This window comes from Brevibacillus borstelensis (assembly GCF_003710865.1).
GTDB lineage: Bacteria > Bacillota > Bacilli > Brevibacillales > Brevibacillaceae > Brevibacillus > Brevibacillus borstelensis.
This window is the reverse complement of sequence record NZ_RHHO01000049.1, coordinates 1-56066: the sequence shown is the minus strand read 5'-3', so window position 1 is coordinate 56066 and position 56066 is coordinate 1. Positions and strand designations below refer to the sequence as shown.

60 protein-coding genes (1 of these 60 running past the window's edge) are annotated in these 56066 nt (G+C 53.5%); 19 read left to right on the top strand and 41 right to left on the bottom strand.

The features are described 5' to 3' along the window. Nucleotides 1–28: the end of a UvrD-helicase domain-containing protein gene (locus EDM54_RS22165; RefSeq protein ID WP_122958793.1), read on the top strand. It extends 2597 nt beyond the left edge of the window; the window shows 28 of its 2625 coding nt (coding positions 2598–2625); its start codon lies off the left edge, out of view; it ends in the stop codon at nt 26–28. Nucleotides 29–212: 184 nt separating this feature from the next. Here EDM54_RS22165 and EDM54_RS22160 read toward each other — a convergent pair whose 3' ends face one another. The 3 genes from EDM54_RS22160 to EDM54_RS22150 all read right to left on the bottom strand — a co-directional run bounded on the left by EDM54_RS22160 (nt 213) and on the right by EDM54_RS22150 (nt 3618). Further along, entirely contained in the window at nt 213–1022 is an 810-nt protein-coding gene (locus EDM54_RS22160) for a methyl-accepting chemotaxis protein (RefSeq protein ID WP_003386628.1), read from the bottom strand. A 4-nt stretch (nt 1023–1026) separates the two neighbouring features. After that, entirely contained in the window at nt 1027–2262 is a 1236-nt protein-coding gene (locus tag EDM54_RS22155; protein ID WP_003386630.1) for an MFS transporter, read from the bottom strand. A gap of 90 nt (nt 2263–2352) precedes the next feature. Further along, nucleotides 2353–3618, bottom strand: a complete 1266-nt coding sequence (locus tag EDM54_RS22150) for an FAD-dependent oxidoreductase (protein WP_122958792.1) — start codon at nt 3616–3618, stop codon at nt 2353–2355. Nucleotides 3619–3742: 124 nt separating this feature from the next. Between EDM54_RS22150 and EDM54_RS22145 the strand changes: the two genes are divergently transcribed. After that, nucleotides 3743–4645, top strand: a complete 903-nt coding sequence (locus tag EDM54_RS22145) for a LysR family transcriptional regulator (RefSeq protein ID WP_122958791.1) — start codon at nt 3743–3745, stop codon at nt 4643–4645. 207 nt (nt 4646–4852) lie between these two features. Here EDM54_RS22145 and fabI read toward each other — a convergent pair whose 3' ends face one another. From fabI to EDM54_RS22130, 3 genes are all read right to left on the bottom strand, one after another. Continuing rightward, nucleotides 4853–5626 (bottom strand): enoyl-ACP reductase FabI, encoded by a 774-nt coding sequence (fabI, locus tag EDM54_RS22135; RefSeq protein ID WP_003386635.1) that lies wholly within the window; start codon nt 5624–5626, stop codon nt 4853–4855. Nucleotides 5627–5732: 106 nt separating this feature from the next. Then, on the bottom strand, nt 5733–5900 hold the full coding sequence (locus tag EDM54_RS26605) for a hypothetical protein (protein ID WP_155808021.1): 168 nt from the start codon (nt 5898–5900) through the stop codon (nt 5733–5735). A 75-nt stretch (nt 5901–5975) separates the two neighbouring features. Then, nucleotides 5976–6713 (bottom strand): ZIP family metal transporter, encoded by a 738-nt coding sequence (locus EDM54_RS22130; RefSeq protein ID WP_003386637.1) that lies wholly within the window; start codon nt 6711–6713, stop codon nt 5976–5978. Nucleotides 6714–6921: 208 nt separating this feature from the next. On the opposite strand from EDM54_RS22130, the gene EDM54_RS22125 reads away from it, so the two are divergent. Continuing rightward, nucleotides 6922–7545, top strand: a complete 624-nt coding sequence (locus EDM54_RS22125; protein WP_122958789.1) for a MerR family transcriptional regulator — start codon at nt 6922–6924, stop codon at nt 7543–7545. A gap of 150 nt (nt 7546–7695) precedes the next feature. Beyond that, on the top strand, nt 7696–8784 hold the full coding sequence (locus tag EDM54_RS22120; RefSeq protein WP_003386640.1) for an HD-GYP domain-containing protein: 1089 nt from the start codon (nt 7696–7698) through the stop codon (nt 8782–8784). A 149-nt stretch (nt 8785–8933) separates the two neighbouring features. On the opposite strand, the gene EDM54_RS22115 is transcribed toward EDM54_RS22120, so the two are convergent. After that, complete coding sequence (locus EDM54_RS22115; protein WP_122958788.1) at nt 8934–9617, bottom strand: TerC family protein; 684 nt, start codon at nt 9615–9617, stop codon at nt 8934–8936. A 131-nt stretch (nt 9618–9748) separates the two neighbouring features. On the opposite strand from EDM54_RS22115, the gene EDM54_RS22110 reads away from it, so the two are divergent. The 6 genes from EDM54_RS22110 to EDM54_RS22085 all read left to right on the top strand — a co-directional run bounded on the left by EDM54_RS22110 (nt 9749) and on the right by EDM54_RS22085 (nt 14367). Continuing rightward, on the top strand, nt 9749–10270 hold the full coding sequence (locus EDM54_RS22110; RefSeq protein WP_003386642.1) for a hypothetical protein: 522 nt from the start codon (nt 9749–9751) through the stop codon (nt 10268–10270). A 155-nt stretch (nt 10271–10425) separates the two neighbouring features. After that, nucleotides 10426–11844 (top strand): MocR-like pyridoxine biosynthesis transcription factor PdxR, encoded by a 1419-nt coding sequence (pdxR, locus tag EDM54_RS22105; RefSeq protein ID WP_122958787.1) that lies wholly within the window; start codon nt 10426–10428, stop codon nt 11842–11844. Next, complete coding sequence (locus EDM54_RS22100; protein WP_122958786.1) at nt 11841–12581, top strand: AzlC family ABC transporter permease; 741 nt, start codon at nt 11841–11843, stop codon at nt 12579–12581. The genes pdxR and EDM54_RS22100 overlap by 4 nt, the downstream gene beginning before the upstream one ends. After that, the gene (locus EDM54_RS22095) at nt 12578–12898 is read left to right on the top strand and encodes a branched-chain amino acid transport AzlD family protein (protein WP_003386645.1); all 321 of its coding nucleotides are present in this window, start codon (nt 12578–12580) and stop codon (nt 12896–12898) included. Before EDM54_RS22100 ends, EDM54_RS22095 begins: the two co-directional genes overlap by 4 nt. 93 nt (nt 12899–12991) lie before the next feature. Beyond that, nucleotides 12992–13468 carry a chemotaxis protein CheW gene (locus EDM54_RS22090; RefSeq protein WP_003386646.1) on the top strand — a complete coding sequence of 159 codons (477 nt, stop codon included), beginning with the start codon at nt 12992–12994 and terminating at the stop codon, nt 13466–13468. Continuing rightward, entirely contained in the window at nt 13456–14367 is a 912-nt protein-coding gene (locus EDM54_RS22085; protein WP_003386648.1) for a M23 family metallopeptidase, read from the top strand. Before EDM54_RS22090 ends, EDM54_RS22085 begins: the two co-directional genes overlap by 13 nt. Nucleotides 14368–14475: 108 nt before the next feature. Here EDM54_RS22085 and EDM54_RS22080 read toward each other — a convergent pair whose 3' ends face one another. The 7 genes from EDM54_RS22080 to EDM54_RS22050 form a co-directional block, all read right to left on the bottom strand. Continuing rightward, complete coding sequence (locus EDM54_RS22080; RefSeq protein ID WP_003386649.1) at nt 14476–15144, bottom strand: hypothetical protein; 669 nt, start codon at nt 15142–15144, stop codon at nt 14476–14478. Nucleotides 15145–15233: 89 nt separating this feature from the next. Then, the gene (gene thpR, locus EDM54_RS22075) at nt 15234–15812 is read right to left on the bottom strand and encodes an RNA 2',3'-cyclic phosphodiesterase (RefSeq protein ID WP_024984982.1); all 579 of its coding nucleotides are present in this window, start codon (nt 15810–15812) and stop codon (nt 15234–15236) included. A 148-nt stretch (nt 15813–15960) separates the two neighbouring features. Next, a complete protein-coding gene (locus tag EDM54_RS22070; RefSeq protein ID WP_003386651.1) occupies nt 15961–16449 on the bottom strand; it encodes a hypothetical protein in 489 nt (162 codons plus the stop codon). 153 nt (nt 16450–16602) lie between these two features. Further along, nucleotides 16603–17664, bottom strand: a complete 1062-nt coding sequence (locus tag EDM54_RS22065) for a hypothetical protein (protein WP_003386652.1) — start codon at nt 17662–17664, stop codon at nt 16603–16605. Then, entirely contained in the window at nt 17661–18461 is an 801-nt protein-coding gene (gene surE / locus EDM54_RS22060; protein WP_003386653.1) for a 5'/3'-nucleotidase SurE, read from the bottom strand. The genes EDM54_RS22065 and surE overlap by 4 nt, the downstream gene beginning before the upstream one ends. Nucleotides 18462–18676: 215 nt before the next feature. Then, the gene (locus EDM54_RS22055; protein WP_024984980.1) at nt 18677–19108 is read right to left on the bottom strand and encodes a TerB family tellurite resistance protein; all 432 of its coding nucleotides are present in this window, start codon (nt 19106–19108) and stop codon (nt 18677–18679) included. Between the two features lie 101 nt (nt 19109–19209). Then, nucleotides 19210–21018, bottom strand: a complete 1809-nt coding sequence (locus EDM54_RS22050) for an SgrR family transcriptional regulator (protein WP_122958785.1) — start codon at nt 21016–21018, stop codon at nt 19210–19212. Nucleotides 21019–21135: 117 nt separating this feature from the next. On the opposite strand from EDM54_RS22050, the gene EDM54_RS22045 reads away from it, so the two are divergent. After that, the gene (locus tag EDM54_RS22045) at nt 21136–22362 is read left to right on the top strand and encodes an MDR family MFS transporter (protein ID WP_122958784.1); all 1227 of its coding nucleotides are present in this window, start codon (nt 21136–21138) and stop codon (nt 22360–22362) included. A 44-nt stretch (nt 22363–22406) separates the two neighbouring features. Here EDM54_RS22045 and EDM54_RS22040 read toward each other — a convergent pair whose 3' ends face one another. The 5 genes from EDM54_RS22040 to EDM54_RS22020 all read right to left on the bottom strand — a co-directional run bounded on the left by EDM54_RS22040 (nt 22407) and on the right by EDM54_RS22020 (nt 27806). After that, nucleotides 22407–23204 (bottom strand): ABC transporter ATP-binding protein, encoded by a 798-nt coding sequence (locus EDM54_RS22040; protein ID WP_003386658.1) that lies wholly within the window; start codon nt 23202–23204, stop codon nt 22407–22409. Continuing rightward, on the bottom strand, nt 23197–24129 hold the full coding sequence (locus EDM54_RS22035) for an ABC transporter permease (protein ID WP_024984977.1): 933 nt from the start codon (nt 24127–24129) through the stop codon (nt 23197–23199). The genes EDM54_RS22040 and EDM54_RS22035 overlap by 8 nt, the downstream gene beginning before the upstream one ends. A gap of 15 nt (nt 24130–24144) precedes the next feature. Further along, entirely contained in the window at nt 24145–25203 is a 1059-nt protein-coding gene (locus EDM54_RS22030) for an ABC transporter substrate-binding protein (protein ID WP_003386660.1), read from the bottom strand. A gap of 142 nt (nt 25204–25345) precedes the next feature. After that, nucleotides 25346–26356 carry an ABC transporter substrate-binding protein gene (locus tag EDM54_RS22025; RefSeq protein ID WP_024984975.1) on the bottom strand — a complete coding sequence of 337 codons (1011 nt, stop codon included), beginning with the start codon at nt 26354–26356 and terminating at the stop codon, nt 25346–25348. Nucleotides 26357–26462: 106 nt separating this feature from the next. Further along, nucleotides 26463–27806, bottom strand: coding sequence for a hemolysin family protein (locus tag EDM54_RS22020; protein WP_003386662.1), 1344 nt, complete (start codon nt 27804–27806; stop codon nt 26463–26465). Between the two features lie 148 nt (nt 27807–27954). On the opposite strand from EDM54_RS22020, the gene EDM54_RS22015 reads away from it, so the two are divergent. The 3 genes from EDM54_RS22015 to EDM54_RS22005 are packed head-to-tail and all read left to right on the top strand — an operon-like array spanning nt 27955 to nt 31694. After that, entirely contained in the window at nt 27955–29673 is a 1719-nt protein-coding gene (locus tag EDM54_RS22015) for a DNA repair helicase XPB (protein WP_174768861.1), read from the top strand. Nucleotides 29674–29725: 52 nt separating this feature from the next. Next, nucleotides 29726–30295 carry an RNA polymerase sigma factor gene (locus EDM54_RS22010; protein WP_003386667.1) on the top strand — a complete coding sequence of 190 codons (570 nt, stop codon included), beginning with the start codon at nt 29726–29728 and terminating at the stop codon, nt 30293–30295. Beyond that, nucleotides 30276–31694, top strand: a complete 1419-nt coding sequence (locus EDM54_RS22005; protein WP_024984973.1) for a hypothetical protein — start codon at nt 30276–30278, stop codon at nt 31692–31694. The genes EDM54_RS22010 and EDM54_RS22005 overlap by 20 nt, the downstream gene beginning before the upstream one ends. A gap of 191 nt (nt 31695–31885) precedes the next feature. On the opposite strand, the gene EDM54_RS22000 is transcribed toward EDM54_RS22005, so the two are convergent. Beyond that, nucleotides 31886–32869: an ABC transporter permease gene (locus EDM54_RS22000; RefSeq protein ID WP_003386669.1), complete on the bottom strand. Its 984-nt coding sequence runs from the start codon at nt 32867–32869 to the stop codon at nt 31886–31888. Then, the gene (locus EDM54_RS21995) at nt 32847–33764 is read right to left on the bottom strand and encodes an ABC transporter ATP-binding protein (RefSeq protein WP_227277895.1); all 918 of its coding nucleotides are present in this window, start codon (nt 33762–33764) and stop codon (nt 32847–32849) included. The genes EDM54_RS22000 and EDM54_RS21995 overlap by 23 nt, the downstream gene beginning before the upstream one ends. 174 nt (nt 33765–33938) lie before the next feature. On the opposite strand from EDM54_RS21995, the gene EDM54_RS21990 reads away from it, so the two are divergent. Then, nucleotides 33939–34727 carry a GDSL-type esterase/lipase family protein gene (locus tag EDM54_RS21990; RefSeq protein WP_122958783.1) on the top strand — a complete coding sequence of 263 codons (789 nt, stop codon included), beginning with the start codon at nt 33939–33941 and terminating at the stop codon, nt 34725–34727. A gap of 18 nt (nt 34728–34745) precedes the next feature. Here EDM54_RS21990 and EDM54_RS21985 read toward each other — a convergent pair whose 3' ends face one another. From EDM54_RS21985 to EDM54_RS26600, 8 genes are all read right to left on the bottom strand, one after another. Continuing rightward, on the bottom strand, nt 34746–35978 hold the full coding sequence (locus EDM54_RS21985) for an MDR family MFS transporter (RefSeq protein ID WP_024984970.1): 1233 nt from the start codon (nt 35976–35978) through the stop codon (nt 34746–34748). Nucleotides 35979–36215: 237 nt separating this feature from the next. Continuing rightward, nucleotides 36216–37067 carry a YtnP family quorum-quenching lactonase gene (locus tag EDM54_RS21980; RefSeq protein WP_003386673.1) on the bottom strand — a complete coding sequence of 284 codons (852 nt, stop codon included), beginning with the start codon at nt 37065–37067 and terminating at the stop codon, nt 36216–36218. A gap of 62 nt (nt 37068–37129) precedes the next feature. Beyond that, nucleotides 37130–37426, bottom strand: a complete 297-nt coding sequence (locus EDM54_RS21975; protein WP_039070878.1) for a hypothetical protein — start codon at nt 37424–37426, stop codon at nt 37130–37132. 129 nt (nt 37427–37555) lie between these two features. After that, nucleotides 37556–39559 (bottom strand): NADPH-dependent 2,4-dienoyl-CoA reductase, encoded by a 2004-nt coding sequence (locus EDM54_RS21970; RefSeq protein WP_122958782.1) that lies wholly within the window; start codon nt 39557–39559, stop codon nt 37556–37558. 107 nt (nt 39560–39666) lie between these two features. Further along, a complete protein-coding gene (locus EDM54_RS21965) occupies nt 39667–40116 on the bottom strand; it encodes a hypothetical protein (protein WP_003386678.1) in 450 nt (149 codons plus the stop codon). Between the two features lie 77 nt (nt 40117–40193). Further along, nucleotides 40194–40508, bottom strand: a complete 315-nt coding sequence (locus EDM54_RS21960) for a hypothetical protein (RefSeq protein WP_003386679.1) — start codon at nt 40506–40508, stop codon at nt 40194–40196. Nucleotides 40509–40709: 201 nt separating this feature from the next. Then, the gene (locus EDM54_RS21955; protein ID WP_003386680.1) at nt 40710–42161 is read right to left on the bottom strand and encodes an LCP family protein; all 1452 of its coding nucleotides are present in this window, start codon (nt 42159–42161) and stop codon (nt 40710–40712) included. 211 nt (nt 42162–42372) lie between these two features. Next, nucleotides 42373–42510, bottom strand: a complete 138-nt coding sequence (locus EDM54_RS26600) for a hypothetical protein (protein ID WP_003386681.1) — start codon at nt 42508–42510, stop codon at nt 42373–42375. 154 nt (nt 42511–42664) lie between these two features. On the opposite strand from EDM54_RS26600, the gene EDM54_RS21950 reads away from it, so the two are divergent. Further along, on the top strand, nt 42665–43888 hold the full coding sequence (locus EDM54_RS21950) for an MFS transporter (RefSeq protein ID WP_003386682.1): 1224 nt from the start codon (nt 42665–42667) through the stop codon (nt 43886–43888). A 92-nt stretch (nt 43889–43980) separates the two neighbouring features. Here EDM54_RS21950 and EDM54_RS27265 read toward each other — a convergent pair whose 3' ends face one another. The 7 genes from EDM54_RS27265 to EDM54_RS21915 form a co-directional block, all read right to left on the bottom strand. Then, the gene (locus EDM54_RS27265) at nt 43981–46041 is read right to left on the bottom strand and encodes a YecA family protein (protein WP_122958781.1); all 2061 of its coding nucleotides are present in this window, start codon (nt 46039–46041) and stop codon (nt 43981–43983) included. 79 nt (nt 46042–46120) lie between these two features. After that, complete coding sequence (locus EDM54_RS21940) at nt 46121–46393, bottom strand: hypothetical protein (RefSeq protein WP_003386684.1); 273 nt, start codon at nt 46391–46393, stop codon at nt 46121–46123. Next, nucleotides 46390–47481, bottom strand: coding sequence for a hypothetical protein (locus tag EDM54_RS21935; RefSeq protein ID WP_003386685.1), 1092 nt, complete (start codon nt 47479–47481; stop codon nt 46390–46392). Before EDM54_RS21935 ends, EDM54_RS21940 begins: the two co-directional genes overlap by 4 nt. A 251-nt stretch (nt 47482–47732) precedes the next feature. After that, nucleotides 47733–49313 (bottom strand): hypothetical protein, encoded by a 1581-nt coding sequence (locus tag EDM54_RS21930; protein ID WP_122958780.1) that lies wholly within the window; start codon nt 49311–49313, stop codon nt 47733–47735. 148 nt (nt 49314–49461) lie between these two features. Further along, nucleotides 49462–50406 (bottom strand): 3'-5' exoribonuclease YhaM family protein, encoded by a 945-nt coding sequence (locus EDM54_RS21925; RefSeq protein ID WP_003386687.1) that lies wholly within the window; start codon nt 50404–50406, stop codon nt 49462–49464. Between the two features lie 17 nt (nt 50407–50423). Continuing rightward, entirely contained in the window at nt 50424–50954 is a 531-nt protein-coding gene (locus tag EDM54_RS21920) for a YkvA family protein (RefSeq protein ID WP_003386688.1), read from the bottom strand. Next, complete coding sequence (locus EDM54_RS21915; protein ID WP_003386689.1) at nt 50951–51577, bottom strand: DedA family protein; 627 nt, start codon at nt 51575–51577, stop codon at nt 50951–50953. Before EDM54_RS21915 ends, EDM54_RS21920 begins: the two co-directional genes overlap by 4 nt. 211 nt (nt 51578–51788) lie before the next feature. Here EDM54_RS21915 and EDM54_RS21910 point away from each other — a divergent pair, with 211 nt between their 5' ends. Further along, nucleotides 51789–52277, top strand: a complete 489-nt coding sequence (locus EDM54_RS21910) for a DUF2062 domain-containing protein (RefSeq protein WP_003386690.1) — start codon at nt 51789–51791, stop codon at nt 52275–52277. A gap of 109 nt (nt 52278–52386) precedes the next feature. On the opposite strand, the gene EDM54_RS21905 is transcribed toward EDM54_RS21910, so the two are convergent. Together EDM54_RS21905 and nadE are read right to left on the bottom strand one after the other, a co-directional pair. After that, nucleotides 52387–52611 (bottom strand): hypothetical protein, encoded by a 225-nt coding sequence (locus tag EDM54_RS21905; RefSeq protein ID WP_024984964.1) that lies wholly within the window; start codon nt 52609–52611, stop codon nt 52387–52389. A gap of 73 nt (nt 52612–52684) precedes the next feature. Continuing rightward, nucleotides 52685–53437, bottom strand: coding sequence for an NAD(+) synthase (gene nadE, locus EDM54_RS21900; RefSeq protein WP_122958795.1), 753 nt, complete (start codon nt 53435–53437; stop codon nt 52685–52687). Nucleotides 53438–53559: 122 nt separating this feature from the next. Between nadE and map the strand changes: the two genes are divergently transcribed. After that, nucleotides 53560–54306: a type I methionyl aminopeptidase gene (map, locus tag EDM54_RS21895; RefSeq protein ID WP_003386693.1), complete on the top strand. Its 747-nt coding sequence runs from the start codon at nt 53560–53562 to the stop codon at nt 54304–54306. A 51-nt stretch (nt 54307–54357) separates the two neighbouring features. Here the strand turns inward: map and EDM54_RS26595 are convergent, their stop codons facing one another. Then, entirely contained in the window at nt 54358–54528 is a 171-nt protein-coding gene (locus EDM54_RS26595) for a hypothetical protein (protein WP_003386694.1), read from the bottom strand. A gap of 71 nt (nt 54529–54599) precedes the next feature. Next, nucleotides 54600–54941, bottom strand: coding sequence for a PspC domain-containing protein (locus EDM54_RS21890; RefSeq protein ID WP_003386695.1), 342 nt, complete (start codon nt 54939–54941; stop codon nt 54600–54602). Nucleotides 54942–55122: 181 nt separating this feature from the next. Between EDM54_RS21890 and EDM54_RS21885 the strand changes: the two genes are divergently transcribed. Continuing rightward, nucleotides 55123–55377, top strand: coding sequence for a hypothetical protein (locus tag EDM54_RS21885; RefSeq protein WP_122958779.1), 255 nt, complete (start codon nt 55123–55125; stop codon nt 55375–55377). 12 nt (nt 55378–55389) lie between these two features. Here EDM54_RS21885 and EDM54_RS21880 read toward each other — a convergent pair whose 3' ends face one another. Further along, nucleotides 55390–55821: a DUF2935 domain-containing protein gene (locus tag EDM54_RS21880; RefSeq protein ID WP_003386697.1), complete on the bottom strand. Its 432-nt coding sequence runs from the start codon at nt 55819–55821 to the stop codon at nt 55390–55392. Nucleotides 55822–56066: the final 245 nt, after the last annotated feature.

Sequence of the window (56066 nt, the reverse complement as noted above, 5' to 3'; positions counted from 1 at the left end):
CCGGTTCATCTCCGAAATGGGCCGATAAACGGTCGATGCCGCCGCCCATGTGGATCAGAAATTCTTCCATATTCGTAATGATCGGAAACAAGGCAAAGGCTCCCTTCCGCATGTTTGCTTCTAGCATGCGGATGACGGGAGCCTTTTATTCATCGCGGGAGGTTATTAAAGGCTGTTGGAAGGCCTTTATTATAGGCCGTTATTGAAGGCCGTTATTGAAATTTCGCCAGCTCTTTCAGCCTGTTTGCCATTTCCTCCAGCGACAGCAAGGCCGCATTGATCTGTTCAATGCTCGCGGCCATTTCCTGCGTAGCGGCCGATTCTTCCTCCACCTTTTTCAGCACCGTCGCCACCTTTTGCTTCATATCGTTCATGCCTTGCAAAATATTCTCAGCGGAATGGCGAGACTGTTCTGCAAGCGCTCGGATCTCTCCTGCCACGACGCCAAAGGTGCGGCCGTGCTGGCCGGCATGGGCTGCCTGGATGGATGCATTCAGCCCCAGGAGATTGCTTTGATTAGCGATGGAGCGGACGATATCCACGACCTTGGCATTCTCCTCGACGGCATGGACCACCGTCTCGCAGTTGGTGTTGATCTCTACAATGGAGCTGGCGAGCTGTTGAGCTGTAGCCGCTATATTTTGCGCCCACGATGTCATTTGCTCGACGGACGCAGCCAGCTCCTCGGACAAGACGGCTGTCCTCTCTTCCCGGTCACTGGAGAGGATCAGCGTCAAGGCTCCCTTCAGCACTCCCTCCTCATCTCTGACAGGCACGCTTATAGCGTGAAACGCGATGCCAAATCGGGATGACTCTCGCGGGACTGTCTGGCGGATCGACTGCCCCCCTTCGAGGGTCTTGTACGTAATGGATTGCCTATTCACTTCATGGTCGACAGTCAAGCCAAGGTGGATCTCTCCTTCTCTGTAGTACCTGATGTGCGTCAAATCTGCAAGAGCCACAGTGGCCTTCGGAAACAGCAGGGACAATGTAGGCATGCTTGCCAAAACCTTATCGATCATGGAATTATGCACCAGCCCGTTTGGCCTGTCCCGGTTCAAGCCCGTCGGCTGCGGCTTCTTCTTTTACCAGCAGGATGATGAACGCCCCTAGCAAGGGACCGATCGCCAGCGTTAAAAATGCAAAGAAATAGCTGTTTGTCGCATCGAGTACGGCGCCGACGGCAAGCGGCGAGATGAGCGAGCCCAGCTGCCAGATCGTGTTGACAAAGCCTGTCGCGGTCCCGACAAGTCGGCGCGGGACCAATTCGCCGATGTAATTGTTCATGATCGGGCTGTAGACAAAGGCAGCCACGCCGAGAATCGCCGCAACCACATAGAGCATGCTGGCACTAGTTGTCATCGCAAACCACATCAGCACCGGACCAAACAAGAAGAGAACGATAAAGAGCAAGGTTTTCCGTTTTACCTTCAACACATCCGACAAGATCCCGATGACCGGCTTGCACAGTAGAGCGGTTACTCCGTAAATCGACATGATTACACCTGCTTCTACGAGGGAGATGCCCAAGCCTTTGTTCATGTACGTGTTGGCCCAGGTTGCCGTGCCCCATGTGGCCCACATCGCGCAAAATCCGGCGAATCCGGTAACCATCAGATTGCGGTTTTTAAACAAATGGGCGACGTCTTTCCAGAACGCAGCAGAGGATTCCGCCTGTGCCCGCTGCTCGGCGGCAGAGGTCTTTTCCCGCAGGAAAAAGTATCCGAGAACAAGTCCCAGCAGCGGCAAAGCACCAGCTACGAAAAAGGCCGTTTTCCAGCTATAGCTGTTGGCAACTGTCGGTACAAACATGTTTACTACCGATACCCCCAGGGAGGAGGCGGTCATAAAAAAGCCCATCGCGGTTCCCCGTCCCTTTGCCGGGAACCAGTCAAAGATGGCCCGCACACATGCGGAAAATACCGCCCCTGAACCAAGTCCGGCCAGGACCCTCATAGCAAAGCCTGTATGATAGCTATTGATCAATCCCATCGAAACCGTAAACAGACCCATAACGAAAAACGAGCCCAGCAGCACTTTGCGATAGCCAAACCGGTCGGTGAGCAATCCGCCAGGCAGCTGCGTGATCACGTAGCCGATGTAAAAGGCGGTCATGTAGCTGCCCGCTTCTGCCTTGGACAGCCCCAGATCCTGGGAAGCGAGCGGCATGATCGGCGGCCAGGACAGCCTGTCCACAAAAGAGAAGAGAAAAGCCATCCATACGATGAGCAAAACGCCCATCTGCCATCTTCGTTCGTTCATTTTGTATCACTCCATTTCATTCTCTCAAACTTTTTTAGTAGAGTTAAATTTATTACTTACCTAACTATAACGCATTAACAGTATGTTTTTTTATAAAATCGCTTCCTGGCGGAGCAATTCGGAGCGTACCGACTGGTAGTCACTTGCGTCCTGCTGTCCGTGAAGCGCCGCTGCCACACCCGCAGCCTGTCCCGTTGCAAACGCCGTTCCCATGACACGGGCGGAAGCGAACGCCAGCGGATCACAATCGATGATCCGGCCTGCGGCCCACAGATTGCCAACGCCTTTGACCTTGAGCGAGCGGAGTGGAATATCGTAAAAAGACTTGTCCTTGATCTCATGCCAGACGTTGGGCTTTCCCGGTTCCGGGTGCAGCTCTACCGGCCAGCCGCCGCGGGCGATTGCATCGGCTTGCCGTCTCGCCTGGAGCACGTCGTCCCCGGTCAGCGTGTATTCCCCCACGATATGTCTCGTCTCCCTGATACCGATCTGCGGGCCAGTCTGCACCAAGTAGGCGCTTTCAAAACCGGGCAGGTACCTTTTGAATGCTTCCAAATAAGCCCATGCCTGCCGTCTGCCGGACAGCTCAGCCTTGGTCATGCTGCCCGCTTCCAGTCCGTTTACCTCTTCATCGCACAGGATCGCGAGTACATCCTGATTTCCTCCGGGCATGCGGACGATCGTTCCCAGCTCCTTGGTCAGCCCCTCGATTCCATCCGCTTTTCCTTTCAGAACGGCCTGCTCTACCTGCAGAGGATGAGCATGCGCGCCAGTTGCTACTCCGCCGATCCGGATCATCAGCGTGGCTGACTGCAAATGGCCTTCCGCGTTTCCAAAGATGACTTCCCCTCCCGACAGACTGGCCAGATCGCCTTCCCCGCTGGCATCGACAAAAGCGGATGCTTCAATCGTGAACATACCGGCATGATCCACGCATTGAATGGCGGAAATCCTCCCTCCGCTCGTCTCCGCTCCAATCACTTGAGCGTGCAGCAAAGGCTCCACCCCCGCTTCCGTCACACAGCGGTCCAGCGCCAGCTTGGTCACTTCGGGATCGAGCAGAACGATTACGGTTCCTGTACGCGCTGTTCGCCTCGGGCCTTCATACATGCCCAAGCGGGCGAGGTGGTTCAGGACGTTTTGGCCAACGCCGCCGACAATTTGCTCAGGCGGCTCTCCCTGCGTAAAAAAACCGCAGTAGGTCAATACAGAGCTGTGAGTCGCCGCACCTCCAAAGTACGGGTTGCGGTCGATCAGGATCGTCCTTGCCCCAGTCTGAGCCGCCCCTACGGCTGCCCCGACACCGGCCGCGCCACCTCCCACTACAGCGACATCAAAGGTAAGCTTTCTTTGCATCTGTCTGTCTCCTTTTGAGTGAATTTGATTTGTCCCAAATTTACAAAATATTTGTTTATTCGTTCAATCGATCTTTCCGATACAGTTAATAACTAGGACTAATAAATCAAAGGAGACTTGCCCTATGGAACTCCACCAGTTTGAATATGTCCTGGCCGTGGAGAAACATCGCCATTTTTCACGAGCCGCCGAAGCAATTTCCATCTCTCAATCTGCCCTCTCCCAACAGATCAGAAAGCTGGAAGAAGAGCTCGGAATCGTTCTTTTCGAGCGAACCACCCGCAGCATTCAGCCTACTCCTGCGGGCTTGGAATTCGTCCAATACGCCAAGCGGATCATCGGGGAGGTAGAGCGCGTCAAGCAAGCGATGCAGGCCCACCGGACACTGGAGCGTGGGAAGGTCACGATCGGAGCCGTACCGATCCTCGGCTATCTCGGACTGACCCCCGCTATCGCCGGTTTTCGCAAGTCCTACCCCGGAATTGATCTGGAGATACGCGAAGCGACCAGCGACCATCTTCTTCAGTGGCTGCATGCCGGGGACATTGACCTGGCCCTCACTACCTTTTCCCTGCATCACGATACGGATGAACACATTCACTTCCTTCCCTTGCTTGAGGACCAATTGGTGCTGGTGACAAGCCACTATCATCCGCTTGCCCAGCGCAAAAAAATCGATTTGAGCGAAGCCGCTGACGAACCCTTCCTTGCGATCAAGGCAAGCCATTTCATGCGCAACATTTGTGAGCACGCATGCGAAGAGGCCGGCTTTACGCCGACCATCATTGTCGAGAGCAGTCAGGTTGAAACGATTTGCGGACTCGTCGAAGAGGGCATGGGCGTGGCCCTATTTACCCATCGGGTCGCCAAGTGCTTTCCCCGCTCCCGCATCGCCGTCGTCCGGCTGAAAAAGCCTTTCACCAAAATTACGGGAATCGCGCTTTCCCGGAACCACCTTCTCACTCCGGCAGCCAATGCATTCTGCCGCTTTTTGCAGGAGTGGCAAAAGGAGCACGAGTGGCACTGATTTCACAAGCCGCCGCGATCCAAGTGCAAAACGGATGGCAACTACCCCATAAGCGACTTCAGGCAAAAACCACAGCCAAAAGAATCTCTATGCCGAAAAACAAACCGCAAAAACGAACAACAAGAAACGAACGGCAAAAAACAAACGACAAAAAACCCCCCGATATCGGATGAAAGTGTCCGTCGTTTCGGGGGGTGAAACTGTGTTTTATTTGCCCATGATGTTGTAGCCGGCATCCACGTGAATGATTTCGCCGGTGATTCCGCGGGACAGATGGCTCATCAGGAACAATGCCGTGTCCCCTACCTCTGATTGATCGATGGTGCGGCGCAGCGGCGCTCTTTCCTCGATCTCTTTCAGTACGCTGTTGAAGTTGCGAATGCCCTTTGCCGCGAGTGTGCGGATCGGACCCGCAGAGATGGCATTGACGCGGATGTTTTCTTTGCCCAGATCGCCCGCCAGGTAGCGAACAGAAGCGTCCAGCGCGGCCTTCGCCACACCCATGACGTTGTAATTGGGCACCACGCGCTCGCCGCCGAGGTACGTCAACGTTACGATGCTTCCGCCCTCCGTCATCAGCGGACGAGCAGCGCGGGCGACAGCGACCAGCGAGTATGCGCTGATGTCTTGGGCAAGGGCGTAGCCGTCACGGGAGGTATTGACAAACTCGCCTTCCAGCTCCTCCGTTCTGGCAAACGCGATGCAGTGCGCCAAGCCGTGAATGACGCCGACTTTTTCCTTGATTTGGGCAAAAGCGGCTTCTACTTCATCGTCCTTGGTCACGTCACAGTTGATCAAGAGCGATTCTTGTTCCAGCTCTTCCGTCAGCTTCGCCACGTTTTCGCGCAGGCGCTCTCCCTGATACGTAAAAATCAGATTGGCTCCCGCTTTGCTCAGGGATTGGGCGATTCCCCAGGCGATGCTGCGGTGGTTGGCGACACCCATGATCACGATATTTTTTCCTGCAAGCATGGTATTCATTATGTATCGGCCCCTTCCTACGTATTTCCCTGCCATTATAACCGATCTTGTCTGCGGTTACGAGCAAATTTAGGAACAAAACACGCAAAAGGGGCCAAGCAAAAGGCTACTCTCCCTGCTGCATGGCTCGAGCGAGGTCATCGACAGGGGCGGCAGCGGAATTGGTAAACGCCCAAGCCTCTTCGACGGGATTCAGCGGTGTTCCGGTTGCCGGGAATTCCGCCTGCATGTTTGCCATCTCTTCCGTATCGGACATAGGCTGTTTGTTCTCCACGTTTCCTTCTCTCCTTTCGAAGATCGATACATGCTGCAAAAAGCATGTTCTTAGACTAACAAGCAGGAAACGTGTTTATGCATGCAGGTGCGCATTGCTGTGAAAAAATGTCATCAGCAAAAGATAAGCCACCATCCCGGCAAAAAAGAACAGTCCCTGTCCTCCTTTTCGCTCGTGGAGGATAAACGGCACCAGATGGCTGGCCGAGACGTAGAGAAAAACGCCTGTTGTCAGCGCCATCATCACAGGGACCCAGCCTTCTTGCAAAAAAGGCTCCGCGATCTGAAAACTCAGGGCCCCTGCCAGAGTAGCCGCCCCCAGCCCCGCCGCTCCCCAAAAAGCCTTTTTCCGCGAACGCGTGACAGCCAGCAGCAAGGAGGCAACGGTTACCCCATCCGGCACTTTATGCAAAAGCATGGCAAACAGCACGGACCATCCCAGTCGCTCGTCCATCCAGAAGCTTGCCAAAATCGAGATTCCCTCCACATACGAGTGAAGCAAAAATCCGGACAAAACTCCGATGATCCGGGCTGACCCCATCGCTCTCGTGTTATTTTCACCCGCATGCCCCATCCAATCGAGCAAAAACAAGCAGGAAAAGCCAATCAGGACAAACGGCATCACCCGCCCGCTTCCCACATGCAGTGTATGGGGAAGCAAATCAAGCAGGGTAATCGCCAGAAGCAAGCCCGCTCCTGCGCTGATCATTGCAAAGAGCGACTTTTCGGACCATGACCGCAAACAGAGCAAAAACCCGCCAATGCTGCTTGCCGCCGCGGCACTCAGCAGGACGACAAGGATGACTGGCTGCATGAGACCGCCTTCCCTTCTACCGGGTGTATCCCTTCCATTCTACGCGCCTGTCCGGGTCATTATGTGTCTCGACAAAGTGCGTCAGCCTATCCGAATTAGCCGAATTAGCACTAGTTTTTAGAACCTTTGTCGACAAGCTTTTTCCGGGAAAAAATGGTGCTATAATGAGGCCACCGGGAATACCTGAAGGGGAAAAGGAGTGATTCGAATGGATGTGCAAGTTTGGATGGCTTCCAAAGAAGTCGCAGATCGATTGGATGTTCATGTGCGGACGCTGAGAAATTGGCTGGAAATGTTCGTTCCGGCTCAGGAGCGGCTGAAAAATCCGCAGGGTCACTACCTGATCAGCGAGGCTGGATTTGCCCTGCTGAGTGAGGTGAAGCAGAGAAAAGACGAGGGAAACCACTCTTTGCGCGAGATACAGCGACAAATGATAGAGGAAGGCAAAATTACGGAGTGCATGGCTGCGGAAAGCGAGGTGGCTGCCGCTGACGGACAGGCTCTGTCTGTTTCCGGGCCAAATGCGCTTTCGCACTCCGTACAGGAAATGGAAATGACCGTATCGGAGGCCATCGTCCAATTTCAGCAGGAGCTGGCCCAGCTCTCTACGATGAACCAGCTACAGTCCACCATTCTGCAAAAAATGGCCGACATCGAGGAAATGCAGGAGTCTCTGCGTCTTGAAATGAGGCGGGTCACCTTTGAAATGGACTTGATGCAGCAGCGGTTGACACGCAGAAAGGAGCGGCTGGACAGGCATCAACCCCGCTGGTCTCTCAATCCCTTCCGCTGGTTTACTCGTTCAGACCGCAATCTGACAGCCGGACAGTAAAAAACACGTCTTTTTTCACGGATAAAAAGTCCTCCTTTTCTGACAAACAGGTTTCGAACACCCTGTCTTTTGTGCTATATTTTTACTATTCAAACTGGTTCTTCTTTCAGAACTTTTTGTATGTAAGCCAAGAGACAGGAGTCCTCATTTGTGAGAAAAGTAAGCATCCACTCTGCAAAGCCGGGAGAAATCATCGCCAAAACGATCTTTTTGGAAAATGGCAATGTCCTTTTGGGAAAAGGTGTCCAACTGACGGATCGGTACATTCAGCGCCTGATCAACATGGGTATTGATATTCTCTATATCGAAGACAAGCATACAGATGACATTGTCCCGGAAGACGCCATTCGAGATGAAACGCGCAAACACGCAGTCGATGCCGTCTACGCCACCATGACCGGCTTAATGGAGAACACCGTCCTGAAGCGGCGCACCTCTGTCCCTGATTTGGGACTTGCCTTTCAAAAGGTTTTTGGCGAAATCCTGACTGATCTGAGCAGCCGCCGCGACATCCTGGTCAACCTTTGCAGCCTGCATGTCTTGGACGGGTACTTTTTTCATCACGCCGTCAATGTGTCCGTGCTCGCCGGAATTATCGGGCTGGCCAAAGGGTACAACCAGCAGCAATTGATGGAGCTGGGAATTGGCGCGCTTCTGTTTGATATCGGGATGACCCAGCTGCCAAAAGAATTATGGAACAAGCGGACGAGGCTGAATGACGAGGAGAAGCAGCGGATCCGCTATCACACCGAGGATGGTTTCAATTTGCTGCGGAACCAGTACAACATCTCGCTCCTGTCTGCCCACTGCGCTCTTCAGCATCATGAACGCTACGACGGAACAGGCTATCCGCGCCAACTGGCCGACAAGCAAATCCATGAATACGCGCAAATAGTGGCGATCGCAGATGTGTTCGATGCTCTGATTTCGAAGCGCCCTTACCGGGACAGCTACTCTCCGAGCGAGGCGATTGAGCTGCTGTTTGCTGCCGGGAACAGCATGTTCGATCTGGAATTGGTCAAGCTGTTTTTGCAGCATGTCGCGATATATCCGATCGCCTCGACTGTCACTCTCAATACTGGGCAGATCGGTGTCGTGTCTGCAGTGAACCCGTTGGCTGTAAACCGGCCGACGATCCGGATTCTCCGGGAAGCAGACGGCTCTCCCGTGGCCGCGCCCTATGAGATGGACCTGTACAGCAAAGACTTCATGAGCATTACGATTGTCGATTCGGTGTGAGCAAGGAAAGACTGACAGCTCTTTTGTCGCCTTGAACAATGCCGGTGCAACTGTCTGTGCTGGTACGCATTACATATTGCAGCATTCCAAGAAAATACAAAAAAGCTGGGCTCCACGTCCCAGCTTTTTCTATTTTGCAGCCACAAACATCAGGCCTGCTCTGCCGGTTTACTGCCGCCGCTTCGCTTTCGCTGAATAAACCCGAGCACTAACACGGCCGCAACGATCGCTATTTTGATCGCTGTCTCCACTCCGCTCAGCCCTTCTACCCAGTGCTTTACCACTTTTTCCTCAAAAATCATTTTGGCTGCCGCCCAGGCTAAAATGCCGGAGCCGATGTAAACGAGCCAAGGCAACCGTTCCATAGCCTTCAGGATCAGCTGGCTTCCGAAAACCATAATGGGAATGCTGATGACAAGACCAAGAATGATCAGGACCAGATCGCCGCCAGCCGCTCCCGCAATCGCCAGCACATTGTCCAGTCCCATCGTGACGTCTGCAATCACGATCGTCTTGACTGCCTGTACGAGGCTGTCGCTTGCGCTGATCTGTTCCTCGCCGTCATCCTCGAGCAGCAGCTTGTAGCTGATCCAGACGAGAATGAGCCCGCCGATCAGGTACAGATAAGGAATTTTCAACAAGTAAACAGCAAGTGCTGTCGCCAAAATGCGCACAATAATAGCCAGACCGGTCGCCCAAAAGATCGCCTTTTTCCGATGCGCCGGCGTCAGCTTTCGACAAGCGATGGCAATCACGACTGCATTGTCCCCGCTCAATACTATGTTAATCGTAATAATAAGCAACAGTGCCGAAAAAAATCCTGCATCCAACAATGCCTGCGCCCCCCTGTTGGTGAGTAGTGTGCCACGTTTGCCGGGTAAAAAAACAATCCCTATCCTATGCCTGTCCAGGGTTGTTGTCAACCTCTTATTTCAGTATGATGGTAACGAGGAGGGTTGTCGAAATGTCGAAACAATTCGTTATCGAAGCGATCATGTTGGCCATCTACGGGGAATTGATGGCTCCTTCGCAACCTGCAGATTATTATATCCCTTCGTCGACAATCTACGAGCTGGAAGAGTTCATTCATAGTCCCGAACCGATTATGCCGGACCCAGACGATGATTTTCACGTGCGAAGGGTAATGCGAGAGATGAGTCAGTTTTTTGACGATCCGTTTAACCGCAAACGACTGGAAAAAGGGTTGATCGCTCCCTGGTCGACGATTCCCTTCACATTTCCGAACGGTGTCACGCTGCATGTGGTAAAGGTGGATGACAACGAGATGTGGGGCGAACTGTTTGATCCGGTGGAAACACAGCTGCTGCTTACCGCGATGCGGTTTGAAATTCCACTTGTCACAGACCAGCCTGATTTTCAGGACCGCATTCTGGAATACGTCGTCCCCGTCCAATTTTACGATATTGACGACTTTGAATTTGCGTTGGAACAAGGCATCTCTTTACATGAACTGCGGGACCCGTAAGGACTGTCCGCTGTCAAAACGAAGCGCACAAAACCGGCACAGCCACTGGCCTGACCGGTTTTTTGGCTTTTTATAGATTGAAAATTGGCTCTTTTATTTATTTTTGGAAGAGCGTATAATATTGAGCAATAGACTGGTGAAAAAGAGGCGACAGCATGGGGCGCAAAGCACTTTATACAAAGATCTACAATCAATTGCGCTATCAAATTTTAAGCGGGGAGCTGGCAATTGGCTCCCCTTTGCCTCCCGAGAGAAAGCTGGCCATGCAGCTCGGAGTCAGCCGCAACACGATCGTCAGGGCTTATGCAGAGCTGGAGGCGGAAGGGATCATCGCCAGCAGGATGGGCAGCGGACGTTATGTGGAGGCTCTTACTCCCGCCCCCGCGAGAATCGACTGGCATTTTCATGCGCTCGGCACACTCGCCCCTGCCCCCTCCCACATGGCTGAGCTTTTAGGCGTAACGGACAAATACCCGGATATCATTAACTTTGCCCATGGCGACGGCGGCAAGCACACCCTGGAATCGTCGGGCTTCCCCGATTACGTCAAAAGTACGGCAGAGCAGCTTCACTCCTACTACTTCACCTCTGTCCAGGGGCTGCCGGAGCTTCGCGAGCATCTTGTGAGCTGGATGGACATGGAACAAATTTCCTCGCCGGAGCAGGTGGTCATCACCAGCGGCTCGCAGGAAGGACTCTACCTGATCGCTTCGCTTTTAGCGCGTCCTGGCGATCTCGTCTTGACGGAAATGCCCACCTACTTCGGCTCGCTGCAGCTTTTTCAATCGCTCGGGATGCAGGTTGTCCCTGTCCCGATGGATGCGGACGGCCTGCGGGTAGATGTACTGGAAAGGATCTTGAGCCATTGCCGGCCGCGATTTCTTTACACCGTCCCAACCTACCACAACCCGACCGGATGGACGATGTCGGCCATCCGGCGCAAGCAACTGCTGGCTTTGAGCGAAAAATACGGGCTTCCCATCGTGGAGGACGATGCCTACCGTCACCTCCATCTCGACAAAGAACCCCCGCCCGCCTTAAAAGCGCTGGATCATTCGGGCCATGTCGTATATTTGAACACGTTCTCGAAGCTGCTCTTCCCCGGACTGCGGATCGGATGGGTGGCGGCCAACCGCAAATTGGCCCAACTGCTCACCCGGATGAAGGAGCTGTCTATCACTACAAATACGCTGGGCCAGCTCGCTCTGGCTGCATACCTGCGAAACGGCGCTCTACGGCCGCATCTGGAAAACGCTCGCTTGCAATACAGTGAACAGGCGGCCATCATGGAAAGTCATCTGGACCGCTTCAGCCCGCTGGGAATTCGGTATGAGCGACCCAAGGGCGGGTTCTACTTCTGGGTCTCCCTGCCGGAAGAGATCAACCCGCGCAAGCTGATGGCCAGATGCCTGGAGCGAGGCGTTTCCTTTACCTGCGGCGACATGTTTCTCTTGCGGGAGGCCGAGCAGCCATACATCCGTCTCTGTTTTACCCATGAGCGCTCGGAAAAAATTGATCGAGGCATGAAAATCATTGCAGAGGTTCTGCAACAAGGAAAGGAGCTGCAAATATGAAAAACGCATCCCCCTCAACGTCCAGTTGGACGGAAGGCCTGATCGACTCTTTGCCGATCACCGCCAGCTACATCATTTACGGAGCCATCTTTGGAATGCTGGCCGGGCAGGCCGGTCTTACCTCTTGGGAAAGCATCGCGATGTCTGTGCTTGTCTACTCCGGAGCTTCCCAATTTGCCGGCAGCTCGCTCATTGCTGAACAGGCAAGCGTCTGGGCCATCATCTTGACTACTTGTCTGTTAAACCTGCGCCACTTTCTGATGGGCTTGTCAATCTCGCCTCATTACCAGCGTTTTTCCACTGCTCAAGTAAACGGGCTCGCCTTTTTTCTCACGGATGAGCAGTACGCGCTCACACTCAACCGTTTTCGCCACCGCGAAAGCGATGTTCCATATATTCTCAGCGTCAGCGTTGCCCTTTACGCAGGCTGGTGCGGCGGTACTTGGATCGGAACGGCAGCGGGCGCCTGGATACCCGATCCGGCTTCGCTCGGACTCGGCTTCAGCTTTACGGCCATGTTCCTCGCCCTCGCCTATTACCAGCTATCGTCGCTCCTGCGCATTTTTGCCTTTTTGCTGTGCGGGGCGGCGTCTGTTTTCCTGTCGTTTGTAGTGCCAAATGGCTTGCCGGTTTTGATCGCCGGATGCCTCGCCTTTGCCATCGGGTATTTCTGGCCGACACAGGAAGACGGAGATCAGACTGCCGCCGAAGAGACGAGAGGAGTTGAATCCGCATGACGACACAGACCCTTTTGCTGTTTCTGGGGATGGGCGTGCTCACCTATATTTCGCGCAGGGCGTTTCTCCGTCTGCCGAGCAAGCATTTTTCACCCCGCTTAAAAAACGGTCTCAGCTTTATTCCTTTGGGCATTTTTGCGTCCCTCATTTTTCCTTCTCTGTTTGTGCAGTCCGGCAGCTTTGTCATTCAGCCCTTGCTGCTGATCGCCAGCCTCGTCTGTCTGGGTGTTATGGCCCTCAGCAAGAATGTATTCCTCAGCTTTGGCGTAAGCCTCGGGCTCGTCGTTGTTGTCTCGCTGGGTCTGTTTTCCTGGTAAGGCACGGAGTTGAGAAAAATTCCCTCCCGATCCCGTTTGACCGTGGTACAATAAGGGTATAGATTGCAAAAGGATTTCGGGAGGGACCAGGTAATGGAAACGGTGAAACTACACGGAGAAACGGACTGGAACACAGAAGGAAGCACGGTTCATTCCATTCTCTTTCAAATGGGAAAAGAGTACTACGGCTTACCGATTTCGTTGGTAAAGGAAATCATCAAGCCTTTGCCCGTGACCCGTTTTCCCAAGTCTCCCCCATTCGTCGAAGGCGTGATTGACCTGCGCGGGCGCATCCTGCCGATCATCAACCTGCGGACGATGTTTGGCCTGGAGCCGCTTCCGCTCACGGAAGAGAGCCGGTTTGTCGACTTGCAGCTGGACGGGCTCGATATTGGCATTGTCGTCGAAGCGGTCTCAGAGGTCATGCACATACCGGCATCGCTGATTGAGCCTGCTCCTCCGATCGTGAGTGGAGTCGATGGGAAGTTTTTGAACGGGATTGCCCGGGTGCAAGATAAATTGATCATGCTGCTCGATGTGGACGAGATCTTCTCCACATGGAAAAAGTAAAAATGACACGGAAGAAATCGTCTTTCTGCTACACGCCGGAACAGCTCCCTCTCGCCTTTCTGCAGGGGGAATACGAGCAGATTTACGCGCAGACAAGCCCCGCTTTTCGCAAAAGAGTCTCTGCCGCTGAGCTTCGCTCGCTGGGAGAAGACTTCCACCGCGGTGTAGATCGCTACAAGCTGCAATCTACCATACTTCTGGAGCACGCGAAACGATATGTCTGGGTAGACGGATCGGGAGAAAAGGGATTGGCCGCTGCCTTTGACGAGGAGGGCACGATCATCTCCCTCGTCATTTTGCACCTCGAGACACATCCGGAGACTGACAGCATGCTTACCCGTACCGTGTTCGTTCCTCCGTTTGCCGGAGAGTGGCTCACGTACTGGGGAGGCCATAACGAGCTGGTCAATTATCATTACGCCTATCCGAACCAACGATACGCCTTTGATTTCCTCGTGATGAAAGAAGGCCGCACCTTTACGGGCGACCCTGCGGCAAATGAGAGCTATTACGCGTTCGGGCAGCCGATCCTCGCACCGGCCTTTGGAAAAGTCGTAGGAGTCGTAAGCCATATACCAGACAACACTCCGGTCGGAACGGTAAACGAGACACAGCCTGCCGGCAACCACGTCATCCTGGAGCACGAAGCTGGCGAATACAGCCTGCTTGCCCATCTCAAGCAAGACTCTGTCTGCGTCGAGGTCGGCGATTGTGTGCAGCCGGGCGATTTGATCGGGCTCTGCGGCAACTCGGGAAATTCCAGCGAGGCTCACCTTCATTTCCAGGTATCTGATTCTCCTGTTCTTTTAAGCGGACACTCGATACCGGTCCGCTTTCAGGACGGACGACGGATCGTACAGGGGCAGTTGGTATCGGGCCCGGACCGGCGAAGCGAATAAAAAAACAGGCGAAGCGCCGGACTCCGCCTGTTTTTGCATGTTCGTACATTTTTTCTTTCTCCGTCAGAGTTGCGGGGTCATCTTTTCATGCATGACTACGTCCTTCCCTTATTTCTGACCGCCGCTCGCCAAATAGGAATAGCTGACCCACACCATTTCCTCGATGCCCAAAATCTCCTTGAACAAATCGACTGAATCGTACAAAAGCGACGCCCCTGTCTCATCATCGAAATCCGTCAGCAGCTGCAAATCAAACAGGGAACGAAGCTGCTGCACCTGCTTGGGACCGACAATCCGGTTGAAGCATTGCGGACAAGCCCGTTTAATCCCCTTGCTTACTTCCCTTCGATACTGGTCGGACCTTGCGACCCTGTCCAGAATGTCATCGTACATCTGCCTTACGTCCTCGCTCTCGGTTATGGCCTCATGCAGGTTTATGTGGGGGTAGAGGCGGGCAAATTCCGCTTCCGCCATATCTGCATCCAGCGAATAGCTGATTGTCGCCGACGACACCTCGAAGCCCGCGTCAAAGAGCCGATACCCCCATCCGTTGTCTTCGGCGTCATGGAACCAGAGGAGCGGGACACACTGACGGGACAGGTTCAGAATAAATTGCAGGGTATGGGCTGTCTCAAGCCACTCATCCCGCAGGAAAAAGGCATTCCAGTCCCGGTTGATGTTCCTATGGAAATAAGGCTGCCTCGATTTGGGCAGGGCGATTAATACTTTTGGTTCATATTTGCGTGGATACAACATGCCTGTCGTGAACTCACCCATCCGATTCCCACCGCTTTCTGGCAGGCTCTCCCTGGTCTGGCACGGTTTGAGCCATCGTTCTTGCTACCAGTTTATTCATCGGATGGCGATTATTTGCCGTGTTCTTTATCAAACGTGCTCGTGTGGATAATCGTATGTACCGCCCCATCCGGCCGCAGCTCTGACTGGTAGAGGTGAAAACGGGTCACTTCCCAGGCGGGCGGCTCCGAGGAGAGGAGTCGTTCGTTCCATTCCGCTAGAGGCACCCCTTCCTGGCCAACCTTGGGGCCTCTTGCCAGCGTAATATGCGGGCTGTATCGCTTCTTGTCATAGGTCAGGCCGGGATGCAGATCAAACCGCTTGCCCAACAGCAAATGAAGCTGTCTGAGCGGGTCTGTCTGTCCGCGAAGCCCGAGCCAGAGGACTCGGGGACGTTCTGCGTGGGGAAATGCGCCGAAGCCTCCGACCTGCAAAGAAAAAGGCGAAATAATTTCGCTGACAATATCCATGTCCTTGCAGATTTCTGGCACCAGCTTTTCTCCTACCTCTCCGAGAAAATGCAGGGTGAGATGGAGATTGTGCAGTGACTGCCACCGATCTGCCTTGATCAGGCTCTTCACCTGTTTTTGCACGCCCGCAATGTAGCGGACAGCGTCATCGGGAATATCCAGAGCCACAAAAAGACGCATCGACATATTCCTCCTCTTGGCAACATCGCATTTGAAAACGTGGCCTCGCCAAGCTTTATGGGGAAGCCTTCGTTGCACTTATGTCGATAGGTGCATTTTCATAAATTCCTGTCGACAAAAAAAGCCCGCCCGCACGAACGGGGAGCCTTTATGCGGCCATCATCTTTCCTGTTACGATGCCCAGAACGCAGCGTACGTATTCGTTCATCCTGCTCGCACCGGGCTCGGCCTGAAAAGCAATGGTCAGCTCTATATGTCCAATATGTCCTGCGGGCGGTCTGTGCCAAAACAGCTCCACTTCCCCGTACAGGATTTCTTCGATTCGCTGCTTCAACCACTCGATATCGGTCTGCGGGTCACAGGACAGCGAAAACTTCATCGTAACCGAAATTGTTTTGCAATCGGCCAGATCGTCCGTCAATGCGTTCAGCTTCCCTTTGACAGCGACCACTCCCGCTTCCCCCCAAAGGGCGTATTCCAGCGTCGCCTGCAAGCGCGGATGGACATGCAGTTCCATGGCGGGAAAGCGGCCATCTACCTCTAGTGAAAACCGTTCTGCGAGCTTTTCCACATCCTCCTGAAACCGACGGGCACAGTCGGAAATCGCCTCAAATCCCTCAGGTTGTACTGTGAACATCCTCCTCACCCTTCCATGGAAAATCTGTCTATATCTCTTCGCAATGATGGCTAAACTTTCCTTTGTTGAATGGTGACTTCTTTTCCCGTTTTTCCACGAAAGAATGCTCGTTCCACAATCGTCAGTCGTCATGCGGGTGCCCTTCCGAAAAAACTACTCCGACACGTTCTCGTACGGATTCAGCTCTCCCGGATACAGCCTGTCAAAGATAGCTCCTAGCCGCTCCGCACTCGTCTCATCCAGCTCCAGATGGTAGAGTCGCCCCGCTTCCATGCGAATCAAAGGATAAGCTCCGTGTCTGAGCGGCACCGCATCCTCTGTCGAAAGAAATTCCGGCAACGTAAAGAGAAAGCGTGAAAAAGGATTGGCTTCATCTTCAGTCAGATGAACCACCTCAAACAAGTCTGACATCTCCGGTGTCACGATGAGTCTCAGCAGCCCATCATGTTCGGCTGCCCACACGGTAAAAGACCTCTCCCTGACTTCGCTTCTGGCATGGCGCCGCATCACCCATACAGCTTGATGGACGGTGCTCATCAGCAAATGCTGGGCTTCATCTGCGCCGTGTTTGTCCTGCAATCGCATAAAGTCGATCAAGTAGGCCGTTCCCTTTTCCTCCAGCTTTGCATCCGAGAGGAAAGAGAGCGGAACGCTTTGCGCTTCCGCTGCTTCCTGTACCTCGGCCTGATGCGGAAGCTCGTCAGCCCTGTCGAAAAACAATGCTTCCACCATCGCATGCGCTTGTCTCGCTTCCTCTGGCGAAAACGTAATCCCCTCCGTATAAATATGCGTCAGCCGTCCCTCTTCAAAGGCCAAATAGTGCAGGGGAACCTCGGCTTGTTCCAGCATCCGCAGCGCCATGCCGCGGTCCTCAGTTCGCTTGATGTCAAACGACAGCGGAAAGCCCAACGGATCGAGCGGATCAGTGAGCGTCCAGATGACAGCCAAAAGCTTGTTGCGATACGTTTTAAACTCGACGGAGACAGCGTCCCGTGTCGATTCGCTGAAGGCGTCAATGCTCTCGAAGACGAGGAACAGCTCAACATCGCCAGCCGCAGACATTCGGGCAAAGTAGGGCAATCCTTCTGTCTCTGCCAAATGATACAGATCGGAATAAACCGCGGAATCAAGCACCTCTCCCTGGGTATCGGATGTCGGCGATACCCGCTTCGGATCGGGGATCAAAGCGGGACGAAAGGACTCGTGAACCGTCATTTTTTTTCGTTGCCCGACTGCTTTACAATCGGCCACTCCAGCATTTTATCGAGCAGTGTCCGGTCTGTCGCGTCGATATGTACCGGGGTTACCGCGATGTATCCGCGTTTCACCAGATAGTAGTCTTCTTCAGGTGTAGGATTGCTTCTGTCCGGGTATTCGCGAGTCAGCCAGTAGCCTTCTGCTTCCTGATTGTATTTGTCTTCGTAGTGGTTCATCGCCAGTGCGGCAGGGACGATTCCGCGGATTTCTTCCGGCGGCAAATGCGGAATGTTGACGTTCCAGAACACTTCGGGAGCCAGTCGATCCTCTCTTGCCTGATCGCAAAACAACTGCAAAAGCGGGCGAATGATTTCCTCCACCTGTCCGTAATTGTCCTGGTCGGTCCAGTTGTCATAGGAGAGAGCCACGCCCGGAATGCCCAAAATAACGGCTTCTCTCGCTCCGCTGCAGGTACCCGAATAATAAATGTCCCGTCCCAGATTTGTCCCTACATTGATCCCGGAAAAAACGATATCCGGTTTTTTGCCTTCCTCAAACAACAGGTGGTAGGCGCCCTTGATACAGTCGGCAGGATTTCCGTCGATCGTCCACGCGGTCACCGGCAGTCCGTAAAAGGAATGCGGCTTAGGCGAGAGCGCACTGCGGTAGGTCAGGCCGTGTCCTACGCCGCTTCTTTCCTCGGCGGGAGCTACAACAAAAATCTCTACATCGGACAAGGCGAGAAGCGCTTCAGCCAGTTTGCGGATGCCCAAAGCCTCAATCCCGTCATCATTCGTCAACAATACTCGCAACATATCATATCCTCCCTTTTCGTGACGCTGCTGCCCATGATTTCTTTGTTCCGGCAAGCCGCGTCCGGATTCTGGCAGGCTGTCTTCTCCTTATTGTACCAAAAAGACCTTTTGTCCGGGAAAAAAGAGGCGTGCAAAAAAACCGCAGACCGGTTTGCACGCCTCTATAGCTATTCCCATTTCACACCAGAAAAAACTGCTTCCAAGCACTCACGGACTTATTCGCCGACGATCTCCTTCCAGCGGTCGCGCCATTGAATCCCTTCCACGATCCATTCTTCCACCTGTTTTTGCTTTTCTTCGGAGATTCCCAACAAGCAGGAAATTCGTCTAATTTCCAACGTTTCCGCAAGCGAAAGCTTTTGATCGACCAGGGCGATTTTGTACAACTGCCGGAGCAGACCGAGCTTCTCCGGCAGAGACAGGTCCACCATGTCCTTGACGATGGTTTCCGGCTGCTTGGGGTAATCCATATCGTCCATGAGAATCTGTCTTTCTCTCAGCGTAAAGTGCTCCGAGTTGACCAGCTCATGGATTCGGCTCACTTCTTTGTTTCCTATATAACCATCTGCATGACCGACGCAGATTATGAGGCGAATGGATGCAAACAAAATATGTTTGTCCTTTTCCGTTTTCGTATACACTTCTATATCCTCCCTCGAACTCTTGGACGCTGATTCTTGTTGTTATATCGTTTCCTAATTATACGATGAAAGAGGAAAGCGGTTTCATACAAAAATGTGACATTTTTTTATGTTCTCACCACAATTCGACAAAGATCCGGCCAACCGTATGCACCAAGCGAGATACCGCCAAGCCTCGAGTCCGCCATAGCTTCGATCCGATTGCTGTACAAGGGCAAAAACAGGCGCTGGCTGGCGATCCATTTCATCAGCTCCTGCATTTTTTGCGTTATTTGCTCCTCATCTGCTGCGGCACACCCTCTCTCAACACGTTCCATCACCTCATCGGCAAACCCAGGCGAGAGAAAATGAGACAACGCAGCCGAATCGTCAAATAAAAATTCCAGGAGTGACAGGTGCTCGCGCTCATCCATATTGGCGCTGTCCAGGATGAGATCAGCCCCGCGCATCTGTTGGCTCGCCAACACTTCGGGCTCGACATAATGGATCGCCAGCTTGATGCCGTATCGCCCCAGGCGCTTTTGCAGCCATTCCGCATCTTCCACATGATCGTATTCGGGCATCGTGAACAGACTGAGCGTCTCGCCCCGGTAGCCGCTTTGACGCAGGAGCTGCTGAATTCGCTCTTCCCTTGGACGCTCAATCTCTGGAGGCTTGACCTGACTTCCACTCCAATGAACAGCCGGCTGTCTGTCCCCTCCCAGCTCGGCCAGCATCGCCGGACGGTCGATAATGAGATCGAGCGCCTCCCGGAGTGAATCGTCCTGGAGCGGCCCCGGCTTGCCTGCATTGCAAGCCAGGTATTGAAAGCACTGCTCGATCCTGTAAACGGTTTGCCAGTCAGCTCGCATGGTCTCGCCGTCAACGCCAGCCTCGCCGGGAGCATACAGGATTCGGGGGATGTCTGCTTGCCCGAGCTCAGGCGCAGTCTCGCGTTCCGGCACCTGCCACAGCTCGATCCGATCCAGAAACGGCCTGCCCCCAAAGTACGGCTCGAACGCCTCCATCACCAGCATCGAATCGTCGTTGCGGACGATCCGAAACGGACCCGTGCCTGCCGGCATCCTACCGAACTCCTCCCCCATACGCTCCGTGTAATCCTCCGGAACGATTGCAGCGTACTCTTTGCTGAGGGCATGAAGAAACAGAAAATCCGGACGATGCAGCATGACTTTTACGACGTATGAATCAATGACCTCCACCTGCCGGATCGAGCGAGTAATCCACCGATGCGGGGAGGCCTGTTTGCCGAGCCTGAGCAGGGAATAGCGCACATCCTCCGCTGTCAAGGCACGGCCATGGTGAAACCGTACGCCTTTGCGCAAATAAAACGTATAGGCTGTGCCGCCATTATCCACTTCCCAATAAAAGGAAATTCCTGGATCTATTGTCTTGTATGCGGGATCAAAGCGGACGAGTCCGTCAAACACGTGACGCACCAGATTTGCCTCTGAACGCATCAGCAGTCTGGCCGGGTCCAAAATCGGCTGCGGTCTTGACGCAAACAGCCGCAGCATATCGAGCCGCTTGCCGTGGCTTTTTTGGACATGCAGCCCGAACTGGCTGTCCATCCAACGCCCAAACGCCTCTCCTAGTCCTTCCCATTCATCCTGGTGAAGGGCTACAAGCTCTTGTCCGTCGCGAATATCTCCGCGAAGAATCATTTCCTGGGCCAGGGAGAGCACGACATCCCCCGGCTGCAGCCGAAAGGTCAGCGTCGACTGATTGCCCCTGCCCCTTCCTGGCCGCCAGTCTATCCATCCCCGTTGCTGCAGCTTTTTTACCGTTGTCGCGGCATTTCGCTTCGTACAGCACAAGTGAGATGCGACCTGCTCCAGACTGATGGAAATCGGGCGGGATACGCCTTGCTCCCGAAAAAATGAATACAGCCGATGGTAGTGTTCGAACAAAAGCATGCGATAGTCCCCCTAAAACATGAAAAAAAACGGGCCGAATCTGTACCCTTTTTGTCCTGGTGTTTTCCCCGTACAATCGGGAACAACCCAAAAATCATTACAGAAAGGATACCAGATATGAACGAGAAAGCGACACGCCTTTTTTCCAGGTACCCTGTGATCCTCTGGGTCCGGCTCTTCGGCGAGCTGCTGACGGAGCTGTCCCGCAGCATGATAACGCCGTTTCTCATTTTGTACCTGCACGAAAAAATCGGGGGAAGCATCCCCTTGATTATGCTCGTGATCGGGCTGCAGCCTGCAAGCGACATTCTCTTTACGCTGATCGCGGGAGGCGTAACCGATCGGTACGGCCGTAAGCCGATCATGCTGCTCGCCCTGCTTTTGCAAGGCCTCAGCATGCTCGGAATGGCCGCGGCAGGCTCGCTCGCAGCGTTTGCCCTTTTGTACGTGCTAAACGGCATCGGCCGTTCTCTGTTTATCCCGGCAAGCCGGGCCGTGCTGGCCGACAGCATGACGGCCAAGCAGTTGACAGAGGCCTTTGCCCTTTTGAGTACGGCAACCTATATCGGAGCCTCCGTCGGCCCTCTTCTGGGCGTTCTGGTCTATCAGACGGCACCTGCTCTTGCCTTTGTCTGCACCGGTCTTTCGCTGTTTCTGTATGCTGCTGTCATCTGGTGGAAGGTGCCGGAAACGAAGCATCAGGGGCAAAAAGAATGCGCGAGCGCACACGAGCAAATCTCGTTTCGCAAAGTGGGCGCCCATCGCGCTGTGCTTTCCATGATGGTCCTCGCTCTGCCGATCAGCTTCTTCTATGCCCAAACCGAGACGAACCTGCAGCTTCATCTGAAGAACGGCTTCGCCAATTATCTCGATGTGCTGGCATGGCTCGCTTTGACGAAAAGCATCTCGGCGATTGTGCTTGAGTTTTGGCTGGTGAAAGCTACTCAGCGCTTTTCCCCCCGCCGACTGGTGGTCTTTTCCTACATCTGCTTCGCCGCAGTCTCTTGGACTTACGGGAATGCCGACAGCATTATCCTGCTGCTGTGTATGCAACTGGTGTTCGTCATGGGAGAAAGCATCGGCCTGAACCATATGCTGACGATGGTATCCAAAATGGCTCCCGCCGCGATGCGGGGCAGGTACTTTGCCGTGTACGGCTTGCACTGGGACATATCGCGCACGCTCGGCCCGCTTGCCGGCAGCTTTCTGTTTCTGCACTTCGACGGAGCCGTCCTGTTCACCATCGCGACGGCCTTGCTTCTGATCGGTGCTGTGATCCAAAACGTTTTCCTTCGCCGCATGGAAAAAGCCTCCCCGCTTAGTCGGGAAGGCTCCGGTTCGTAACTAGCCCGTGTATTCGTTTTGAATGCAGGCTCAGCATGACACCCCTAGGACAAAAGATACCGGTCCTCGCTGAAGGACTCTCCGCCGCGGGCTTGTTCGAAGGCCCGCAGGAGATCCTGCGGCTTCATCGTTTGCTTCTTCTCCTGAGGAATGTCCAGGATGATCCCGCCGTCATGCAGCATCAGCAGGCGGTTCCCCATATTGAGCGCCTGCTCCATGTTGTGGGTGACCATAATGGTGGTCAGTTTGTACTGCTCGACGACCTTTTGGGTCAGATCGACGATCAATTGAGCCCGTTTTGGGTCGAGCGCAGCCGTATGCTCGTCAAGCAGCAAGATCTTCGGCTCCGTAAAGGTAGCCATCAACAGGCTCAAGGCTTGTCGCTGACCTCCCGACAAAAAGCCTACCTTTGTCTTCAGGCGGTTCTCCAGCCCCTGATCTAGCTGCCTCAACTGTTCGCGGAACAGCTCCCGCTTCCGGTTGTTCACTCCAAATGAAAGTGTCCGCCGCTTTCCGCGCGCATAAGCGATCGCCAGATTTTCCTCGATCGTCATATTCGGCGCAGTCCCCGCCATCGGGTCTTGAAACACGCGGCCAACAAAGGAGGCCCGTTTGTGCTCGCCCAGCTTTGTCACGTTTTTTCCGTCGATGATGACGCTGCCGGTATCCGGGATCAGTCCGCCGGAGATGATGTTCATCAGCGTGGATTTCCCCGCTCCGTTGCTGCCGATAACCGTAATGAACTCGCCGGGAGTGACGTTCAGATTGATTTCCCGCAGAGCGATTTTCTCGTTGACTGTCCCCTCGTTGAACACCTTGCGTACACGTGAAATTTTAAGCATCGCCTCTCCCTCCTTTCGTCGCCCGGAACGGCTGCCTTTTCCAGACGCTTTTTGCAACCGCCGGAACGGTCAGCGCGATAATTACGATGAGCGCCGTAATCAGCTTCATGTCGGACGGATTGAGCCCCGCGTCCAAGGCAAGCGCGATCACCAGACGGTACACGACTGAGCCAAGGATAACGGCGAGCGTAGCGCGGAAGATCGACGAGCTGCCAAACAGCACTTCCCCGACGATCACGGAGGCAAGACCGATGACGATCATCCCGATCCCCATCCCTACGTCGGCAAAGCCTTGGTATTGTGCGACCCAGGCGCCGGAAACTGCGACCAGCGCATTGGACAGGCCGAGCCCGATAATTGTTGTCGTATCCGTGTTGGCTCCAAAGCTGCGAATCATCTTCGAGTTGTCTCCGGTTGCGCGGATATCAAGTCCAAGATCGGTTTGCAAAAACCAGTCGATAATAGCCTTCAGCAAAAGGATGCCGATCAGGAAAACGAGGGCAACCCCGGTGAAAAAGACGACCCCTCCCACCGCGAGATTGGGCACCCCAAGATCTTTCACAAAGGTATACAGCGTGTCCTCGCGCAGAAGCGGCAAATTGGCCTTGCCCATGATCCGAAGATTAATGGAATAAAGTGCAATCATCGTCAGAATCCCGGCCAACAGACCGTTGATTTTGCCCTTCGTGTGCAATACTCCGGTAAAGATGCCCGCTACCCCTCCGGCCACGAAGGCCATCAGGGTAGCGAGAAACGGATTCGTTCCTTCGATGATTAGTCTGGCTGCCAGCGCCCCGCCCAGTGCAAAGCTGCCGTCCACGGTCAGATCGGGAAAGTTCAAGATGCGAAAGGTCAAATATACGCCCAGGGCCATGATCGCGAACAACAAGCCCTGTTCGATTGCTCCGTGTAATGCCAGATTCATAATATCCTCCTACGATTATTGCTCAATCACTTCGCCAGCGCGATCAAGCATGGATTGCGGAATTGTCACGCCCATTTTTTCTGCTGCCTTCTTGTTCAGCACCAGCTTCATGTCGGCTTGCATTTCTACAGCCATGTCGGCAGGCTTGCTTTCGCCCTTGAGAATTTTCACGGCCATGTCGGCTGTTTGCGCGCCCAGTTTTGTGTAGTCGATGCCGTAGGTTGCGATCGCGCCGCTTTTGACGGAGTTCTCTTCGCCGGCGACTACCGGGATTTTTTGCGATTCGGCCACACCGAGAACAGCGGAGATCGAAGAGACGACCAGGTTGTCTGTTGGAACGTAGAAAGCATCTACTTTGCCTACCATCGATTCAGCCGCCTGCTTCACTTCTGTCGCGCTCGTTACGGCTGCTTCCTGTATCGCCAGGCCGAGCTTCTCGGAAACGGCTTTGGCTGCGTCTACCTGCACCTTGGAGTTGACTTCGCCGGAGCTGTAGATGACACCTACTGTCTTGGCGTCAGGCTTCAGTTCCTTTACCAGCTTCAGCTGCTCTTCCACCGGGTTCATGTCAGACGTACCGGTTACATTTCCGCCCGGCTTATCCATCGCCTTTACCAGGCCCGCTTCGACCGGATCGGTCACCGCTGTAAACAGGATCGGAATGTCCTGGGTCGTCTGCGCGGAAGCCTGAGCGGTCGGAGTCGCGATCGCCAGGATGAGATCAACCTTGTCGGAGTTGAACTTCTGGGCGATTTGGATCGCTGTGTCCATGCTCGCCTGTGCCGAACTGATATCGTACACGACTTGCTTGTCTTTTTCATATCCGTTCTTTGTCATCTGTTCGATAAAACCTTCGCGTGCCGCGTCAAGCGCAGGGTGCTCCACAAACTGGGCGATACCGATTTTTACCTGCTTGGTTTCCTGAGAAGGTGCTGGTGCTTCTGCCGGCGTCTGAGCAGATGGCTGGGCAGAATTGTTTGCCGGTGTACTTTGTTGCCCACATGCTGCAACGGACAAAAGCAGCAAAGGACACAGAATTTTCTGGACCAATTGGATAGACTTTCTTTTTCTCATAATGTATCAAAACCCCCATTTGAAATTTTTTTAATCTTACCATGATTAAAACAGGTTGGAAAGCTGTAATCTGGTGCTTTCGGGGGAAGTGATACAAATCCTTGAAAAAAAGATAAGAAGAGAGCTTGGCGCTCTCTTCTTTTTACTTCACGATCTCTTTCGCCTGTGATTTGAGCGCTTCGGGCACAGTCAGGCCAAATGTTTCCGCGGCCTTTTCATTGATGTACAAATCAGCTTGTTTGGAAACCTCTACCGGTGTGTCAGCGACTTTTTGTCCTTTCAGGATGCGAGAAGCCATTTCACCGGTCTGCTTGCCGATTTGATAGTAGTCGATGCCGTACGTAGCCACTGCTCCCCGCTTCACCGTGTCGGTATCGGAGGCAAATACCGGGATTTTGTTCTGCTCCGCTGCTCCCAGTACCGCTTCAAACGAGGATACGACCGTGTTGTCGATCGGGATAAACATGGCGTCCGTTTTACCGGCAAGCCCCTGTGCTGCAAGCTGTACTTCAGAGAGCTGGGAGATGCCGGCCTTGACTACTTCAATGCCCTCTTTTTTCGCCGCTTCTTCCAGTTCCTTTACCTGTACCTCGGAGTTTACCTCCGAAGTCGTGTAAATAACGCCCAGCTTTTTGAGCTCGGGCAGGAAGGTTTTGACCAGCTTCAGCTGCTGCTCCATGGATACCTTGTCGGAGGTGCCTGTGACGTTTTTGTCAGGCTTTTCCAGACTGCTGACCAGTTGGGCAGACAGCGGATCGGTCACAGAACTGAAGACGACCGGCTTGTCCGTAATCGCCTTGGCGGCTGCCTGCGCGGATGGCGTAGCGATCGCTATCACCAGATCTTTTCCGTCGCCGGCATACTTCTGCGCAATCGAGACCGTATTATTCATATCACCGTGGGCGTTCTGATAATCGAGCTCCACGTTTTTTCCATCTTCATAGCCGGATTCCTTCAGTCCGTCGACAATCCCCTGACGGATCGCGTCCAGTGCCGGGTGCTCCACAAACTGGGTCAACCCGAGCTTGACGACTTGCTCACCACCCGCAGCAGGCGTAGCCGAACCGGTGCTTGCGGCTTCCGGCTGGTTGCCACAGGCTGTCAGCCCCGCGAATAAACATGCGGATAGTAAAAAAGATACTGCTTTTCTCATCTGAACTTCCTCCTCTAATCTCTGCTAAGCTAAACTTGTGTCCCATTATAGCACAATTTTTTCGGATGAAAAGATTTTTTGCCGCAACTATCGCAAACGCTTTGTCTCAGCCGTTTGGAACCGGCTCCTCCTGGCCTTCCTGCTCTTTTGGCGCTTCCTTCGCGACTTTTTTTACCAGCACCCTCGTAATCCGGTAATGATCGACCTCGCCGACGACGAATTCATAGCCGGTATGCCGCACCGTATCCCCGACTCGCGGCGGATGGTCGATCTGCATGTAAATCCAGCCGGCGAGTGTGTCTACCTCTGTATCATCGAGATCCAGGTCGAGATAGTCGTTTACTTCTTCCAGCAGCATTCGTCCGTCAAAGGAAAGCTGGCCGTCCTTTTTTTCCACCTCGGGCCGTTCATCGTCGAATTCATCCTGGATGTCGCCGACGATCTCCTCCATAATATCCTCCAGAGTAACCAGCCCCGCCGTTCCCCCGTACTCGTCGATGATGATGGCGAGCTGCACCCGCTGTTTTTGCAGCATGGTCAAAAGACGGCTGATCGAGATCGTCTCCGGGACGGTCAAAATCGGGCGCATGATCGATTCCAGGCTGTTGCTCTTGCCTTCCAGCAGGCTGGTCAAAAGGTCCTTGATATGCAGGCTGCCGACGACGTGGTCCTTGTCCCCGTCGACCACCGGGTAGCGGGTAAACCGGCCGTGCTGGACGAGCTTGATGTTTTCCTCCAGGGAGTCGTCGAGATTGAGCACGACCATATCTGTACGCGGGACCATAATTTCTCTGGCCATCGTTTCTGAAAAATCAAAGATGTTGTCGACCAGCATCAGCTCGGTTTGGTCGATCAGTCCGCTTTTGTGGCTCTCGCTGACCAAAATCCTGATCTCTTCTTCCGTGTGCGCCTCCTGGTGCGGCTCCATCGTGATGCCGGCCAGACTCAAAATTTTTGCAGCCGACCAATTGAGAAAGGCGATAAACGGGTACATGACCTTATGAAACAACTGGATCGGTCTGGACACGTGGAGGGCTACCCATTCGGTCCGCTGGATGGCGAGCGATTTGGGAGCGAGCTCGCCGAGGACGATATGCAAAAACGTAATGATGGAAAAAGCGATAATAAAGGAAATGCTGCCGACGAGGGCCTCGTTCATTCCGAAATAGTGAAAGACCGGATGCAAAAGATGGGCGATGGCAGGTTCTCCAAGCCACCCCAGTCCCAATGACGCGAGGGTAATTCCCAGTTGACAGGCCGACAGATAAGCATCCAGATTGTCCAGCACCTGCTCTACATTCCCCGCTCTTTTGTTGCCCTCTGCCACCAGCTGCGTGATGCGCGATTCCCGCACCTTGACCACGGCAAATTCAGTTGCGACGAAAAAGCCGTTGAGAAGGACGAGGATTACGATCAGGAACAGATTGAACACGTTCCCCCATACGTCCATGCCGTCTCTCCTCCTTCATCGGGGTTTCTTCGGGTTAGTGTAACCCACACAGTCCCAAAAGTTTCCCCGCGGCACTGCGCCAACAAGGACTGGAGCATTTTTCCACTGAGAAAAGGCGGTTTTTCTTTCTATATCATGATGTGATAACATGGTGCTAAACGAACATACAATCGGCGAGGTGAAGAAGTTGTCGTACCGTCCCGATTTGCCGATGATTGTGCAAAGCGATCGGACCATTCTCCTGGAAGCCCAGCACCCGTTGTTCAATGAGGCGCGTCAGGCGTTAGCAGGCTTTGCGGAATTGATCAAAAGCCCCGAGTACATCCATACGTACCGCATTACGCCGCTTTCCCTGTGGAATGCCGCAGCGGCCCATATCGCCCCTGAGCAGGTAACCGAGGTGCTTGGCACGTATAGTAAATACGGAGTTCCTTCTACGATTGTCCGTGAGATTCATGAGACGATGAAGCGCTACGGACTTATTCGTCTGGAAAAAGCAGCGGATCAACTTCTTTTGACCGGCGACGATCCCCTGCTGCTGCAGGAGCTGACGAGCTATCGCTCGATATCGTCATTGTTGGAGGAGCATCGGGAAGAGCACGAGTATCCGGTCAAGCCGTACGCACGCGGTTTGATCAAGCAGGAATTGATCCGCCTGGGGTATCCCGTACAGGATCTGGCAGGCTATACAAGCGGCGAGGATTGCCCTGTTTCCCTTTTACCGACCACGGCTTCCGGAAAGGCGTTTTCCTTGAGAGGATACCAGCAGGAAGCGGTGGATGCTTTTCATGCCGCCGGATCGGCCTTGGGCGGCAGCGGCGTGCTTGTGCTCCCCTGCGGGGCGGGCAAAACCGTTATCGGGCTGGGAGCTTTGTGCCAGCTTCAAAAAGCAACCCTGATCCTGACCACCAATACCACTTCTGTCAGGCAGTGGATTTCCGAATTACGGGACAAGACAGACCTTGATCCCGCCATGATCGGAGAGTACACTGGCGAGCGAAAAGAAGTGAAGCCCGTGACTGTGGCCACATACCAGATTCTGACGTACAGACCGGACGCAGAAAGCGACTTTCCGCACATGGAGCTGTTTTCCAAGCGGGATTGGGGATTGATCATCTATGATGAGGTGCATCTGCTGCCCGCTCCCGTTTTTCGCGTCACATCAGGCATTCAGGCGACGCGCCGGCTCGGACTGACCGCTACGCTTGTCCGCGAAGACGGACGAGAAGAGGACGTCTTTACGCTGATTGGCCCGAAAAAGTACGAGATGCCGTGGAAAGTGCTTGAAGAGCAGGGGTGGATCGCCGGTGCCACATGCCAGGAAATCCGTCTGCCCTTTGAGGCGAAGTGGCGGGAGGCTTACGCCCATGCCGGAGCGAGACAAAAGTTCCGGATCGCTGCAGAAAACCCCCGCAAGCTCGATGTCGTCAGAAAGCTGCTCGACCGCCACGGAAATGACCGGGTCTTGATTATCGGTCAATACGTGGAGCAGTTGGAGCAAATGGCACAGCTGCTGGACATCCCTGTCATTACCGGAAAAGTGCCGGAAAAAGAACGGGAGTCGCTCTACCAGCGCTTCAAGGCTGGCGATCTTACGCGGTTGATCGTCTCCAAGGTAGCCAACTTTGCGGTCGACCTGCCCGATGCCAATGTCGCGATTCAAATATCCGGTACATTTGGCTCGCGGCAGGAGGAAGCGCAGCGGCTGGGCAGAATACTGCGGCCAAAACAAAAAGAAAACACGGCCCATTTCTACACCTTGGTCACCAGGGATACGAGAGAGCAAGAATTTGCTATGAATCGCCAGTTGTTTCTGGTAGAACAAGGATATAAATACGATGTGATAGAAATAGAGTCGCTGGACTGAAACGTTTCAGCATATGCCAGCGTCACATAGAGGGAAGGAGGCCGGAGATTCGATGCAATCCGACGCCGAAATCATTCAGCGGATTCTCCAGGGCGACATTGAAGGATACCGGGAGTTGATCCAAAGGTATCAGCACATGATTTACGTGTTTATCTACAAAATGGTAAACAATCGTTCCGATGCGGAAGACCTGACGCAGGAGGTCTTCGTCAAAGCGTATGAAAAACTCTCCACCTTTCGGGGGGACAGTCAATTCTCCTCCTGGCTGCATACGCTCGCACGCAACAAGACAATCGATTTTATCAGACGGCGCAAGTTCCATGATTCTGACGAACAACTGGCCTACGTCCCTTCCCAGGTGCGCGACGAATCTCCCCAGGAGTCGCTCATGAACAAGGAAACGCGCAGGGAAATCGAGGAGGCTTTTGCCTTGTTGTCTGATTCGTATCGGGAGGTCATCGTGCTGCGCTGTACGCATGAATATCCTTTCGAAAAGATTGCTGCGCTGCTCGGCATCGCCGAGTCGACAGCCCGCGTCCGATATTTGCGCGCTCGCCAGGAACTGGCCAAACTACTTTCACGCAAGGAAGGGGGGCTCGTACATGAACTGCCAGGAATTTAGAAAAGCTTGGGAAGACACCACGAATGAGAGCACGCTTTTCCATATCGAAACATGTGAAGAGTGCATGGTCTGGATCGAAGCACAATTTGCAAACGGCGAGGAGGTGCAGTTCTTGAAAGAGGTTCCTCAGCCGTCGGCGCAATTGGAAGACAACATTATGCAAGCGATATACAAGATGACCGGACAAGAGTCTACTCCCCAAGCCGCTGCAGCCCTTGTCGTCAAACCGGCTGCGCCGCGCCGCTTCAGACCGAACATCTCTTCGATGGCATGGGTTGGTGCCGCGGCTATCCTGCTTGTCGTCGGTGCGATCGGCTTCCAGCAAACACAAAACAGCAGCCAGGAAATCAGCATGAAAGCGGAGTCCAGCGCAGCCGATATGCAAGGCGCCATCGTTTCCGCTCCCGCTGCAAACAGCCCGGCTTCTGCGGCCATGGACACAAAATCAGGCACTCAGGCCTTTGGCGGCAGTTCAACTGAGTCAATCCAGGCAGCACCGCCTGAAAGTAAAGCAGCACCTGCTCAGGAAAAAGCCGGACAACCCGATGGGAATGCAGGTGGCCCAAACCAATCGGCTTTTGGCAATCAGATTGCCATGGATGTACCTGCTGAGAAAATCGGCGAGCTGAAGTCTGCCAGGGAGTCTGCAAAACCGGAAGGAAATGAAGCGCCCGAACCCAAACGGCCGATAATCGCTGCCCGCAATGCAAATGGAAAGCCTCCTGCAGATCAGCCAAAAGCGAAAGGCAATGCGGAAGCCGCGCCAAATCAGCCAGGGCAGCACAACCCGGTCGCAGGCGTTCCAGCGGACGAACAGAACAAAGCGCTGGCCAATCAGCCTGTAGGCGCACTGGCTCTGGACGCGAATGCCGACGAAGCAGGACAGCCTGCCGCGGAGCACGCACCTGCGCTCGTTGGACCTGCTGTCTCGACTATGGCAAAGTCGGAAATTACCCTTTCCAGCTTTTCTGATGTAGAGACGGCGGCACACGCCTCAGATATGCCTGTACCCCAGGCAGGACAGCTGCCTGAAGGTTTTTCTCTGCATGCGATTTCCGCTCAATACGAATCGCAAACCAGTCAAAAGGTCATTCGTTTGACATCTGAGTACAAGCGAAACAAAGACTGGATCAAGGTAGAAGTGGTTCGCAATGAACACGGGAAACGGAGTCTGTCCATCCCTGGCACCTTCACCGCGACCCAACTGTTTACCGTTCAATCAGAGCAAGCCATTGCGGTTACTTTTGACAAACAGGCAAACGCGGGCGAAGCCGCAGCACAGCACGCCGTACACTTCAACGCCCAACCGGACAATCAATCGCTGTACGTCGTTGTCACAGCAAACGGGGTTACACTGGATCAGCTTGTGGAAGCGTCAAAGCAAATCACATGGCAGTAAGAAAGACGCGGGTAGTCGCTCCCGCGTCTTTCGTTATATGAGGGTAGCCAGCAGAAGTTGGCTGGCCATTTTTTATTTTGGGGAGTGAGGCATCACCCTCACTCTCAAATCCCTGCTCTATCAAAACGGCTCTGCTCGGGTTATTGAAGCACAGTCTCGTTATTGGCCCAAGCACCCCCCAACCAATCCGTCTACGACGTCACATCCCGCTTGATAAACACAGCATAGGCAACGACGAGCGATGCCGCCCCCCATACTGTCAACACTGTCAGTGAGAACGGCAGGCTCATGCCTTTGATCGGAGGCAGCGTCCCTGCCAGGTAATCGGTCAACTGCAGGTTGACGACGAACAAGTATTTGGCGCTTTCCCATGAGGAGGCCATCTGGGTCAAAATCGCCCCGCTGATCAATGCGGCCATCATAATGCCCATACCTGCGGCCGCGCTGCGGACCAATACCGAAACCATAAAGGTGATCGTTCCCACTACTACCGAAACAAACCAGCCCAATCCGTATTGCATCAGCAGGTACTTCCATTGCGGCAGCGCAAAGACTCCGGCAGTCTCCAGCTCTCCTCCGGCAATTTCGAAGCCTGTCAGCACCGGCATGTCCCAGCCTGCATAGCCAAACACCACTCCTGAAATCAGCGCAGCCAGGATCAGGGTCATCAGCACTGTGAGCGAAGTGAACAGCAAAAGTGTCACATACTTGCTGGTCAGCACCTTCCAGCGTCTGACGGGCCTGGTAAGCAGCAGCTTGATTGTCCCCTCGCTGAATTCCGCCGATACGAGGTCGACGGCCAGCACTACGATGATCATCGGCAGAAACAGCGATATCGCCTGATCCATAAAGCCGCGGGCAAACGTCGGAGCCCCCGGCGCCATCGGATTAATGTCGTGATCCAGATAATACTGCTGCTGTTGCACGGTGATTTTCAGAAACTCGCGCCATTCCTCCGGCAATCGGCTGGAGGCAAGCCGGTTTTGCGTGTCGACGATTTTCTGTTGAAGCAGCGCTCTCCAGTCGCTTGTTCCCATCTGCTCTTGGGCAGTGAGAACGGATCTGTATTGGGCATAGGTAAAAATCGGGATCAGAATGGCCAGGATGAGCAGAATGACGAGAAAACGGCGACGGCGCAGTATCTTGATGGTCTCATTTTGCACCAGGTCCAGCATGCCCATGTTCTGCTCCCCCTTCTTCTGTCGTTAGCGCGAGGAACAGGTCCTCCAGCGTTACTGTTTTTGCGGCGATGCCCAGGACGGCGATGCCCTGCAGAACCAAAGTCCGATTGGCCTCTGCGATCCGCTCGGTGTCCATTTTGCACATGATCCGGCCTTCCTTGGATGCCACGGCTTCTTCGACGAAAGGAAGAGCACGCAAGATACGGCTGGCCGCCTCTGTCGTCTCTGGAGAAACGCTCCATTCCACCTGATCGCCAAACTGTTCCATCAAGTCTTTGACAAGTCCGACCGAAATGACTTTGCCCTTGCCTATGATCGCTACCCTGTCGCACATCATCTCGATTTCGCTGAGCAAATGGCTGGAAATGAAGACAGCCAGCCCTTCCTCTTCGGCAAGTCTGCGGATAAACTGGCGCAGCTCGCGAATTCCTGCGGGATCGAGGCCGTTGGTCGGCTCGTCCAGGATCAGCAGCTTCGGATTGTGAAGCAGGGCCTGAGCGATCCCGAGCCTCTGCCGCATCCCGAGCGAATACGTCTTTACCTTGTCGTCGATCGCTCTTTGCAAATCGACAAAACGGACAATCTCTTCAATCCGCTCACGCGAGATGCCGCCGCTCATTCTGGCAAAGTGCTCCAGGTTTTCCCGGCCTGTCATAAACTTGTACAGCTCCGGATTTTCCACAATGCATCCCACTTGAGCGATTGCCTGGGGAAAATGCTTGTGCAGCGAGATGCCGCCAATGTGAATTTCTCCCGCATCTGCCGACGCAAGCCCGACCAGCATCCTGATAGTCGTGGTCTTGCCGGCACCGTTTGGCCCGAGAAAGCCAAATACTTCACCCGCATATACGTCAAAGGAAATGTCCTTGATGATCGGCTTTCCTCCCATTTGCTTGCGAAGCCCTTTGATTGACAATACCGTTTCCGTCAAATAGCTGCACCTCCTATCCTGTCAACTGCCCCTGCTTGGGCAAAAAAGGGTCTGTTGTGGTACACTCAAAATATATGTTTACTGTCACATTATACCATGCAACACGATTCAATACCGAAACGGGAGGTACCCATGCAAAGCTCCGGCAAATGGTTATGGCGCGTGTTTGGACTTCTCTCGCTGGCCTCGATGCTGCTGCTGGCGGCTGGTTTTGTGCTCGCTCTTGACCCGAGCCAGCTTGCTCCAGAAGGCCCAGTCGGCCCTGTAAAAGAGGCAAAGCCGCCTACTCTGGTCCCGGCAGAAGGAGTCCGGCAAATCGTCGGGCTCGGTGATTCGTTGACAAGAGGTGTCGGTGACGCCAACGGGCTTGGCTACATCGGACTTGTGCGGCAAGCTCTGGAAAAAAAGAGCGGCAACAAGATCACGCTGTCCAATCTGGCTATCAACGGGCAAGAATCGCCCTCCCTCGTAGCCCAGTTGTCTCAGAAGCAGGTGCAAAGCCAACTGGCAGCCTCCGACCTCATCTTCTTTACCATTGGCGGGAACGATCTGTTCAAGCAGTCCGGAGAGCTGGAGGAACTCGATGAAAAAAAATTGGCCGCAGCCACAAAACGGCTGACGGTCAACTTTGAAGAGATTATCAAGCAAATCAGAAAAGCAAACCCGGATGCAACGATTGTCTATGCGTCCCTGTACAACCCGTTTGGAGACACCGAAGCAGCAGCGGATACGATTCAGCCTGTCCTGGATTGGAACAGCGCAGCTTCCGATATTGCCGCTCGCTATCCCCGCGTGCTGGTCGTGCCGACCTATGACCTGTTCGTAAACAAGGAGCAAGCTTATTTGTATACGGATCATTTTCACCCGAACGCAGCGGGCTACAAGCGGATTGCCGACCGGATCCTGCAGGCGTTGGAATAACTTCGCTCCCCGCTCCCTTTAGGCCTGGACTCGCGCGGCATCGAGCGCTTTCCCGCTCTGCTTCAAGTACGCGCGCTGTCCAGCCCACTGGAAGGCTGTACTGGTCAAGGAAAAAGCGGCGACGACACAGAATAAAGCGCTGCCTCCCAAAGTAGCCAGGAAAATGCCGCCCATCCACGGACCGATGAACTGCCCCAGATTGCTGAAGCTCTTGGCCCCGTAATACGTACCGCGCATATCCTCCGGGGCCATGCGGTCAATCAGCACGTCAGATGCGGTAAAGGTGAGGATTTCACCCAATGTAAAGACGACCATGGCGATGATGAACACGCTCCACGAACCGGCAAAAGCAAATCCTACATCCCCCAGCGCATAGGCCACGTTTCCGACCACGATACTGGTGAGCGGCGTCCGTTTTTCCGACCAGCGCATAAGCGGCATCTGCATCAGCACGACGACAATCGCGTTTACGCTCATCAGGATCGCAAACAGCTTCGTCCCGTCAACCACAGACATTTCCGCGTACTTTGCCAAGGTAGAGGACATCTGCGAGTAGCCGATCGCCCCGAAGACGCCAGCCACCATGTACAGGCGGAAGGCCTTGTCCTTGACCACGACTTCAAAAGCTCGCTGAAAGCTGACGGCTTCCTTCTTCTGCCCCTCGATCTTTTTGATCCCAAACACGTTCAGCATCATTTGCAAGCTGATTACGTACACCAGGTAAATGGCCGCCGTTACGAGAAACGGCAGTGCGGCGGAAGTCATGGCCAGCATCGCGCCCAGTATCGGCCCGACCGCGACCCCGACGTTGATCGCCGTATAGCGGAGTCCGAAGACGCGGAAGCGTTTTTCCGGCGGAGTGACATCCGCCATCAGCGCTTGGGAAACAGGCTCGTAAAAAGAACGGCAGAGCCCGCCGATAATATTGAGCAGCAGAAACAAAAGCGGGCTTTTCCCGAATGCAAAACCGACGAACACAAGCATCCATACATAAAGGGCACCGAGCATGACCCGGCGCCGTCCGAACTTGTCCGAAAGGGTTCCCCCGAAAAATCCTCCGATTGTTCCGGCAAGCGCACCGGCACCAATCGTCAGTCCAATCATCCCGAGGTCCATATCCGTATGGTTGGACAAAAACAGAAACAGAAAGGGCATGCTCATCGAGCTGGCCGCCCGTACAAATACCGTCCCGACCACCAATGACCAGACAATCGGGTGAAACTCACGAAACATTGCGCTGACCCTACTCATTTTTCTCTCTCCTCTAGGTGTTCTGCTCTTCTACCAATTCCGAACAGTTCCGTAAGTTTTTTTTTATTGTAGTGAGCGGCACTTGATTCGTCAATCAAGTTTGAAGCTTTTTGATTATGGAAAATTTCGATGAGGATGTTCGATTATTTGATAAGGTTGGAAAAACTCGGAGGCGGACAGATGAAAATGCAAGAAAGCCGGGGCATCTCCCCGGCTCTGAAACGCAATGGCACGTCTTTATGCTTCCACTTTGATCTGACCGATCAATTCGTTCTGCTCATTCCACTTTACCGCATGATAGATGGCGTCGTGGTAGAAGGTAAACCACGCTCCATCCTTCAAGCCTTGTTTGACCCATTTTTCCTTGGCAAAAATGGAGTCCATCGGGTAATCGTCATAAGCCAGCACCCACAGAGAATTTTGATGTGCATGAGTCGGCATCAGATCAGCCATGTGCAGGGCAAGCTCGCCCCCGCTTTCCATTCTGACAATGCTGTGTCCCTGGCTGTGTCCCCCTGTATGGTGCATCGTGACACCCGGGATGACAGAAAGCTCGGAGCCGAAGGTCTGCACCTGCTGCTCGATCGGACGCCAGTTTTCTTCCCAGTATGTATTGCGGGAACGGATGTTGGGGTTTCTCATCTCCTCCCACTCCAGCTCCTGTACGTAAATAACGGCCCTGGGGAAGGTGGAGGACAACTGGCCGCCGTCCTTGACCGATACCAGTCCATTGGCGTGATCATAGTGCATGTGGGTCATTAATACAATATCAATATCTTCCGGAGAGAGTCCAACCGCTTGCAGAGACTCGAGCACCTCTGATTCTTCCTGCAATCCGAAATTGCGCTTCTGCTTTTCGGTCAAACGATCTTTCCCGATTCCCGATTCGATCAGGATGCGCTTCCCGCCCGCTTGCAGGAGAATGGGATCAGCCCGGAGCGGTATCTGGTTCAGCTCGTTGTTTGGGTAACGCTTGCTCCACAGAGGCTTTGGCACCACTCCAAACATCGCACCGCCATCCAACTGTGTCAGGCCGCCTCGCAGCCAGGTCAGGGAAAACTCCCCCAGCTTCCATTCTGTCAACTTCATTTGCCTCATCTCCTGTCTGAAAATAGGGTCAGGATAGTGAAAAAGCACCCTGCCTGGGTGCCCTATTGTTTCACTGCTACGTTGACCGTACGAGTCGCGGGCGACATTTCCAGACAAATTTCACTGGAGATGGCCTGGACAGACAGATCCGAATCGCAGCGTCTATGACTGAGCACAAGTTGTGCGATTTTCTCGGTTTCGTGATAAATGCTGATCAACGTTTGCAGCGGATTGGCACTGCCGCCGGCAATCACCTTAAAACCCGGGGCTATTGTAAACGTCCATCCCTCCACTTTTACAACCCGCTCGGTAGAGTGCAAGAAATGACGTTTTCCCAATAAGATGCCATTTTGATTCATCAAGGCGAGAGCCCCCATTCAAATTGATTTGAACAGCACATTTTTATTTTGCAAAAAAACATGTACAAATGATAGTCTTTCGACAAAAGATCCTAAAAGCCGACAATATTCTATTATGGTGCGAATGGATTATATATTCCTGCCGATCGCCGCTCCCTCGTAAATGGCCCGTTTGGCATCCAGCTCTCCTGCCTCTCTGGCGCCGCCAATCAGATGGACCGGCAGCTTTTCCCGCAATGCTTCATACAGGCGATTGTTTGGCGTGTTTCCGGCCGCGATCACGACTGTATCTGCCGGCAGCAGCTTCTCTTCCCCCTGATGCACGATCCGCACGCCCTCCGGCGTTATCTCGCGGTACTCCACCTCCGTCAGCATTTCCACTCCCTGCCTTTTCAAATTGGCGAGCACAGCCCAGCGGGTCGTTTTGCCCAGTCCTGTTCCCACATGCTTGCCACGCCTCAGTATCGAGATTCGTCTCGGACTTGTCTGCATCCGCTGCAGCTGCTTTGGCTCCACAATCCGATACTCCAGCAAATATTTCATCGTCTCGGAGGACAGCTGGGCGGGTTCCGCCAAAAGATGGGACAAGTCGCAGGCGATTCCTCCTGCTCCGATGATCACGACCCTGCTCCCCACGCTTGCCTTCTTTTCAAAGATCTGCGCATAGCTGACTACATGAGGCAGATCGATGCCGGGAAGCTCCGGAATGCGAGGGATGACACCTGTAGCAATCACTACTTCATCGAACCCTTCTGCGATAAGCTGATCAGCGCTTGCCTCGACACCAAGCCTGACCTCTACACCCAGCAGGCGCAGCTTTGTTCGGTAATATCGCAATGTTTCGGCAAATTCGGATTTGCCTGGGACCTGAACCGCGTATGTCAGCTGCCCGCCGATCTGTGTCTGTCTTTCCAGAACGACGACCTGATGGCCGCGCTCGGCGAGAACTCGTGCCGCTTCCAAACCTGCCGGGCCCGCTCCCACAACAGCTACTTTTTTTCTCACAGGCGCACTCGCCAGCTTCCACTCCTCTTCCCTGCCAGCCATCGGGTTGACCAGACAGGACGCTGTCTTGCCTTCGAAGATGTGGTCCAGGCAAGCCTGGTTGCAGGCGATGCATGTATTGACTTCGTCAAATCTGCCCTCCATGCTTTTCTTCACGATATCCGGGTCGGCCAGCAGCGGTCTTGCCATCGAAACCATATCCGCATATTGGTCCTCCAGGATTGCGTCTGCCTGCCTGATATCGTTGATGCGATTGCTGGCGATAACCGGAATGTTGACGGCTTCCTTGACCTGTTTGGCGACCCAGACATAAGCGCCGCGCGGTACCATCATGGCGATCGTGGGGACTTTTGATTCGTGCCAGCCGATCCCGACGTTGAGCGCATCTGCTCCGGCAGCCTCGATCTGTCTGGCGAACTCGAGCGTCTCTTCCATCGTGGTGCTGTCGGGTATGAGGTCGAGACCGGACATGCGGAAAATGACCGGATAGCCCTCTCCGACTGCCCCTCTGACCCGTTTCATCACTTCGATGCCAAATCGCGACCTGCGCTCGAAGTCTCCTCCCCATTCGTCAGTGCGATGGTTCGTGACAGGAGAAAGAAATTGATTGATCAAATATCCTTCCGATCCCATGATCTCGACACCGTCAAACCCCGCCCGTTTGGCCCGAAGCGCTGCATCGGCAAACGCCTGAATCGTCCGTTCGATCTCTTCCGGACTCAGCTCGCGCGGCTTCGTCCGGTTGATCGGCGCTTGCAGGGGGGACGGGGCGACCGGTTCCAGGCCGGTCGTCTCTTTGTACGCATAGCGGCCCGCATGGAAAAGCTGCATCGCGATCTTGCCGCCTGCCGCATGTACGGCTTGCGTAAGATGGCCAAGCTGCTCGACATGATGGTCGGCATACGCATTGCAGTACGCTTCACCCATGCCGCCCTCAGGGAGAACTGCAACTCCGCCTGTTACGATCAGGCCCACTTTGCCTTTTGCTCGCTCGGCATAAAAAGCGGCCAGCCGCTGAACGCCCCCCTCCAGCCTTTCCAGGCCGACGTGCATCGATCCCATCATGACCCGATTGTCCAGCGTCAACTGCCCGATCTGAATCGGTTCAAATACCCGTCTGATCGCCATATCAGCTCACTCCTCACCATCCGAATGAATGCTCATTCATTTCTTTGCGTAATACAATTCTCCACGCTCCTTTCATTTTCCTTCTCTTCATTCTGTCCGACCTCCCCCTACAGCCCCAGCAATTTTCCCAAATCGCTGGCCGCTTGCTTGATAATCTTCTCGGTCCCCTCTTCATCGGAGCATTCCACGACGAAATGATAGTCGAGGATAAAGGTGGCTTCTGCCAACTGGCCAGGGGCCAGGAATCGCTTTTTCTCCGATAGGGACACCTCTGCTACAATCTCTCTCGCCTGCTCCCACAAGCGTTCACCCTGCTCCGAAAGGTCAAGGCCCGGGTATTCCAGCTCGATCTCCACTTCACAGCTTTTTCCCGGCTCCAGCTCGTAGAGAAAAACAGACGCAGCCGGCTGCTCCCCTTCGGCTGGAGCAATAATCAGCTTTACTTCCTTGGTTTCTTCGTCTTCCAGCAAGGAATGCTCCGAACGCAAAATCACATCATGGATCATACCGTTCTCCGGCATGTTTTGGTCCCATAGTTCAATCAGTCTTTGCAGCATTTTGTCTACTCCTTCTGTTGCACACTTACGTTCCTATCCGAAGTATACCACGCCGGGGGGATCAACGAAAAACCCCTTCATGGCGAAGGGGTGGGTGTATTGTTCAAGTCCTTGTTATTGACGAATTCCGAGAGCCAGGCACGCCTTACTTCCTTGTTGGGGCAAAAAGCGAGCACGTAGCTTTCGCCGCGCATGTATTTTTCCTTGATCCAGTCCTTATGTTTGCGAAAGAACGCCTGTTGGAAGTCGATGGGCATCTGTTGGTATTCTTCAAGGGCTGAGGGGTTCTGGAGAAAAAAATCTTCATCATATATGATTTCTTCGTTTTGTTGGCGGCTGATCAGGTACACGAACGCGATCACCAGAAACAGGTTGACCAGAAAAATTGTCATCCAAATCCCTCCCTGTCCGTTTCATTTATCAGATTTATCTGTCTTCTCAGCATATTATTATTTTACCATGCTTTTGGTGTTTTTAAACCACTTTGCAATGATTTATCCAAAAAGTTTTTTTATGAATCTTTTTCCAAATACGGCATCGACGAAAAAAGAACACCCGACATCTCGGGTGTTCCTCTGTCATTTTGTTATGGATCAGGAGGTCGTTTTCTCGCCTTCCCCTGCTGGTGGTGGAGTCATTTCCTGACTTGGAGCAGGAGTGGGCGTTGGTTGAACAATATCCGGCGGCGGCGTCGATCCGTTGCCTGGCGTCGCACCCGATCCTGGAGTGGTGGCGTCCGGTGTCGGAGTCGTCTGCCCGCTCTGCTGGTTGTCGTCAGGCGCCATAATGTCAGGCGGCGGCGCGACTGTTTCATCCGCCTCTGCGGTGTCAGGCTGCGTTTCTTTCGGCTTGCTGGCTGCCTGCTCCTTCTTTGGCTTCGCCGGTTGCGATGAAGCGGCCGACTCGCTCGTTTTCTTTGTCGTGCGAGGCTTGCTGCTGGCATAAGAATCGTCCCCGGCCGCAAGAATTGGAGAGTCGTTTAATTTCGCAACGATGCTTTCCGTCTGCCCCATCTCCGTTTGCAGCGCGGCACGTATCGAATTCAGGTTCTCCTTTGGCAGGAACGTGTAGCTTCCTTGCCAGTAGGCGCCGTTGTCCAGAGTCGTCACGGAAGCGGAATTCAAGCCTTTGAAATCATAAGCCAGCCCTTTGATCTGCTCCTTGGACAAGTCGGTATGTATGTGCTTGGCTCCGACATCCATGATGCTGAAAATTTTGGTCAAGCCTTCCAGCGAGCCTACCTTGTTGATCACTGCGGCGATGACTTCCTGCTGGCGGCGGTTGCGGTCAAAGTCGCTGGAATAGTACTTCGTTCCCCGGTTGTCGTGGCGGTGGCGGACATAGCCAAGGGCCTGTTCGCCGTTCAACACTTGAACGCCCGGGTTCAGGTTGATATGCGTGTTATCGGTCGGATCGTCGTAGACCAGCTTGCGGTCCACGTTGACCTCCACTCCGCCCAGTTCGTCAATAACGGCTTTAAAGCCGTCAAAATCGACTGCTACGTAGTGATCAATCGGGATGCCCAAAAGCTCGGTCAACGTTTTTTTGGTCAACGAAATCCCGTCTTCAGTCGGTATTTGTTTCTTTCGTTCGGCTTGACGGCGCTCAGCCTCGCCGTTGGCAAAGACCGAATTGATCTTGTGGTAATCGCGGTATCCTGGAATCTTTACACGTGTATCGCGCGGCAGAGAAACCATTGTCACCTTTTTGGTGGTCGGATTGGCAACCGCTACAATCATCACGTCCGTATTCATCGAGCCTGTTTCAGGCCGGCTATCGCTCCCCAGAATTACGAGAGAAAGAGGTTTATCATTATGGTATGTAGGATCAATATTTACAGAAGCAGGCGACACATAGCCGTCCTGCGGCGAGGTCACCGTATCGAGGGCGTTGTCAATTTTCAAGTAGATCGCCCCGGCAACTCCCCCTATCAGGAGCAAGCAAAAAACAGTAAAGAACATCAACCATTTGCGCAGATTGCGGCGGCGGACTGGTTTCTTCGTCTTATGAGCAACAGTACGCGTTTTTCCGACTGTATCCGGCATGTGCATCAATCTCCTTGTCAGCGAAAACGCTTGGTATTGTATGGAAATGTTTCTGAAAATAAGAAAAGTGCTTTTCGACAATAAGCACTAAGTTTTTCTTCCATTGGTAAAATACTGACTAAGGTATTGTAGCACATTCATGTCCGCTTTTGTAGAAAAATGTTCCGATCATGCGAAACTCCCCCATCTGTGTCGATGAGGGAGCCCGCTTTTACTGTTTGCCGTGTGGCGCTTGACTGAAGCCCTGTACGGGGCCCTCAGGCTCTTTTTGTGTAGAACGGTGAGCGTCTCCGCCATGGCGCGTGTGACTTTCCTGTTTGCCGTTTAGATCATTCGACTTCTTTTCCATGTTACCCCTCCTTTTCGGCTAGGGAATAGTGTGTGCCGCTCTTCTGTTTCTCATCCTCCTATTTTTGCATGCTATATGCTGACCTTACAGTAATGACGTTCGGAAAAAACAGTGCTACAGTAAATAGCAAAAAAATACGGAGATGAAGGAAGATATGAGTGCCCAGACCGGCAGTTTGAATGCCAGCCCAGCGGCCAGCGCCGCTCCGACGGTTTATCGCATGTTGTTTGCCATTAGTCTCGTTCATCTGCTGAACGACAGTATCCAAGCCGTCATTCCCGCCTTGCTGCCGATTTTGGAGAGCAATTTGGCACTGACGTACACGCAGGTAGGCATTATTTTACTTGTAGTGAATCTTACTTCATCTGTGCTTCAGCCAGTCGTAGGCTATGTCTCCGACCGCAAGTCCCGCCCTTATATGCCTCCGATTGCGCTGTTGATTTCCGGGTTGGGCATGCTTGCCCTGGCCCTGGCCGACCAGTATTACGTGGTACTGTTGGCTGTCGCGTGCGTCGGTATCGGCTCTGCTGTCTTTCACCCGGAAGCGTCCCGGGTCGCGCATCATGCCTCCGGTCCCAGACGCGGGCTCGGCCAATCGATTTTTCAGGTGGGAGGAAACGCCGGCCAGGCTCTGGCCCCGCTGATGACCATCCTCATTTTTCAGCCGCTTGGCCAGCCAGGTGCGATGTGGTTCCTTGTTCCTGCGGCTGCAGCCAGCGCTGTCCTGGTTTACGTCGCGATCTGGTACCAGGGACAGCAGCGAGCGAGGAAAGCCGTGCAGGAGGCCGTAGCGTACAGCTTTAAACAAAAACGGATGATCGCTCTTGGCCTGCTCGTGCTCATCGTCAGTGTCCGTTCCTGGATGAACGCGGGCTATCAAAGCTTTTACCAGTTCTTTTTAATGGATGTCAAAGGGATGGAGTACGCCAGCGCACAGCTTTGCGTATTCGGATTTTTGCTCGCCGGAGCGATTGGAACCTTCATGGGAGGGCCGATCGCTGACCGCTTTGGAAAAAGAAACTTGCTCGTGCTCTCCACGCTCGGCTCGCTTCCATTGACCTTGCTCACGCCGTATGTATCCGGAATCTGGACGTATCCTGTCCTGTTCTTGAGCGGGCTTGTCATGCTCTCCAGCTTTTCCGTTACCGTCGTGTACGCACAGGAATTGCTGCCCGGCCGCATCGGCACCGTCTCCGGCCTGATTATCGGCCTTGCCTTTGGAATGGGCGGCATGGGAGCTCTCGTACTCGGCTACCTGGCTGACCTTCAGAGCATTTCCTTTGTCATCACGGTGTGCTCGCTCATGCCTTTGATCGGCGCACTTGGTCTTCTTTTGCCAAGCGACAAGGAAATTACGAGCTGGAACAAGACGGTATAAACGCAAGATTCCAGCGCAAACAATTTACGCAGACTTGCGTAAGCAAAAAACAACAACCCCGGGCTCGGATAGCCTCGGGGTTGTTGTTTTATTTATACCAGAACTCGCTGCTTGAGTCCCATAAGCTGGCCGATAACAGGCGGATAAAGCTCGGGTGTTCCGATCAAGCTCCATGTATCGTCACCGGTTTGGCCGACCAGTCCGGAAATCAGCCAGTCGGAAGCGAGCTGCAGGACATCCTCTGCCGGAAGCGTGAGCAGTACCCGATCGCCCTTGCTGTTTTTGACGTACCAGCCTTCCGCTGTTTTCTCTTCCAGAACCATTGTCTCTTCCTTCACCGTGCGGAAGCTCTCTTCGCTGCCAAACAGCCGCTGATGTGCATCCTTTTCCAGCAAAGTCCGGTAGCGGTATGCTTCAGGAAGCGTCTCCTTCAATTCTGCCAAAAGCGGCTGCATGACCGGCGTCAGCGTTGTCTGATGCTGTTTGTCCAGCCATTTGAAGAAAGCGGTCAAAACCGACAGCAGATTGGTTGCCAGCGTCTTCGTCGAAGCATCCACACGCGTAAAGATGTCGTGAACCAGGAAGTATGCCAGGTCCTCGCGTCTGAATTGCTCCCAGGAAAATCCGGGACCAAAGGCGCTCCGTACAAACGAGCGGAAGTTGGTCATGACCTCGTCGTACTTTTTCACCGTTGCCTCAGACTTGCCTTCGGTCATCTCCTGAACAAATTGGTGGATATCAGCCAAACGCTCCGGTTGAACCGTATAGACGCTCTCAGGCAATCCCTCGATCAACGGTCTGGAGAGCAAGCCGGCGATATGCAAATCATCGTTTGCGATGGCCAGGCGCGATTTGAGCGACTCCACCCGGATAAACCGGGCAACGCCCTGACCCAGCTTGTTGTCTTTTTCCAACTGCTCCACCAGCTTGTGGAGCTTGTCCTGCATCGTCTCATTGTCAGATGCAGCGACCAGGACCGGTGCGAGACCGTCCAGTGCGTCGTTCGCGGACAACAGCCATTTTTCCGTAAAGTACGTCTGGACAGCCCATTGCAGCACTTTGGAGGGCAGCGTAGGCTGACTTGTGATGAACAGCGTTCCTTTGGTCAGCTTTGCTCCCGTCGAGGACAGAGCTGTGATCGCTTCCTCCCCGGAGCTTTGAGGGAGCTGCAAGAGTGCTGCCAGCTCATCCAGTTGGGGAGCATACCCTTCCAACAAGACTGTTCCGTCCTGGATCAGAACTTCCGCCCGAACCTCATACAATTCCAGCAGCGTGTCCTTTAACGCTGTAAAAAGATGTTCTTCCTTCCGCGGGGCGTAGACCCAAATCTCGCGAGAGCCCTCCCGCTTTTTCAGCTCCAGCATTCGATGCGATTCAATCATCCGCTGCAGGCGGGACATATCCGGAACTTGATAAACGCGCCGAACCATGCCCTGCACGCTCCGGGGAGTTTCTTCCGCGCCAAACTGTACGATAAAGCGATAGAAGGCAGTGGTGTAGGTGCGTTCGGCGCTGTCGTCTGCCGCTTTGGAAATCTCGGGATGGGCTTTGAGCCACTCCAGCAGCGCCGGCTTCAGGTGAGGCTGCAGGACGATGCTGCCGGTGAACAGCACATCGCGCAATCCGAGCGAAAGCAGGCGGCCGGCAATCAATTGCCCCGGCTCAACCTGCAATGTATTTGTTCTGATGACGTATCGGACGTCGCCGCGCAACGGATGCTGAACGGTCAGCGCGTCACGGTCTACCTGCACGATCTCGTAAACATCGAGATTCAGACGGGAGAACGCACGGCGCAGATCAGGTTCCATCCGGCGCCCGTGCTGCTTGAGATAGTTTTCAATCGGCGTGTCGCCGTTCGTCTTGACGTCCAGTACAAGCCAGTTGAAGAAGTGCGCCGTCCACTCCGGGCTCATGACGCTCTCCCCGGACAGACCGACTTCAGCGGCAAAACGGGCACGCAGCTCCTGAACGGCATCGCTGCTCACCTGTCCGCTGACAAAGTGATTCAGCCGCTCTACCCAGCCGGCGTACTCCTTCTGGAGCTTTTGTTCATGGCGGCTGCGGAGCTCCGTAATCGGTGTTACGACACCGCAGCATTTTTTGTATTTTTTCCCGCTACCGCAGGGACACAGTTCGTTTCTTCCTACAGACATAAGGGGTTTGGATCTCCTTTCTATCCCGTCGCGGCATGCGCAGGGATCTAGCGCAATCCCCCTATAACTACCGCATATTTCAGGTCTTCGTATGTTCTCGTTTTGGTTCGTGCGAGATGCCGGCGTCTTGGACTGATTCCCACTCCTTGATAAATTGCTCCAGCTTGCGAATCAGTCTGACTATGCGTTGCTGTTCCTCCATGCATTCGGATATGGCCGCCAACTGATTGGCGGCGAACAGCTCCACAACTTTCCGTTCCATCTCCTGTAGGCGAATCCGATAACTCGCGATAATGTCGCGCAGCAAGGCAAACCTAACCTCCAACCGGATCTTGGCCTCCAGATCACTCATTGCTGATCGTTGGCTTTCAGCACTTGCTCAATGCCAAGTGCGAGTTGCTCATTTTTATGTTTCTCTTTCATCAGAACTTCTATAGCTTGCATATTGCTTTTTTGGAAATGGGCAACAACCTCCTGAGCCATTTCCTGATTGCGGACCTGCAGACGGTCCAGGGCCAGGCGAAGCATTTCCTTGGCCTCCTGATAAGCAGATTGAGTTTGAACAGCGTTCATTGGCAATTCCTCCTCAAATTGTAGTTGTTCATGTTGTTCATGTTGTCGTGTAGGCGGCGCTTCTTGCTGCTCATCGGGTGCTTTGGCAGGTGATGCAGCAATTTCTTCCCGCACTTCGGATTGTTCTGAAGGTGCTTGGTTTACAGACTGTTGCTCGATTTGCGCGGTTGTGGGAGCTGCTTCGGCGCTTGCTTTCTCCAGTTCCCATTCCACTTGCTCGCCGTCTGGTTCGGCATCGGCATCATCTTCCTCAGAATCGGTGATGTCTTCGCGGACAATGATGTGAAGCGTCTCCTCATCTGTGCGAAACCGATCGTCCAGAGCGGACAAAAAAACGGAGCCCTGCGGCACTTCTGCTTCCAGCTCCAGAAAATGCGTAAGCGACCTAACAGATATTTGCGCAATGCCATTTTTGCGGCAAAATTGGTACACCTGATCGTTGGCCAATGTCCAATCGGCCAAAAACCAGCGAACATCCCCCTGATATTGGACGAAGCGAAGATCGCGCTCCAGTTGCAGCATCCGCATGATCTGATTCCATCCAAACTGCGTTTGTCGACGCAGCTCAGCTACGATCTGTTCCAGCGTTTTCGGCGATTGGGTATCGCGCAAAAAACGATACGCCAGATCAAACAGTTGATGGGGCTGGTACGTTACCTCCACGATCGCTTCTGTCCGCCCGATGCGCACAGGCGACTGTTCCATCTGCAGTACTTTGGCCAGCAGCGCTTCTGCATCCATGTCCAGAAGGGAAATCAGTCCGGTCTCGTTCAAACGCGCACAGATTTCTTCGCGAGGAAGCGAGCGTTCGCCTGACCGAAACACCTTTTTAACGATACTCGACAGGGTATAGGTTGGCCGTTTCATATACTTTCTCCTTCTAGTTCGCTTGGCAAAACAACCGCCAAACAAATGGGAATCACAAAGGTATTCGACACGAATAAAAAAAATCCTACTACGGATTGCCCCGATTGTCCAATCTGACTGATTAGAAAATATCTTGCTGGCCTTTTACGGGCAGATTTGTGCCTACAAAAAGAAAGGGAGGGGGATTATCCTCCCCCTCACTGTAAACAGCGCGAAATCGTACCGCTCTCCCGCCAATTTTTCGCTGCTTTCTACTCTTCTTCTGACTTTTTCTTTTTCCCTTTCTCTTTCTCCAGGTATGTCTGCTTCTCTTTGGGCACGCGTTTTACCGGCTCTCCGGTTTGGGCGTTGAGCGCCAGAGTTTCCATATTAACCGGCAGGTAGACTAATTGCGGAAGCGAAGGGGTCTGCCCTCCGTATTCCGGATAAATATAGTACAGGGATACCTCCAGGTCGCGCAAAATTGCGTCTGTTGCCGCTTTTCCTTTGACGCTCGCCAGTTTTTCTTCTGTTTCCGGACGTTTGGTCATCTTGTGTTCTACTGAGCGAATCCCGCCTCTATCCGCATCGACCACAATCGTATACAGCGGCTGCAAGCCTATTGCGCCATTGGCAAACACCTCGTGGAAAGCGTATGTGTACTCCCGGTAGTCCTTCGACTTTTCAGCCCATTTTGGCCGTTCTGCAGAAAGACTCATTTCTTTTACGAGAAAGGATTTTTTTCCGGAAATCAATGCGTTTTGAACAAAGTTGACAGCCATTTTGCTTGCTTCCCGATCCGATAACGGCTCCTCGCGCTCTTTCCGTGCTTCGTCGTCGACACTGATCGTCCAGCCTTTCTTTTCTTTATCAAAAACTGCGTGAATGCCGGCCCTTGTTACAGGGGCATCCCATCTGCCATTTTTCTCGGCGGCTGTCTTTGTTTCCTCTCCAATATCAACGGGCACGGAGGGGAGCTGAAGCTCGGCTTTCAAAACACGCTCCAGCTTGAAGCTATCCTGCCAAGCAGACAGGTCAGCCTGACCGTTTATCTCGACCTGCTCCTCCTTTACTATGCGCATGGGAGACACCGGCTCTCCTGTCAAAGCGTTGACCGCCTCTACCGTGCGCGGCAGGTACAGCCAGCTCCCGTTTTCTTCATCGTAAACCAACTTCAGCTTCAGATTTTCTGCGATAGCGTCCTTCGCTTTTTGGACCGGAACCGCTTTTCGCGGATCATCGACCGAGGACTGATTCGGAAGCTTTACGTTTTCCCGTTTGACAAACACAATATCCCTGTCTCCGTTCACGACCACTTCCGCTGCTTTCTTCTGTAACGGAACGCCGTTGATCGTAGGATAGACTGACCAGATGGCTTTGTTTTCGTGCTGACCGTCCTCGATGCCCAACACCGCAAACGAGCTTGCCGTAAAATCGGGAGAGAGACGGTAGTTTACAAAATCGTTTACCAGCTTTTTATCTCCGTACAAATCGGGCAATTTTCCGCTTGCGGCATCCGGCTCCTTCACCTTTAAGGAGATCAATTCTCCATCCTCTTTGACCTTGATGGTAGCAGTTGCCTTCTCGTCGCTCCGTTCCGTCTTGCCCGCATTGGACAAGGTGACGGTGTATGTATCATCTTGATGGGAGATCGTCCCTACCCTCATATTTTTGAGCAGCGGAATATCATCACGCACGCCGGTGATTGTCAGTTGGGCTTGAAATGGCAGATCTTCCAGCTTGTTGAGCAGTGTCGTCATCAACGGCCGCTCTTGTTTTTCCGCAGCCCATGCCGGCGTAGCGAGCAGCGAGCACGCAATCAGCGCCACCAATGTTTTACTTCCGTTTTTCAATGAAAGCTCCTCCTTATTCATCACGTCTATTTGGTATTACGTTCCAGATAAGGAAATAGTCACACTACTTTCGATCTATGAAAATAGGAGCCTTTCCGCAAAAAACCGCCTGCCATAAGCAGACGGTTCTTTTTTAGGCTGTCATGCATCAATACCCTCGCCAGATTTTCCTCTTTACGACCGCGGAATAGGCCCACTCCTCGTCTTCCATGTCACTCAACGTTTGACCCAGCGCGTTCATCTTGCTGTCGATCATATCGAGGTGGTGGAACAGGATGGCCGTTGGCGTTTTTCCCGAGACGGCGCTTCCCCAGCCGTTTTCCACGTCGCCGTGGTGACTGAGAATGCAATGCTTCAGGTGAAGCACCTCCGCGTTCCCCAGCGGAATATCGTGTTTGCGGCAGATGCCGCTGACGATTTCCACTCCCATCACCAAATGGCCGATCAATTGTCCGGGCGTTGTATATTCGGGAGCGATCGGATCGGACAGCTCGTACAGCTTGCCGATATCGTGGAGAATGCAGGTCGCCACCAGCACATCCCGATCCGCCTGCGGATAGAGCGGGAGCAGCCTCTCCGCTGCGGAGAGCAGCGAGACGATATGCTCCAGAAGCCCGTGATAGTACTGATGGTGCATTCTCACGCCAGCCGGGAAAGCACGCAGTCTTTCTGCCGTTTCCGGGTCGCTCAAGGCTTCCGTGACGATGGTCTTCAGCGTATCGCTTTTCAGACTGTCGACCGCTTTCATCAGCTTGTCCCAAAGCTCGTCTGCAGGGAAGGGTGAGACGGGCACCAGAGATTCCATCTGCACCTCATCCGATGCTGTCGCCAGCCGGACCCGCTGGATGACCAGCTGCTTTTTCCCCCGGTAGCTTTGCACAGCGGCATCAATTTTGATGACGGACTTAACCTGAATCTCTTCTTTGAGCTCGGGTGTGACATCCCACAGCTTGGCACTGATCGTGCCCGAACGGTCTCCCAGCTCCAGATTGAGGTACTCGCTCTGGTTGCTGGCGACCCCCGCTTCCTTGCTTTTCACCAGACAAAACGCGACAACCCGTTCTCCCTCTTGATAATCAAGCAAATATTTCATAGATAGGACCTCTCGTTTTATTTTTTTCGAAACAGTGTCTGTTCGATCTTTTTCACCAGCTTTTTGCCCAGCAGATCATCTGCAGAACGGACGACCTTGGTGATGACGCGGAGCAAGTCTTCTTCTCCGTTCCAGTGCTCCTTCACGATGCTCTCGTCGACATCCACGAGTATTTTTCTCAGCGCATAAACGGCGAACACGACATCGTCCAGCAGTCCGAAAGCGCCTGTAATCGCCTCCGGGATAAAATCGATCGGTGAAATGAAGTAAGCGACGGCAGCTCCGGCCAAAGCCTTGGCCTGCAGACCGACGCGCTTGTCGACCAGCAGCCGCGCCAGCAAAACAAACAGGTCCGGAGCAAGCAAAATGTATTTCGCCACCGCTTCGTTGCCGCTCTGCTCCCGAATGAACGCCTCGATTTTGGCTCTCAGCTTGTCGTAAAAGCGCTGGTGCTGTTCAGGCAGCTCGATGGGAACCAATTCTCTCGACTTTTGAACTGCCGGCAGGTTCTCACCCGTACCGCGGTTGTCTTGTTGCTCTTCGCTCAAGTGTGATTCCCCCTTTTCGGTTTTGACTGTGCCCTGCGCATGCGCCAAAAAGACCATGCGGCGATCAGGGCAAATACGGCTACGAAGAAGATCGCCAGGTTTCTGGCAATGAGATTGAACAGCTCGTCCCAGCGTTCGCCCAACTGCCACCCGAGTGTGACGAATAAAACACTCCAAAACAGCCCACCTGAATAGGTGTACAGCATGAAGGTCGGAAACGGCAGACGGGTAATCCCGGCGAAATACGCGGTAAACTGTCTGACACCAGGGATAAAATAACCGAGCGGCAACGCCCATTTTCCTACCTTGTTAAACCATCCTTCCGTTTTTTTATACAGGGAGTAGCCCAGTCCCAACTTTTTCCCGTACCGCTCGATAAAGGAAAAGCCCAAGGTTCTGCCGATCCAGTACGCTGACGTCATCGCGGAGATCGACCCCAAGAAACAAGCGATAAAGGTGGGAACGAGCTTTAACTGCCCTGTGGACACCAAAAACCCCGAGAAGACGAGCAGTGTTTCCTCCGGAAGGGGCATTCCGAGAATTCCTAGAAAAAACAAGCCGAACAAGGCTCCATAACCATAGTGTGTGATATATCCGCCAAACGATGTTACGATTTCCTCCATGCAAGACACCACATTTCAACACCGGATAAACTACTCCCTCATTATGCCAAAAACAAAGCTCAGGCACAAACATTCGCCCAGCCATATTCCCTGATTTTGGAAATTGCTGTAGAAAAATGACGAAAAACTGCACGTCAGCCGTGGCTTTCTTGGTCCCTTTTCGCTATAATGAGTTGAATGAGTTGAACTGGTAAACGAGGGACAAGCCGGCATGTGGAAAAAAATCTTCCGAAAAATGAAGTACGAGTACTACAAGCTCATCCGGATGAAGGGAGCCCCATCCTTTGTGGCTCGCGGATTCTCCGTTGGTATTTTCGTCGAGTTCATTACGTTGCCGACCTTTGGTCTGGCATTTCTCCTGCTCTTTCCGCTGGTCAAACTGTTCCGTTGCAGCCTGCCTGCCGGACTGATCGGCTTCGTCATCGGCAAGCTGGTCTTGCCTATCTTCATGGTTTTGAACTATCAATTGGGTTACTCGATCGTGGGCAGGCCTCTTCAGGAGCATCTGGAACACAACAATGAATCGGTCGCGGGCTGGCTGGTCTGGATGAAGGAAAAAGGATTGGCTTATTTTACCGGAAGTGCCGTCATGGGGCTGATCGTCGCCATCGGAAGCTACTTCCTGGTGTACTCCGCTTTGCAATGGTACCGTCGCAAGCGTGCGCGGCGTGTTCCTGCGCGGGGGCCATCCACTCCGTAAAACAAAGCCCGCAAGCTGCAGAACCGAACATGCGTCTGGACGTTTTTCACATGAAAAAAGACCGGTACTGACTCTATCGTCAGACCGGTCTTTTTTCATGCGGCATAGATTATCCAAAAAAGCCCTTTTCCCGCAATTGGCTCATGATTTCAGCAACGGTCAGGTTGCCTTCTTGAAGCAAGAGAAGAGTTTCCTCTACCTGTTCAGGGGACAGTCCGTTAGCACCCAGGCTTTCTCGGACAAGGACGATGTTCGGACGGCGGAAGTGCGTTTGCAAGGTCCGAAGAACGCGTCCTTCCAGTGACGTTTTCAGCATCAGTTCAGTTGTCGACATCTGTTCCACCTCTTTACTAGAAAGATTTGCGCGTACCTTTCATTATCGTACAAACCGGACAAAGAATCAATGTTTAGATCTCCGGCATCAGACGGCGTTTGTGCTCCGAAATTCGGTGCAAGTAATCGATGCGCTTCTTGGCCTCCGGATTTGTTTCTCCTGTGATCAGCAGCCGATCCAATTCCTCGTAGGTAAAGCCCATTTCCTGTTCGTCCGTCTGTCCTTCCCACAGGTCTGCAGAAGGCGGCTTGACGATGATGGATTCGGGAACCCCCAGTTCACGGGCGAGAATCCGCATCTCGTGCTTGGTCAGGCTGGCAACCGGGTTAAAGTCAGCCAATCCGTCGCCGCCTTTGGTCATGTATCCGACATGAACCTCGCTGCGATTGCAGGTGTCTGCTACCAGGTACCCCTTTTGATTGGCGATCGCATAAAGCGTCGTCATGCGCAAACGCGCTTTGGTATTGCCCCGGGTTTTATCGTCCAGCTTCAGCACACCTTCAATCGCAGGCAGGATGGCATCATACGCCGGACCGATATCCACCGTAAACAGATCGAGCTGGATTGCCTCTGCCAATTTGCGGGAATCCTCTTCGTGGACAGGAAGTGAATAGGCAGGCATCCATACGCCGATGACCCGGTCCCGCCCAAGTGCACGGACGCAAAGCGCTGCTGTCACCGCGCTGTCGATGCCCCCGGAAATTCCGACGACTGCACCGCCCAGGCCAGGTCCGTCCACCTGCTCACGGATGAAGGCCAGTCTTTTCTCGATATCTTCTTTCACATGAGCCTGGTAATTCGCCAAATGTGCTTCAAACTTGTCCAAGTCAAGTCCCCCCGTCTCCAACATTTCCTCCTCATCCTACCATGCGGAATTGACTGTGGCAATCGACGGCAAACAGGTCTACACTATAGAGAGAAAGACTTACTTTATGAAGGAGCGAACCGATGATCATTCTCAAAAACCAAGAAGAAATCGACCAGATGAGAGCAGCAGGCGAGATTCTGGCTGCCTGCCATCGGGAGTTGGCCAAATTGATCCGCCCGGGCATCACGACTTGGGAAATCGATCAATTCGTCGAGGGATTTCTGAAAAAACATAACGTAACTCCCGAACAAAAGGGATATTCCGGCTATCCATATGCGACATGCGCTTCCGTCAACGATGTTATCTGCCACGGCTTCCCTAAAAAAGAGCCCCTCAAGGATGGAGATATTGTCACGATCGACATGGTCGTCAACCGCAATGGCTGGCTCGCCGACTCCGCCTGGTCCTACGCTGTCGGCAATATTTCGGAAGAAGCGAGACGGCTTCTGGAGGTCACGGAAAAATCCCTGTACCTGGGGATTGAGCAGGCAGTCGTGGGCAATCGGATCGGCGACATTTCCCATGCGATTCAGACCTACGCCCAGGAGCAAGGGTACTCGGTCGTTCGCGACTTTACCGGCCACGGCATTGGGCAAAAAATGCACGAAGAGCCGTATGTTCCCCACTACGGTCCGGCAGGCCGCGGGCCGCGCTTGAAAGAAGGCATGGTAATTACGATCGAGCCGATGCTGAACGTGGGGACGTATCATGTGAAAATCGACGAGGACGGTTGGACGGCGCGTACACGCGACGGCAAGCTGTCGGCACAGTATGAGCATACGATTGCAATCACAGCTGACGGTCCGTTGATTTTAACAAAGCAATAACAGGCATAAAAAAAGTGGCCCCCTTTTGATCAGGCGGAGCCACTTTTTGCGTTATGCGCGGACGCTGTTTGCAGTAGTGCTGGTCAACTCTTCCAGCTTCTTTACGTCTTTCTCCAGCTCGCGAATATCTTCTTCAATCAGCTTCTTCAAGTGCTGTTTCTCCCGCAGTACCTTGCGGGTCTGCTCCAGACGCTGATTCATGTCGAACACGCCGAGATACACTGCCTTTCCCTCCCTATGTAAGTGCTGCACTCTACCTTACATCGTATGCAGAAAGGCAAAAAAGTTGTCGTCTAAATCCCTCTCCACTTGGCCAATTCCGCGCGCAGGCGATGCACCTCTTGGACCAGTGCGCGTTTTTCCAGCCGTTCGATCTCACTGTCCAGATCGTAGCCGCGTCCGAACATCGGGTCAAAAGGATCGCAGCCATCATGGCTGTAAGACCAAACCGGCTCCTTTGGCATCAGCAAGGCCAGGAGAAAATAAATCAGAAGCGGCACACCTGTAAACAAGGTCAGGATCACCACACCGATCCTCACCAATGTAGCATCTACCCCGAGAAAACGGGCCGCTCCCCCGCAGACACCAAACAGTCGCTTGTCGTAACGAGATCGATATAGACGTCTTTCCATCATGACATTCCTTCCTCTCTTTGTATCCGTTTCCGTTTGTATCTCCAAGATACCCGAAAGGAACGCCGATCAAAACTGGCCCTGGGGGGATTTGTCCTCCGTCCCGGGACGGAGGACGCGGTCGGACCCCGTTTGGCGTATGAAATGGCAAAGCTACGACCACTCTACAACTGAGGTGAATTCGATGCCATTTCTGATCATGTTTCTGGCTGCAATGTTGGCAGGATGCACGCCTGCAAATGAGTCGCCCGGACAGATGCGGACAAACGCTGTTTTGGATAGCGACCGAAGCATGTATTACCAGCAAAACGTCCTTCTCCCCCCTGGCATGGAACCAAACGCCACACCGTACGGAACACCGGCAAATTCCGGAACAGCCGGAGAATACGACCGCAGCCTTCGAAAAGACGCCGTATCCCATTACCCGGGGTTCGAATAAAACGACTCGTCGTCAGATCACCTGATTGGCAAGCAGGGCCTGCGTAATGCCGATAAAGTATTCCGATTCCCGGCGAATGTGGTTGAGCACAGTTATGGCTACGGGATTGTTGCGATACGGTGCACTTGTTTCCCCTATTTGGTTAAGGAGCTGGATAAACTGCTCACTCTGCTGCATCGCGAATGTGACCAGCTCCCTGATTTGGTGCAGCGTTTCAGCGCTCACCTGATTGCCCGACCTCACGACAACTTCGATGTATCGTACGAACATGCCTTGCGTTTGAGCAAAAGCCTGCTCCCACGCCATCAGTGCCTCTACGAACGGCGTTTCCAGATTGGGCGCAAGCTCCCGAAGCACAACGGTATGCTCGTTCTCTTGCTGCTTCCAAAAGTCTCCCTCGTCCAGAATCCTGAGCGGCATCTTGTCATCGTAATAAAATTGCACAAAGACTCCTCCTCTGTATATCTGTGCCCGTTTGGGTCCACCACAGTTTATGTGCCGAAAGCCCAAGGTTGTGCTTGATTTGTAGAGTAGAGAACTGAAACTTTCGGGCGACCGTATGGTCGCCTTGCTCATTTCAGCTCCCCCTCATCAAACCGTACGTGAGGTTTTCCCTCATACGGCTTTCCGATGTTCTTCTTTCTTTGGCATTCGGCTTACTTTATCCGGCTAATTTCAATAAACTACCC

Coding starts and splice junctions, on each gene's coding strand:
- EDM54_RS22030 (WP_003386660.1), bottom strand. CDS start 25,203: ATGAGAAAAAGAAAGTCTATCCAATTGGTCCAGAAAATTCTGTGTCCT.
- EDM54_RS22155 (WP_003386630.1), bottom strand. CDS start 2,262: ATGAACGAACGAAGATGGCAGATGGGCGTTTTGCTCATCGTATGGATG.
- EDM54_RS21910 (WP_003386690.1), top strand. CDS start 51,789: ATGTGGAAAAAAATCTTCCGAAAAATGAAGTACGAGTACTACAAGCTC.
- EDM54_RS21890 (WP_003386695.1), bottom strand. CDS start 54,941: ATGATGGAAAGACGTCTATATCGATCTCGTTACGACAAGCGACTGTTT.
- EDM54_RS22160 (WP_003386628.1), bottom strand. CDS start 1,022: ATGATCGATAAGGTTTTGGCAAGCATGCCTACATTGTCCCTGCTGTTT.
- EDM54_RS22095 (WP_003386645.1), top strand. CDS start 12,578: ATGACGACACAGACCCTTTTGCTGTTTCTGGGGATGGGCGTGCTCACC.
- thpR (WP_024984982.1), bottom strand. CDS start 15,812: ATGCGTCTTTTTGTGGCTCTGGATATTCCCGATGACGCTGTCCGCTAC.
- EDM54_RS21980 (WP_003386673.1), bottom strand. CDS start 37,067: ATGAAGTTGACAGAATGGAAGCTGGGGGAGTTTTCCCTGACCTGGCTG.
- EDM54_RS22065 (WP_003386652.1), bottom strand. CDS start 17,664: ATGACGGTTCACGAGTCCTTTCGTCCCGCTTTGATCCCCGATCCGAAG.
- EDM54_RS22035 (WP_024984977.1), bottom strand. CDS start 24,129: ATGAATCTGGCATTACACGGAGCAATCGAACAGGGCTTGTTGTTCGCG.
- surE (WP_003386653.1), bottom strand. CDS start 18,461: ATGTTGCGAGTATTGTTGACGAATGATGACGGGATTGAGGCTTTGGGC.
- EDM54_RS22100 (WP_122958786.1), top strand. CDS start 11,841: ATGAAAAACGCATCCCCCTCAACGTCCAGTTGGACGGAAGGCCTGATC.
- EDM54_RS21975 (WP_039070878.1), bottom strand. CDS start 37,426: ATGAATCAAAATGGCATCTTATTGGGAAAACGTCATTTCTTGCACTCT.
- EDM54_RS21940 (WP_003386684.1), bottom strand. CDS start 46,393: ATGAGTGATCTGGAGGCCAAGATCCGGTTGGAGGTTAGGTTTGCCTTG.
- EDM54_RS21885 (WP_122958779.1), top strand. CDS start 55,123: ATGCCATTTCTGATCATGTTTCTGGCTGCAATGTTGGCAGGATGCACG.
- EDM54_RS22015 (WP_174768861.1), top strand. CDS start 27,955: ATGGTGCTAAACGAACATACAATCGGCGAGGTGAAGAAGTTGTCGTAC.
- EDM54_RS22040 (WP_003386658.1), bottom strand. CDS start 23,204: ATGCTTAAAATTTCACGTGTACGCAAGGTGTTCAACGAGGGGACAGTC.
- map (WP_003386693.1), top strand. CDS start 53,560: ATGATCATTCTCAAAAACCAAGAAGAAATCGACCAGATGAGAGCAGCA.
- EDM54_RS27265 (WP_122958781.1), bottom strand. CDS start 46,041: ATGTCTGTAGGAAGAAACGAACTGTGTCCCTGCGGTAGCGGGAAAAAA.
- EDM54_RS22090 (WP_003386646.1), top strand. CDS start 12,992: ATGGAAACGGTGAAACTACACGGAGAAACGGACTGGAACACAGAAGGA.
- EDM54_RS21955 (WP_003386680.1), bottom strand. CDS start 42,161: ATGCCGGATACAGTCGGAAAAACGCGTACTGTTGCTCATAAGACGAAG.
- EDM54_RS22045 (WP_122958784.1), top strand. CDS start 21,136: ATGAACGAGAAAGCGACACGCCTTTTTTCCAGGTACCCTGTGATCCTC.
- EDM54_RS21905 (WP_024984964.1), bottom strand. CDS start 52,611: ATGTCGACAACTGAACTGATGCTGAAAACGTCACTGGAAGGACGCGTT.
- EDM54_RS22000 (WP_003386669.1), bottom strand. CDS start 32,869: ATGCTGGACCTGGTGCAAAATGAGACCATCAAGATACTGCGCCGTCGC.
- EDM54_RS22020 (WP_003386662.1), bottom strand. CDS start 27,806: ATGGACGTATGGGGGAACGTGTTCAATCTGTTCCTGATCGTAATCCTC.
- EDM54_RS22010 (WP_003386667.1), top strand. CDS start 29,726: ATGCAATCCGACGCCGAAATCATTCAGCGGATTCTCCAGGGCGACATT.
- EDM54_RS21915 (WP_003386689.1), bottom strand. CDS start 51,577: ATGGAGGAAATCGTAACATCGTTTGGCGGATATATCACACACTATGGT.
- EDM54_RS21970 (WP_122958782.1), bottom strand. CDS start 39,559: ATGGCGATCAGACGGGTATTTGAACCGATTCAGATCGGGCAGTTGACG.
- EDM54_RS21925 (WP_003386687.1), bottom strand. CDS start 50,406: ATGAAATATTTGCTTGATTATCAAGAGGGAGAACGGGTTGTCGCGTTT.
- EDM54_RS22080 (WP_003386649.1), bottom strand. CDS start 15,144: ATGGGTGAGTTCACGACAGGCATGTTGTATCCACGCAAATATGAACCA.
- EDM54_RS21990 (WP_122958783.1), top strand. CDS start 33,939: ATGCAAAGCTCCGGCAAATGGTTATGGCGCGTGTTTGGACTTCTCTCG.
- EDM54_RS21935 (WP_003386685.1), bottom strand. CDS start 47,481: ATGAAACGGCCAACCTATACCCTGTCGAGTATCGTTAAAAAGGTGTTT.
- EDM54_RS21960 (WP_003386679.1), bottom strand. CDS start 40,508: ATGACAATTTTTCTGGTCAACCTGTTTCTGGTGATCGCGTTCGTGTAC.
- EDM54_RS21985 (WP_024984970.1), bottom strand. CDS start 35,978: ATGAGTAGGGTCAGCGCAATGTTTCGTGAGTTTCACCCGATTGTCTGG.
- EDM54_RS22085 (WP_003386648.1), top strand. CDS start 13,456: ATGGAAAAAGTAAAAATGACACGGAAGAAATCGTCTTTCTGCTACACG.
- EDM54_RS22005 (WP_024984973.1), top strand. CDS start 30,276: ATGAACTGCCAGGAATTTAGAAAAGCTTGGGAAGACACCACGAATGAG.
- EDM54_RS22050 (WP_122958785.1), bottom strand. CDS start 21,018: ATGCTTTTGTTCGAACACTACCATCGGCTGTATTCATTTTTTCGGGAG.
- EDM54_RS26600 (WP_003386681.1), bottom strand. CDS start 42,510: ATGGAAAAGAAGTCGAATGATCTAAACGGCAAACAGGAAAGTCACACG.
- EDM54_RS22150 (WP_122958792.1), bottom strand. CDS start 3,618: ATGCAAAGAAAGCTTACCTTTGATGTCGCTGTAGTGGGAGGTGGCGCG.
- EDM54_RS21950 (WP_003386682.1), top strand. CDS start 42,665: ATGAGTGCCCAGACCGGCAGTTTGAATGCCAGCCCAGCGGCCAGCGCC.
- EDM54_RS22125 (WP_122958789.1), top strand. CDS start 6,922: ATGGATGTGCAAGTTTGGATGGCTTCCAAAGAAGTCGCAGATCGATTG.
- EDM54_RS22145 (WP_122958791.1), top strand. CDS start 3,743: ATGGAACTCCACCAGTTTGAATATGTCCTGGCCGTGGAGAAACATCGC.
- EDM54_RS22130 (WP_003386637.1), bottom strand. CDS start 6,713: ATGCAGCCAGTCATCCTTGTCGTCCTGCTGAGTGCCGCGGCGGCAAGC.
- EDM54_RS22070 (WP_003386651.1), bottom strand. CDS start 16,449: ATGTTCACAGTACAACCTGAGGGATTTGAGGCGATTTCCGACTGTGCC.
- EDM54_RS21965 (WP_003386678.1), bottom strand. CDS start 40,116: ATGCTGCAAAGACTGATTGAACTATGGGACCAAAACATGCCGGAGAAC.
- pdxR (WP_122958787.1), top strand. CDS start 10,426: ATGGGGCGCAAAGCACTTTATACAAAGATCTACAATCAATTGCGCTAT.
- EDM54_RS21995 (WP_227277895.1), bottom strand. CDS start 33,764: ATGGGAGGAAAGCCGATCATCAAGGACATTTCCTTTGACGTATATGCG.
- fabI (WP_003386635.1), bottom strand. CDS start 5,626: ATGAATACCATGCTTGCAGGAAAAAATATCGTGATCATGGGTGTCGCC.
- EDM54_RS22025 (WP_024984975.1), bottom strand. CDS start 26,356: ATGAGAAAAGCAGTATCTTTTTTACTATCCGCATGTTTATTCGCGGGG.
- EDM54_RS22110 (WP_003386642.1), top strand. CDS start 9,749: ATGTCGAAACAATTCGTTATCGAAGCGATCATGTTGGCCATCTACGGG.